The sequence below is a fragment of the Microlunatus parietis genome (assembly GCF_013407955.1).
In the GTDB taxonomy this organism is placed as follows: domain Bacteria; phylum Actinomycetota; class Actinomycetes; order Propionibacteriales; family Propionibacteriaceae; genus Microlunatus; species Microlunatus parietis.
Genome location: NZ_JACCBU010000001.1, coordinates 4516863 through 4572484, shown reverse-complemented (window position 1 = coordinate 4572484; position 55622 = coordinate 4516863). Strand labels below are relative to the sequence as shown.

Sequence of the window (55622 nt, the reverse complement as noted above, 5' to 3'; positions counted from 1 at the left end):
CAGCGTTACGTTTTCCGGTCCGCCGCCGATCGTGACCTGGCGACCTGGTCGTTGGCCGACGGGGCCCGGCGGACCGGCGCCGCCGCCTACACGGTCGCTCGTCCGGACCTGCACCGGCTGCTCGCCAAGGCGGCGCCGGACCGGATCGAGTACGGCGCCCAGTGTGTCGGCTTCGAGGAGGACCGCGACGGCGTCCTGGTCCGGTTCGCCGACGGCCGGGAGGTCCGGACCGACCTGCTGATCGGCGCCGACGGGATCCGTTCCGTGGTCCGGCGGCAGCTGATCCCGGCCGAGCCGCCGCCGCGGCACGCCGGCGTACGGGCCTGGCAGGGCGTGGTGGCCGATCCCGGCGGGGTGCCGGACGGCGCGTTCCTGAACACGTTCGGCCACGGCCTGTGGTTCGTCTTCTACAAGTTGGCCGGCGGCCTCGTCTACTGGGACGGCGTGGTCAGCGACGAGGTCGCGCGTGATGATCACCGGCTGCGCGACGGACGGCTCGGCGAGCAGGGAAAGGCGTTCCTGACCCGGCTGTTCGGGGATTGGCCCGGCCCGATCCCGGACCTGATCGCGGCGACGCCGGCGGACGAGCTGCAGCCGGTCGACATCGCCGACCGCGATCCGGTGCCGCGCTGGAGCACCGACCGGGTCACCCTGGTCGGCGACGCCGCGCACCCGATGACGTTCAACCTCGGCCAGGGCGCCAACCAGGCGATCGAGGGCGCCGGAGTGCTGGCCGGTTCGCTGGCCGCCGAGCCGGACCTGTCCACCGCCCTGCGCCACTACGACACGGCGCGGACCGTCCGGACCGCCCGGCTGGTCCGCCAGTCCCGCGCCAACGGGGTGTTCAGCCGCTGGCGGCATCCGGTGGTCTGCGCGGCCCGGGACGCGTTCATGCGGGTGGCGTTCCCGCGCCTGGTCTACCGCAAGACGTACCAACTGACGATGGACCTGCATCCGCTCACCACAACCGAAGGACGGCCATGACGACCCTGCAGCAGCCCACCACCGGCGTCAGCCGGACCGCCGTGATCATCGCCCAGGCCCGGGCCGAGGAACACCGCCGGCCGGACCGGCTGTTCGACGACCCGCTGGCCCAGCACTTCGTGGACACGATCGGCTGGATCCAGGTCGCCCAGGCCGGCCGGATGAACCAGGAGCACTTCGTCCTCCGGACCCGCTTCTTCGACGACTACCTCCGCTCGGCGACGGCGGCCGGCCGGCGGCAGGTGGTGCTGGTCGCCGCTGGCCTGGACACCCGGGCCTACCGGCTGGACTGGCCGGACGGCACCGAGCTGTTCGAGATCGACCTGCCCGGCCTGGTCGCGTTCAAGCAGGCTGTGCTCGGCGTCCAGCGAGCCGAGCCGCGCTGCCGCCGCTCCGTGGTCCGGGCCGACCTCCGCGACGACTGGCCGGCCGACCTGATCGCCGCCGGTTTCGACCCGGCGCGACCGACGGCCTGGCTGATCGAGGGGCTGCTGATGTATCTCGAACGCGCCGACAACGACTCCCTGCTGGAGCGGGTCGGCGGCCTCTCCGCGCCCGGCAGCGCCATCGCGCTGGAACACATCAACCAGGCCTACGTCGACCTGCCGGAGATGCGGGCCGTGCACGAGCGGCTGAAGAACGTCGGCGCATCCTGGCACTCGACGGTCGAGGACCCGGTCGCCTGGCTGGCCGGGCACGGCTGGACCGCGTCCGTGACGCCGCAGACCGCGCTGGCCCAGCGGCACCGCCGGCCGGTGCCCCGGCTGACCGACCCGGCGATCGTCGACGACGCTCGGATGTGGCTGGTCAGCGGCGAGCGCCCCTGAACGGCCGGCGCAGGGCGTGCCATGATCGGGACCGTAATCACCCCCGATCCGTTGGAGGCTTGCATGACCGGCGTCGCCCCGCTCATCCAACTGCGCAACGGCGCGAAGCTGCCCGCCCTCGGCCTCGGCACGTACGGGCTGACCGGTGACTCCGGCGTCGCGTCCGTACGGACCGCGCTGCAGGCCGGCTACCGACTGCTCGACACCGCCGAGAACTACCGCAACGAGGAGACCGTCGGCGCCGGCGTCGCCGGGTCCGGCGTGTCCAGGTCCGAGGTGTTCGTCACCAGCAAGTTCAACCGCGAGTGGCACAGCGTCGACGGCGCCCGGCAGGCGTTCCAGGCCAGCATCGAGCGGCTCGGCCTGGACTACCTCGACCTGCTGCTGATCCACTGGCCGAACCCCGACCAAGATCAGTACGTGGACGCCGTCCGCGGCCTGCAGGCGCTGCTGGACGACGGGCTGGTCCGGGCGATCGGCACCTCGAACTTCAAGCCGGCCCACCTGCGCCGGGTGATCGACGAGACCGGGATCGTGCCGGACGTCAACCAGATCCAGCTCAACCCGTACCACCCGCGGGAGGAGGACCGGGCCTTCGCCGCCGAGCACGGCATCGTGATCGAGTCCTGGACGCCGATCGGCGGCTCCGGCGACGGCCTGCGCAGCGCGCCGGTGATCACCGAGATCGCCGAGGCGCACCGCCGGACGGCGGCCCAGGTGATCTTGCGCTGGCACCACCAGCTCGGCCTGGTGGCGATCCCGAAGTCCGGCGATCCGCAGCGACAGGCGGAGAACCTGGCGATCTTCGACTTCGAGCTCACCGACGCAGAACTGACCGCGATCTCGGCGCTGGACCGCAAGGGCGAAGGGCTGGCCGACTCCGACCGGCAGGGCCACTGAGCCCGCGGCTGCTCCATGATCACGGGCTACTTGGTGGCGACCAGGATCTCCACCGGGCCGGGCAGGACGACGATGTCGGAGAAGCCGACCCGGCCCAGCAGCTCGGCGTACTCGTCCAGCTCACGGAGCATGCTGGAGCAGCTGTCCACCCCGATCAGGAAGTAGGACCAGAAGAACTGCTGCGCGAGCCGCTCGGCGGTCCGGAACTCCTCGCTGATCATGATCGTGCCGCCCGCTGCCAGGGCCTGGAATCCCTTCCGCAGCAGCAGTTCCGCGGTCGCCGACGGCCAGTCGTGCAGCACCCGGACGAAGGACAGGGCGTCGTAACCGGTCGGCAGCGGCTCCGCGAGGAAGTCGCCGCCGACGAACCCCAGCCGGGATCCGCAGCCCAGCGCTGACCGGGTCCGCTCGACCAACGACCGGACGGCCGGCAGATTGTAGACGTCGACCGCCAGCCCGGGATTCGCCGGCAGCAGGTGCGCGGCCAACGTGCCGTCGCCGCCGCCGACGTCGAGCAGCCGCACCCGTTCCCGGCCGCCCCAGAGCCGGGTCGTGTTGAGCCGGAAGCTCTCGACGAACGGCCCGATCCCCGCCGCCATGCTCTGCTCGAAGGAGACGAACTGCTCCGGACCGGACGGGGGCCAGTCGAAGGCCTCCGCGGGCATCGCGACGTCGCCCCGAAGGACCTCGGGCAGCCGGCCGTGCAGCACGGTCCAGGGATGGCGGTCGCGATCACGCTCGATCGACGCCGGGCCGAGGACGTCGGCGGCCGCCGCCAGAAGACCGGCGACCGCTCGGTACTCGAGCCGCCGCACCTCCGCCGCTCGTGGCCGAACCGGCTCGACGACGCCGAGGGACTCCAGGCAGTCGAGCAGCTTGTGCAGCCGCCCGGGGACCAGACCGAAACGATCACTGAGCTCACCCAGCCTGACCGGCCCCGGGTCGAGAGCCTCCAGGATGCCGAGGTCGAGCGCCGCCTGCAGCACGTCGACCGCCTTGGATCCGTTGTACAGCAGGCTGATCAGGGCGCGCGGCGTCATCGGGCCAGCTCGGTCACGGCGTCCAGGAACAGCTCGACCTCGTCGATGGTGTTGTAGAAATGCGGCGCGACGCGCAGCCCGTCACGCCAGCTGCAGATCATCCCGCGCCGCGCCAGCTCCGACGCGACCAGTCGATCACCGGGGAACCGCAGATTGATCATGCCGCCGCGGCGCGCCGGATCCCGCGGAGTACGGACCTCGATCCCGGCGGCGTCGGCCCGCTCGATGATCTTGTCGGTGCAGGCCAGGGAATGTGCCCGGATCTCCGCCGAGCCGACCGCGGCCACCAGGTCGAGGCCGACCCGCGACATCATCGCGGCGACCGGGACCGGTGTCCCGCCGGCGAAGCGCCGCGCATCGGCCGCCGGTTCTGCGGACGCGGAGACCTCGAGGGGATGAGCAGCGGCGAACCAGCCGGTGGCGGCCGGCCGCAGTTCCGGCAGCAGGTCGGACCGGACGTACAGAAAGGCCGTGTGGGCGCCGCACAGCCACTTGTGGGCGCCGCCGAGGACGAAGTCCGCGCCGAGCGCGGTCACGTCGAGCGGCACCGCGCCGACCGTCTGGAAGGCGTCGACCGCGACGAGCGCTCCGGCCTCGTGGGCGCGCGCGACGATCCGCTCGAGGTCGAGCAGGGCGCCGGTGGTGGCGCTGCCGTGAGCCACACAGACCAGCCGGGTGCGCTCGTCGATCGCGCCCTCGATCGCGTCGAGATCGAACTCCGGGCCGCCGGATCCGGCCACCACCAACTCGGCGCCGTAACGGCCGAAACCGGCCCAGATGCGTGGCACCGTGGGGAACTCGAGGTCCGTCGTGATCACGCGGTTCCGCTCGCCGCGGAAGTCGAGACAGGTGCCGATCCGGCCGAGCAGGGTGCTGACGTTCACGTCGGTGATCACGGTCCCCCGCGGCGCTCCGATGAAGGTCGCGAGTGCTTCCCGGTAGTCGGTGAGCTCGTCGAGCCAGCCGGTCCAGGCGGTGTCGCGCCAATGGCTCAGCGTGTGCCAGTAGTGGTGCAGGACCGGCTCGACACCGCGCGGGATCGCACCGGTGGAGTTGCTGTTCAGATAGACGCAGTCGGTCAGCACCGGGAACTCGCCCCGGACGGCGCCGAGCCGGCCGGTCACCCGGCCCGCTCCGCGCCGGGCTGGTGTCCGCCCTCCCGGTTCCAGTCAGCGGTCAGCTCGTCCCGGGCCCGCCAGAGCGGTCGGAACAAGGGCTTGGTCATCCGCCCGATCAGGATCCTGGCCGGTACGCCGTCGAGGGCCTTGACGTCCCGGCCGACACCGATCGTCCGCCGGACCAGCATGAAGTGGGCCACCAGCCACAACTGGTACCGCTCGTCGAAGTCCACGAACAGTTCGCAGATCCGTTTGACCTCGTCGTCGCCGCCGGGGGCGTACACCTCGCTCGGCTGTAGGTTCCGGCGGCCCAGCAACCGGTCGAGCGCCTCCGCCAGATACCGTGCCGCGGTCTGGATCGCGTTGAAGCCGGGTGACTCCTGACCGCTGCCGTTGCCGAGGCTGCGCCGGATCACCTGATAGGTGTCCGGCGTGAGGGTCTCCAGGACCCGGATCTCGTCGCCCAGGCAGGAGCTGATCCTGATCACCCGGTCCAGCCGGGCCGCCGCCGGCCAGAGCCGGTCCCGGTCAAGATCATCGACGAGCTCGGTCAACTCGTGGGCGATCAACTTGAGCCAGAGTTCCTGGGCCTGGTGGACGATCTGGAACATCAGTTCGTCCGGGTCGGTCAGCAGATCGGCCGAGGTCTGCAGCGACAGCAGGTCCTTGGTCCGCAGGTAGATCTCGTAGTCGTGACTGCCGTCGCCGACCCAGCTCTTCAGCACCGGGTTGAAGATCGGCTGCGACAGCAGCCCGCGCAGGCTGTCGGCTGGGCTCCGGCCGTCGGCCTGCAGGTGTGGGTCTCGCATCGGTGATCGCGTTCCTCTCGTCGAGTTGATCATGGTTCCCGAGTTTGATCATGGTTGAGCAGCTGGCGGGCGACGATGTGGCCCGAGCCGCCGTTGACGCCGTGGCCCGGCCAGGTCGCCGCACCGACGAGGTACACGTTCGGCACGGTCGACCGATGGCTCGGCTGGCCGGGCAGCGGCCGGAAGGTGTAGCTCTGGCTGAGATCGTGGCTGCCCCCGTACGGATCACCCGGGCCGCAGTTCGGGTTGAACCGGGCCAGATCGTCCGGACCGAGGACGTACCGGTCGAGCACCGCCCCGGGCAGGTTCGGCGCATGCCGCCCGGCCAGTTCGATCACCCGGTCGGCGAACGCCTGCTTCACCGCGTAGGTCCAGCCGTCCGGGCCGACCGGGATCAGGCCGGCCGCATCACCGCGCAGCACACACGGCACCTCGAGCAACTGCAGCCGGGCGACGGCCTTCCCCGGTGGACACCGGGACGGGTCCAGTGTCGACGGGGTGTCGAAGGAGATGGTCGGCTCGGCCGGCAGCAGTCCGCGGGTCGCCTCGTTGATCGCCCTCGACGTCGCGTCGAGACCGCCGCCGAGGTGGGGCTGCCCGACCAGGGCCAACCGGTCGTCGGCGAAGCGGGGTGGCTCGGAGAGGGCGAGATGGACCTGGACGCACCCGCGGCCGTAGCGGTACGCCGCGGCCTGCCGACGGATCCGGGCCGGCACGACGGCGGGCTCGTGGGCGAGCAGGTTGAGGTACAGCTGATCGGGGTTGACCGAGGCCACCACGGCCCGGCCGGCCCGCACCACGTCACCGTCCGCCGTGACCACACCGACCGCACGACCGTGGCGGACCAAGATCAGGTCGACCTGCCGGTCGCACTCCACGACCCCGCCGTGGCGCCGGATCAGGGCCACCAGGGCGTCGATCAGGCGCTCGCTGCCGCCGGCCGGAATCGGCATTCCGGCGCCGGTCAGCGCCAGCAGCACCAGCACGGCCCAGAGGGCGCTGTTCGCGTCGTCCGGTCCTCGGCCGAGATGTACGACCCAGGGCGCGAGCAGGCCGCGCAGGACGGGCGAGCGGAACCGCTGCTCGAGCAGGTCGCGCGCGGTCCGGGTGAACAGCTGCGCGAACTCGGAGTGGCCGCCCCGGTCGTCGTACAGCAGGCTCTCGATGATCTTGGTCGAGGCGCGGCTGGTCAGGTCCGCGCCGAACAGCCCGAAGATCGGTCCGGCCAGCGGCTCGAACTCCTCGAGCAGCTGGGCCAGCGCCGCGCCGTCGCCCGGAGCAAGGCGGTCCGCCTCGGCGAGGTTCTGGTCCGGATCGGTCGACAGCACCGCGGACTCGCCGGTGGGCAGGGAGATGCCGGTGGGGTAACGGGTGTTCCGGTAGTCGAGCCCGTGCTCGGCCAGTTCGGCACCGAGCTCGGCGTACGCCGGTCCCGCCACCAGCAGCGGATGCGCGGTCGCGTACGTGTCGTGCTGGAAGCCCGGCAGCGTGAGCTCGTCGGTCCGGACCAGACCTCCCGGCCGGTCGTTCCGTTCCAAGATCACGACGCTCCAACCGGCCCGGGCCAGGTAGGCCGCCGTGATCAACGCGTTGTGGCCGCTGCCGATCACGACGGCATCGAAGGACTGCGAAGTCATGGTTCAGGACCCTGCCAACGGCAGCTGGGCAAAAGATCGGAAAGTCCTCGGCAGCCCGCTGCGGATCGGCCTTCGCCACGGCGGAGACCGTGCGAGCATCAGGGAATGGACCGCAGACTTGTCGAACGAGATCGTGAGCTGGCCGATCTCACTCAGCTGGTTCGGCAGGCGGCCACCGGTACCGGCCATGTGGTCCTGGTCTTCGGCGAGGCCGGCATCGGCAAGTCCCGGCTCGTCGAAGCCATGCGGGCCCGGATGCCGGCCAGCGGCCGCATGTTGGTCGGCCGCTGCGACGATCTGGCGACACCGCGCACCCTCGGGCCGTTCCGGGACATCGTCGACAGCGTGAGTGCCGACCTCGCCGCCCAGTTGGAACGCGGCGACCGGGACCGGCTGCTGACCGCCTTGCTGGCGGAGCTCCGGCACCGCGACCGGCCGACGCTGCTGGCCGTCGAGGACATCCACTGGGCGGACGAGGCGACCCTGGACGTCCTGCGCTACCTGGCGCGGCGGATCGAGCAGCTGCCCGCCGTCCTGCTGCTGACCTACCGTGACGACGAGTTGCCCGTCGGTCCGTCCCTGCAGCAGCTGCTGGTCGCTGCCGGAGGAAGCCACCGGTGCCGACGGCTGCCGCTGAGCCGGTTGTCGGCCGCCGCGGTCCGGGAGCTGGCGGCCGGCAGTACGCTCGACCCGGAACAGCTGTATCAGATCACGGCGGGAAGCCCGTTCTTCATCAGCGAACTGCTCGCGTACGGCTCGATCGGCAACGTGCCGCCGACCGTGGTCGACTCGGTCCAAGACCGACTGCGCGGCCTGCCTGCCGCCGCCCGCGCCGCGGTGCAACAGCTCGCCGTCATCCCGTCGGCGATCGATCGGTGGCTGGTCGACGAGATCGTTCCCGGCGGCTTGCTGACCCTGGCCGAGGCGGAGGAAGCCGGCCTGCTGGTGGTGACGCCGCAGCGGGTGTCGTTCCGCCACGAACTCGCCCGGCGCGCGGTCGCCGACTCGCTGTCCGGGATCCGGCGGGCGGAATTCCACCGGATCGTCCTGGCGGCGCTGATCGGCCACCCGGGCTCTGATGTCGGCCACATGGTTCATCACGCCTCGGCGGCCGGGGATCGGGAAGCCATCCTCCGGTTCGCGCCCATCGCGGCCAAGGATGCGGCCGTCAGCGGTGCCCATCGTGAGGCCGGCACCCACTACCGCGCAGCGCTGGACTACGCCGACGGCCTGAGCCCGGACGAGCACGCCGGCCTGCTGGAGGGCTATGCCGTCGAGTCGTACGTCGTCGGCGACGGAGCCGAAGCGGTCTCGGCCCAACTGGCCGCGATCGAGCTCCGCCGGTCGCAGGGGAACCATCGCGCGATGGGCCAGGGCCTCAGCTGGCTGGCCCGGATGCAGTGGTGGGACGGCCATCGCCAAGCAGCGGAACGGACCGCCGCGGAGGCCATCGCGGTCCTCGGCCGGCTCGGCCCGTCCCGGGAACTGGCTCGTGCCTACGCCCATCAGGCCCAGCTGGACGTCCTGGCGCACCAGGCCGCCGAGGCCCGGCTGGGTGCCGAACGGGCGGCGGCGATGGCCCGGGCGACGGGCGATCAGGCCACCGTCGCCCACGCACTGACCACGATCGGCGCCTCCCGCTGGCAGCAGGGCGAGCCGGGGGCGACGGAGATCCTGCACGACGCGCTGCGGATCGCGCTCGACGCGGGCGCGGCCGACGACGCCTGCCGGGCCTACGTCTATCTCGCCTGGGATCTGGTCGACAACTTCTGGGTCGGTGACGCCGAGCCGTACCTCGCAGCGGGCCTCGAGCTCGCCGAGCGTACCCAGCAGTTCGGCTGGCTCGACATGCTCAGCATCATCCGGGCCACATCACTGACCGCGCGCGGTCAGTGGGCCGAGGCCGCGCGCGCCGCGAACCTCGCGATCGGTCCCCGGGCCCACTTCCGTTGCCCCGCGCTCGCGGCGCTGGGCCGGGTCAAGTCCCGGACCGGTGATCCCGAGGCCACCGCGGTGCTCTCGTCCGCGCTGGAGCTCAGCCGCCGGATCGGGGAGACGCTGTGGATCGGCTACGCGGCCGCCGCCGCGGCGGAAGCTGCCTGGCTCCGCGGTGATCTCCGAGCGATCCCGGAGATCGCCGCCGCATCGTATGAGGAGGCCCGGCGGCTCAAGATCAGGACCAGCTGGCCCTGGCCCGAGCTGGCCTTCTGGCTGTCGAAGGCCGGCCACCCGGTCGAGCCCTCCGGGATCGACAGCCCGTACGAGACGCTGATGGCGGGCCGGTGGCAGGAGTCGGCGGAGCGCTGGAACGCGGCCGGCTACCGCTACGAGGCCGCGCTCGCGCTGAGCGAGAGCCCGAATCCTCAAGATCAACTCGCGGCCCTCGACGTGCTCCACGCGCTGGGCGCGCGTCCGCTGGCTCAGCTGGTCCGGCAGCGGTTGCGGCAGCAGGGCGTCAGTTCCGTGCCGCGCGGCCCCGCCGTCACCACGCGGTCCAACCCGAAGGGACTGACCGCCCGTCAGTACGAGGTCCTGCAGCTGCTGGCCGCCGGTGTCAGCGACGCGGAGATCGCCGAACGGCTGGTGATCTCGGTACGCACCGCGAGCAACCACGTCGCCGCCGTCCTCACCAAACTCGGCGTCCACAGCCGGGTCGAGGCCCGGAAGCAGGCGGCCAGGTGGCTGGACGAAGCCGGCGACCGGCCGTGACCCAGCCGGCTCCCAGCGTCTGCCCAGCGGTGTCGGCGACGATTCCAGCTCGGGGATGTGCCCGGCCGGAATCAAGGGAGACGATCATGCAGGGACAGCAGCTGGGCTGGGTGGAGCGGGATGGGGTACGGATCGCGTACGAGAAGGTCGGTCGGGGGGATCCCACCCTGGTCTTCCTCCCGTCGTGGATGATCACGAACAGCCGGCTGTGGGCGGGTCAGCGGGACGGCCTGAGCGAGGAGTTCCGGTGCCTGTCCTACGACGCCCGGGGCAGCGGACGGTCGGACCGGCCGACCGATCCGGCGCGCTATCAGGCCGCCGACCTGGTGGCCGATGCGATCGCGGTCCTGGACTCCACCGGCGTCGACCGCGCCGTACTCGTCGGCAACTCACTGGGCGGGCTGGTCGGCTACCTGGTCGCAGCGCTGCATCCCGACCGGGTGGCCGGACTGGTGCTGATCTCCGCGACGATCGATCTCACGGGTGACGAGAACGCTCCGCTGGTGCGCGCCGTCGCGAACTTCGACCGGGAACTGCCGTCCGCCGACGGGTGGGCACGCTACAACCGGCATGCCTGGCAGCGGGACTACCCGGGCTTCGCCCGCTGGTTCGTCGGTACGGCGCTCGGGGAGGAGGCCACCGCCGAGGCCCTTGCGGACGGAGTCCAGATGGCGCTGGACACCACGCCGGAGGTGCTCGCCGCCGGTGTCTCCGCCCGCTCGCGCCAATCGACGGCCGAGCAGGCAGCCGGTATGCGCGCGCTCGCCGGGCGGGTGTCCTGCCCGGTGCTGGTGATCCACGGCGACCGGGACGCTGTCGTACCGCCCACCTGGTCGGCCGTTCTGGCCGAGGCGCTGGGCACCGTCGTCACGCCGCTGCCGGGCGCCGGTCACTGCCCGCAGGTCACCCGGATCGCCGAGGTGAACGCACTGATCAGCGACTTCGCCGGCAGCGCGGGCGCGGGATGAACAATCCGATCCGCGGGCCGCTGAACGCCGCCACGCTGCGCGCCGTCGACAACTACACGCACCGGCTCGTCGGCGTGCGGAAGCAGCGGCTGTTCGCCGACCTGCCCAGGCAGGTCGTGGAGATCGGCCCCGGGACCGGCGCCAACCTGCGCTACTACCGGCCCGGTACGTGGCTGGTGGCGATCGAGCCGAACGTCCACATGCATCGCCGGCTCCGGGCCGCCGCCCGGCGCCGCGGCATCGACCTGGAGCTCCGGACCGAGACGGCCGAGCGGATCTGGCTGCCCGACGCCAGCGTGGACGTCGTGGTGAGCACCCTGGTGCTGTGCACGGTGCCCGATCCGGACGCTGCCGTACGGGAGATCCGCCGGGTGCTGCGGCCCGGCGGCAGGCTGTTGTTCCTCGAGCACGTACGGGCCGACGGCGGGAGTGGACGCGTACAACGGCTGGCCGCCCGACCCTGGCACTGGCTCTTCGAGGGCTGCGACGTCCGGCGCGACACCGAGCGCACCCTCCGCGATGCGGGCTTCGCCTCGGTCGACCTGGAGCGCTATCAGCTGCGTTCCGCGTTCCTGCCGATCAATCCCCAGATCGCGGGCACGGCCGTCCGTTAGTCGACCGGCGGCGGGTCGGCGGCGCGGCGGGTCCGGGTCGCGCCGACGCTGGCGATCACCACGCAGGCCAGCGCGATCCACTGGGTCACGCTGAGGAACTCGGCCAGCATGATCATCCCGGCCAGTGCGGCGACGCCCGGCTCGAGGCTCATCAGGATCCCGAACACGCCCGGCGGGATCCGCCGCAGGGCCAGCATCTCCAAGCTGTACGGGATCACGGAGCTCATCAGGCCGACGGCGACGCCCAAGATCAACACCTGCGGCTGCAGCAGGCCCGGCCCGGACTCGGCGATCGCGAACGGGGTCAGCCCGATCGTCCCGATCGTGCTCGCCACGGCGAGGCCGGACAGCCCGGACCAGCTGCGGCCGGTCCGGGCACTGAGCAGGATGTAGCAGGCCCAGCACAGGCCGGCCAGCAACGCGAAGCCGACGCCGGGCAGGTTCAGCCCGGCCGGCGAGAAGCCGAGGATCGCGACGCCGGCCCCGGCCAAGATCACCCAGGCCAGGTCCCGGGCCCGCCGGGACATGATCACCGCCACCGCGAGCGGCCCGAGGAACTCGATCGTCACCGCGACGCCGATCGGGATCCGGGCCATCGACTGGTAGATCGCCCAGTTCATCACCAGCAAGGTGATCCCGAAGCCGGTCACCAGCAGCCAGTCGGTCCGGGACCGGCCGCGCAGCCGAGGCCGTACCATGATCAACAACAGCACCGCCGAGCTGGTCAGCCGCAGCCAGACCATCGAGGTCGGCGAGATCACGGGGAACAGGTTCTTCGCGATCGCGGCGCCGAACTGGACCGAGACGATCCCGATCAGGACCAGCCAGACCGCCGGCACCCGACCGGCCACCCGATCCAGCCGCCCCTGCGGGTCGGCCTCCCCCAAGGGCTCCGCGGACGTCACCATCCCACTGTGTCAGACCCCCGCCGCGACCCCGCGAGCCGTCCACTTCCCCACACTTCTTGGCGCAATACCAGAGAAACTTCTCGCGTAAAGTGCCAGTTTTTCACGTAACGTGAAAAACTGCCGGGTCCCGGGTGGCGCCGATCGCGACGGCCAACTCGAAGGCGTGCTGGTAGGCGCCGAGGTTGGCCGAGCGGGTGCCGACCAGGTCGAACGCGGTGCCGTGGGCCGGGGTGCAGACGCCGACGCTGAGGCCGCCGGCCAGGGTCACGCCGCGGTCGAAACCGAGCAGCTTGACGGCGATCTGGCCCTGGTCGTGATACATCGTCAGCACGCCGTCGAAGGCGCCGTCGCGGGCGCGCAGGAAGATCGTGTCGCTCGGGTACGGTCCGGTCGCGGCGACGCCGCGCCGGGCCAGTTCGGCGACCGCCGGCTCGATGATCTCGATCTCGTGCCGGCCGAACCGGCCGCCCTCACCGGCGTGCGGGTTGAGCGCACAGACGCCGATCCGGGGATGCTCGATGCCGCGGGCGCGGAGCACCTGCTGGAGCAGCAGGCCGCGTTCGACAACGAGGTCGTACGTGATCAAGTCGGCCACCTCGGCGATCGAGCAGTGCGAGGTCACCCGGGCCGTGATCAAGTCCGGCAGCACGTTGAGCTCGGTGGCCCGGGTGCCGTCGTCGAGGACGGTCTCGAACCACGACATCTCGTCGTTCTCGGTCATCCCGGCCAGATGCAGCGACGACTTGTTCAACGGGGCGAAGACGATCGTGTCGACGGCGCCCTCCTTGGACAGCTCCAGCGCCCGGCGCAGGCTCGCCATGGCCCACCGACCGCCCGCCTCGGTCGCCTCGCGCCGGGCGAACCCGCCGGCCGGCCGCTCGCCGCCGTTGTCGACCAGGGTCGGCCGGCCGTCACCATGATCACGCGACCAGTCGAACTCGACGCCGGCGTCGGCCATCGCGTCGGTCAGCTCGGTCTCGTCGCCGACCAGGACGATCTCCGCGTGCCGGGAGCTCTCCGGGTCCGCCACCTGCCGGGCCACCAACTCGGGTCCGATGCCGGCCGGATCGCCGAAGGTCAACGCGATCCTGGGTTTCGTCGTCATGATCAACTCCTGTCCTTCCGTGGCAGCAGACCCCGGAGGTAGCGCTGGTTGGTGGCACAGACGCCGAGACTGTCTCCACCGTAGTGTTCCATCAGCAGGATGCCGTCGTAGCCGGCGGCCACCGCGTCCTTGATCACCTGCCGGTAGTTGATCAAGCCCGTCTCCAGGGTCGCCGGGGTCGAGCTGAACCAGCTACCGTCGGCGGCCTCGTCGCGGTGGTAGTTCTTCAGGTGCCAGTAGTTGGCGTACGGCAGCGTCCGGGCGTAGAGCTCGCGCCAGTCCTCGACCCGGCGGTGCAGCCGGATCAGGTTGCCGACGTCGGGATTGAGGCCGACGTTGTCCAGGCCGACCTCCTCGATCAGCCGGACCGCGCCGGCGGCCGTGCCGAGGTAGGTGTCCTCGTACAGCTCCAGGGACATCTTGAGCCCGACCTCGCCAGCGTGCCGGCCCAGCTCGCGGAGCCGGGACACGGCGGCCGCCCACACCTCCGGGTCGTCCGGGTCCTCGGGGCCGGGCGCGGTCCAGAACCACAGCGCCGACCGCTGCGCCGCGCTGAACGGCTGGTGCAGCCCGGTCGAGAACACCTCCATCCCCCAGGCCGCGGCGGCGTCGATCGACCGGTGCGCGTAGTCGAGGTTGGCCTGCTCGTGGCCGGGCATGATCACGCTCCGGCGCGCGACGTGCAGGGACGGGATCGCGATCCCGTACTCGGCAGCGAGCTTGAGCAGCTCGTCCCGGCGGCCGGGGTCGTAGTCGGCGGGACGGAGGTGGCTGTCGGCCAGCTCGATCCGGTCGAAGCCGACGTCGGCCACCTCCCGGAACACCGCCCGCCACGCCTCGGGCTCGGCGTCGTGCAGCGGTACGCCGTCTCGGCCGGCCGTGGGGATGCCGTGCAGGCAGGTCGCGATCGGCCAGTCGTCCGCCGGATAGGGCGGGACCACGTCACTGGGGGTCATGGTGCTCCTCTCGGGGCCTCGATGCCGCCCTTGGCAGCATCCACCTATATCCTATAGGATGTTCGGCACTGAATCCATCCTGCGGCGGACGAAGGAGTCTCCATGGCGGCAGAACACCCGGCGGCTGAGGCGGCCACCGAGCGGCACGATCCGGGCAGTGGGCGCGCGACCTGGGTCCGCTGGCAGATCTTCGCGATCCTCTGGATCCTGGTCCTGCTCAACTTCATCGACCGGTCGACACTGTCGATCGCGATGCCGTTCATCTCGCAGGAGTTCAACCTCACCCCGGAGCTGCAGGGCGTCATCCTCGGCTCGTTCTTCTGGACCTACCTGCTGTTCCAGATCCCCGGCGGCTGGCTGCTGGACCGGTTCGGCCCACGGGCGATCGTCGGCGCGGCCGGCGTGGTCTGGGGTGCCTTCCAGATGCTCGGCGGGTTCGTCAACGGCGCCCTGTTCCTCACCGTCACCCGGCTCGGCCTGGGCGCCAGCGAGGCGCCGGTCTTCCCGGCCGGAGCCAAGCTCAACTCCAACTGGCTGCCGCCGAAGGAACGGGCCCGCGGCGCGACGTTCATCGACGCGGCCGGGCCGTTCGGGTCCGCGGTCGGCGGGCTGATCGTCACCTGGATCATCGGGGCCACCGGCGGCTGGCGCTGGGCGTTCGTGATCACCGGGGCGATCACGATCCTGGTCGCGGGAGCGTACTGGTTCTATCTTCGTGATCAACCTCGTGATCATCACCGGGTGAACCGGGCCGAACTGGCCCGGATCGAAGATCAACTCGGCGGCGTCGACGCGGCCGAGGCACCGCAGGCCCTGCCGCGGATCACCGACTATCTTCGGTCACGATCGTTCTGGGGCATGATGGTCGGCCGGCTCGGCTGGGCCACCATCTGGTGGGGCATCATCTCCTGGACGCCGAGCTATCTGGCCCAACAGTTCGGCTTCGGCCTGGCCGAGCTCGGCTGGGGCACCTTCCTGGTGTACGGCGCCGGCGTGCTCGGCCAGCTCGTCGCGGGATTCACGGTCGACCGGTGGCGGCAGCGGACCGACCGCTACAACCGGGTGATGAAGACCGTCTTCGGCATCTCCGGGGTCGGCACCGCGCTGGCGATCTTCGCCATTCCGCCGGTGACGAACGGAATGGCGGCCGTCGCGCTGCTCGCGGTCGCGGTGTTCTTCATCAACTTCGGCGGCCTCTACTGGGCGATCCCGGCCTGGCTGGCCCCGAAACCACAGGTCGGCACGGTCGGCGGCGTGATGAACGTCGCCTCGTCCGGCGGCGGCGGCCTGGCACCGGTCGTGATGGGCTTCGCGATCGGGGCCGCGGGTGGCGGCTTCGGCGGCGCGTTCCTGTTCCTGGGCGTCGCCGCCGTGGTCTACTTCGTCGGGTCGATGATCATCGACTTCGAGCGGCCGCTGGCGGCGGTGCGGGCGTGACGCGCTACACCGGGGTCCTGGTCGACGCCCACCACCACTTCTGGGAACCGGCCGCCGGGCGGCAGCCGTGGCTCCGGCCCGAAGTCCGGATTCCCTTCCGGTACGGGGATTACGAGGCGATCAAGCGGGACTACCTGCCGCCCGACCTGGTCCGCGACGCCGCCTCCGCCGGGCTCCGGCTGATCGGCTCGGTGACCATGGAGACGGAGTGGGACGACGACGATCCGCTCGGCGAGGTCACCCACATCGAGGGCGTACGGGAGCGTCACGGACTGCCGTCCGCCGCGATCGGCCGGGTGCAGCTGGACCGGCCGAACGCGCCCGGCCTGATCGAGGCGATGGCCGCCCGGCCGATCGTCCGCGGGATCCGGCACAAGCCGGGCCAGACCGCGTCGCCCGCTGATCATGGTCCGACCCTGCTCTCCGATCCGGCCTGGCGGGCCGGCTATGCCGAGCTGGTCCGGCACGGCCTGGACTTCGAACTGCAGACCGCCTGGTGGCACCTGGACGAGGCTGCCGATCTTGTCCGCGCCTTCCCCGACACCGCGGTGACGATCAACCACACCGCGCTGCCGGCCGACCGGTCGCCGGCCGCGATCGAGGGCTGGGCCGCGGCACTCGGCCGGATCGCCGTCCTGCCGCAGGTATGGCTCAAGATCAGCGGGATCGGGCTGCCGGGCCGGCCGTGGACCGTCGCCGCGAACCGGGAGATCGTCGAGCGAGCCGTCGCGGCCTTCGGGGTGCCGCGGATCATGTTCGCCAGCAACTTCCCGGTCGACTCGCTCTGCGGCACGTACGCCGAGATCATGGGCGGGTTCGCCGAACTGACGGCCGGCTGGTCGGCCGACGAGCAGTACGCGGCGTTCGCCGGCAACGCGATCCGGCGCTACCGACTGACCCTCCCGGAGGACCCCGATGACGCTGCGGCTTCTTGATCATGGGGTGATCGACTGCTCGATGCCGATCGAGGAGCACTGGCGGCCGAGGTGCCGCTGCAGTCGATCATGGGCCCGGCCGTGATCATCGACGTCTCGGCGGCCGGCGACAACGCAGCGATCGGCGCCGAACTGCTCTCCGGCACCGACGTGCGGCTCGGCGAGATCCTGCTGCTGCGCAGTGATCATGAGCGTCGCTGGCCGACCACGACGCCCGAATACTGGCCCCGGGCGCCCTGGCTGACACGGTCCGCCGCCGAATGGGTGCGGGCCGCCGGAGTGTCCGCGATCGGCTTCGACTTCCCCCAGGACCGCGGCATCCGGGCCGACCATGCCGACGGCTGGGTCCCGGCGGCCGAGCTGGACGACGACTGGCCGTGCCACCGGATTCTTTTGGCGGCAGGGATTCCGCAGATCGAGTACCTGACCAACCTGGCCGCGATCCGGGCCGAGCGGTGCACCTTCGCCGCCGTGCCGCTGCGGGTGCCGCGCTCCGACGGGGCGCCGGTACGGGCCCTCGTCTTCGTACCGGAAGAAGACCCTTGATCGGCACGGCCGTAGCGTGTGCGCATGCCCTCGAACCTCGCCTACCACGGCTCGCTCGGTGATCATTTCAACGCCAACGCGGCGAACAGCGCCTACAACGCCCACATCGACCGGCCGGCGATGCTCGAACTGGCCGGCGATGTCACCGGGCAGCGGATCCTCGACGCGGGCTGCGGCGCCGGCTTCTACGCCGCGGCCCTGGCCGACCGCGGCGCCTCGGTGCTGGGCCTCGAGGACAGCACGGCGTTGGTCGAGCACGCCAGGACCAGGGTCGGCGATCGGGCCAAGATCCGCCAGCACGACCTGAACACCCCGTTGGACGGGCTCGCCGACGGCTCGTTCGACGGAGTGCTGTGCGCACTGGTGCTGCACCATCTGGCGGACCGCCCGCGGTTCCTCGGCGAGGTGTTCCGGGTGCTCCGCCCGGGCGGCTGGCTGGTCCTGTCCACCACGCACCCGACGGCGGACTGGCAGCACTTCGAGGATTCCTACTTCTCCGCGGACTGGGTCGACCTCGCGGTCCGGGGCACTCCGCACTCGGTCCGGTTCCAGCGGATGAATCTGGAGGTCCTCCTCGGCGAGCTGCTCGGTGCCGGGTTCGTCCTGGAGCGCCTGGTCGAGCCGCGGCCGGTCGAGGCCCTTCGCGATCTCGATGCGGACCGCTACGCCCAGCTGGTCCACCGGCCCACCCTGCTGGCCGTACGACTGCGCCGTCCGTGACGCGGCGAACCTGATCAAGGTTCGAGCCGGTACTCCCAGCCCTCCCGCCAGGCGAAGTCGGCGTTGATCAACGTCTCCAGCGGCGTGCCGTCGACGAAGTGATCAAGAGCCCAGCGGGTCGTCACGTGGCCGATGATCAAGATCCGGGTGCCGGCCCAGCGCAGCGGGAGGTCCTGCAGGAATCGTCCCGCGCGCTCGACCGCCTGGCGCCAGCTCTCCCCGCCCGGGTACGGCAGGTCGAGGTGATCGGCCCGGTTCCGGTGCAGGTCCTGGGCCGGCATGCCGTTCCGGTCGCCGTAGTCACACTCCCGGAGGCGCCAGTCCAACAGGATCGGCACCTCGGTCCCAGCGAAGGCGACCGCCGCGGTTTGCGCGGCCCGGGTCAGGTCGGAGGCGAACACGGCGGCCAGTCGGTCATCGCGCCGGCGTGCCCCGAGTTCCTCGGCGAGTCGACGTCCCCGCGGCGAGAGCTCACTGCCCCGCCAGCCCGAGGCGAGGCCCTGCTCGTTGTCCTGGCTGATGGAGTGGGTCTCGTACACGATCTCGACGGCCATCCGCCAAGCCTGCCAGCAACTCCTGCCGCTGCCCCGCCGAGTGGTCAGTTCTGCAGCGACACGCCGTCAGAATGCCTGCTTTGGTGACCGGTCGGCGGAGTTTCAGTGGCCGGAGAGGGAGCGGTTGCGGACGCCGGTGACGTGGCGGCGGAGGGCTTCGGAGGCGGTGGCCGGGTCGTTCTCGTACGCCTTCAGCACCGCCTCGTGTTCGGCGACGGCCTCGCGGACGTCCTCCGGACCACGCAGGGCGGCCTGGCGCATCCGGTGGGTCAGCGCGCCGAGGCCGTCGTACATCTGGACCAGGTAGCGGTTGCCGGAATGGGCGAAGATCACGTCGTGGAAGGCGCGGTCCGCGTCGAAGTAGCGCTGGGTCACCGGCAGCGGGACCGGCTCGGCGCCGGCGGCGAGCACCTCGTCGCTGGCCGCGCGGTGCCGGGCGTGCGCCTCGCGGAGGTCGGGCAGCAGCCGGTCGGTCGCGGCGGTCGACAGCCGGGCGGCGGTCTCCTCCAGCATGATCCGCGCGTCGAACAGCTCGGTCAGCTGCTCGGGATCCAGCGGCGGCGCGACCCGATAACCCTTGAGCGCCTCGCGGGTGACCAGCCCGGTGCGTTCCAGCTGGACCAGGGCCTCCCGGACCGGGGTCGGCGACACCGACAGGTCGCGGGCCATGGTGTCGATCGAGAGCCGCTCACCGGCCGCGATCTCGCCGGACAGCAACAACTCGAGCACCCGGTCGTAGACCTGGTCCCGCAACGCCCGCCGGTCCAGCCGGCCCTCACCGGTGCTCATGCCGAAATCCTATAGGAAGAAGGAAAACCTCGGGCTCAGTTGATGCCGGCCCGCATCACGACGGCCAGGGCGTCCAGGGTCGCCGGGTCGCCCTCGGTGATCACTGCTCCGTACGGGGTCCGGCGCCAGAACCAGCAGTCCAGGTCGGCGGCCGTGCCCGAGATCACGGCCGACGGCTCGGTGCCGGGTTCGGCGACGTCGAGCGTGAGCAGGTCGTGCTCCTTGCCGGACCGGCTGGTGCCGGTGAACCGCCCGACCTGGGTACGCCAGCGATCGCCGGTGTCGGTGCTGACCACCTCGATCACCCGGGCCGGGTCGGGCCGGAACTCGCCCCAGTCGCGCGGCGGATCGCCGTACATCACCGTGAGCACCTCGGCCACCCCGTCCGCGGCCAGCGCGGCGTCCAGCGGCGTCCGGTCGGCCGCGGTCAACTCGGCGTCGACCCGATGGATCAGCGCCTCGTGCGCCTGCCGCCGCCGGCTGAACCCGGCCGTCTGTTCCTCGGCCCAGGTCCAGGCCGGCGTCTCCGGCGGCACCGCCGCGAGGGCCTCCCGCAGCGCGGTAGTCGCCTTCGCGAAGAACGCACCAAGATCAGCGGGACGCTCCGGCTCCGGCAAGGCCTCGACCTCGGCCGTCTCGGTCAGCGGCCCGCCGACGATCCGCGCCCAGAACCACTGCACCTCAGCAAGGTGGAACCAGAGGTCGGCCGCGGCCCAGTCCGGGCAGCTGGGCACCCGCCGGTCCTGCGGGGTCCGGGCGATCACCTCGGCGAAACGATCGGAGTCGGCGGCGAGGGCGCCGAGGTAGTCGAGTGTGGGCACGGTCGTACGGTAGGAGACGGGGGGTGACGATGACGAATCCTTGGCTGCCGTCGATCCCGGCCGCGGAGCTGCTCGAACGGCTCCAGCGGTGGGAGGCGTCCGGTGCGACCTGGCACGTGCTGACCAGGTCGGAGCGCGGCGTCACGGTGTCGCTCTGCCGGTGCGACGACGGCGAGGAGGTCGAACGGCTGCGTTCCGAGGACCCGGCCGCGGTCACCCTGCTGGACGGCCGGACCGGCAGCGACGACGCAGGCTGATCGACCCCCGGACCCGGAGACGGCGAAGGGCCCCGCGATCTCTCGCGGGGCCCTTCGGTCCGGACTGTGCTTCCGGCTATCAGCCTTCGGCCGCGTGCTTGTCGCCGTCGCTGGTACCGCTGCTCTTCAGCACGTCGAACTCGGCGGGCGGGACGTCCGGCATCGACGAGCGCGGCGTGCCGGTGAACGTGAACGGATGCTCCGAACCCTCGTCGGCCACGTCCACGACCACGATCTCGCCGGACTTCAGCTCCGAGAACAGGATCTTCTCGGCCAGGATGTCCTCGATGTCGCGCTGCAGGGCCCGCCGCAACGGCCGGGCGCCGAGCACCGGGTCGAACCCGCGCTTGGCGATCAGTCGCTTCGCGGCCGGGGTCAGCTCGATGCCCATGTCCTTGTCCTTCAGGCGACCCTCGATCTCGGTCACCATCAGGTCGACGATCCGCTCGATGTCCTCCAGCGACTGCTGGTGGAACACGATGACCTCGTCGATCCGGTTCAGGAACTCGGGCCGGAAGTTCTGCTTCAGCTCGTCGGTGACCTTGGCCTTCATCTTCTCGTACGAGCCGCCGGCGTCACCGGCCTGCGCGAACCCGAGGCTGACCGACTTCGCGATGTCCCGGGTGCCCAGGTTGGTGGTCATGACGATCACCGTGTTCTTGAAGTCGACCACCCGGCCCTGGGCGTCGGTCAGGCGACCTTCGTCCAGGATCTGCAGCAGCGAGTTGAAGATGTCCGGGTGGGCCTTCTCGATCTCGTCGAACAGGACCACACTGAACGGCTTCCGGCGCACCTTCTCGGTGAGCTGGCCGCCCTCTTCGTACCCGACGTAGCCGGGCGGGGAACCGAACAGCCGGGAGGCAGTGTGCTTCTCGGAGAACTCGCTCATGTCGAGCGTGATCATGGCGTCCTGATCACCGAACAGGAACTCGGTCAGCACCTTGGTCAGGTGCGTCTTGCCGACACCCGACGGCCCGGCGAAGATGAACGAGCCGCTCGGCCGGCGCGGGTCCTTCAACCCGGCCCGGGTCCGGCGGATCGCCCGGGACAGCGCCTTGACGGCGTCCTCCTGGCCGATGTAGCTCTTGCCGATCTCGTCCTCCATCTTCAGCAGTCGCGAGGACTCCTCCTCGGTCAGCTTGAAGACGGGGATGCCGGTCGACGAGGACAGCACCTCGGCGATGATCTCCTCGTCCACCTCGGCCACCACGTCGAGATCACCGGACTTCCACTGGGCCTCCCGCTCGGCGCGCGCGGCGAGCAGCTTCTTCTCGTCGTCACGCAACCCGGCGGCCCGCTCGAAGTCCTGCGCGTCGATCGCGGTTTCCTTCTCCAGCCGTACGGCAGCGACCTTCTCGTCGAACTCGCGCAGGTCCGGCGGCGCGGTCATCCGGCGGATCCGGAGCCGGGCGCCGGCCTCGTCGATCAGGTCGATCGCCTTGTCCGGCAGGAACCGATCGGAGATGTAACGGTCGGCCATCTGGGCCGCGCCGACCAGGGCCTGGTCGGTGATCGTGACCCGGTGGTGCGCCTCGTACCGGTCGCGCAGGCCGCGCAGGATGTCGATCGTGTGGGCGATCGACGGCTCGGCGACCTGGATCGGCTGGAACCGCCGCTCGAGGGCGGCGTCCTTCTCCACGTACTTCCGGTATTCGTCGAGCGTCGTGGCGCCGATGGTCTGCAGCTCGCCGCGGGCCAGCATCGGCTTCAGGATGCTGGCGGCGTCGATCGCGCCCTCGGCGGCACCGGCCCCGACCAGGGTGTGGATCTCGTCGATGAAGAGGACCACGTCACCGCGGGTGCGGATCTCCTTGAGGACCTTCTTCAGCCGTTCCTCGAAGTCGCCGCGATACCGGGAGCCGGCGACCAGGGCGCCCAGATCCAGCGTGTAGATCTGCTTGTCGCGCAGGGTCTCCGGCACGTCGCCGCGGACGATCGCCTGGCTCAGGCCCTCGACGACGGCGGTCTTGCCGACGCCGGGCTCACCGATCAGGACCGGGTTGTTCTTGGTCCGCCGGGACAGCACGGTCATCACGCGCTCGATCTCGGTCTCCCGGCCGATCACCGGGTCGAGCTTGTTCTCCCTGGCGTCCTTGGTCAGATTGCGGCCGAACTGGTCCAGCACCATCGAGGAGGACGGAGCGTTGCTGCCCTGCTCGGGAGCGCCGGAGGTCGCGGCCTCCTTGCCCTGGAAGCCGCTCAGCAACTGCAGCACCTGGTTGCGGACCCGGTTCAGGTCAGCGCCGAGCTTGACCAGCACCTGGGCCGCGACACCCTCGCCCTCCCGGATCAGGCCGAGCAGGATGTGCTCCGTGCCGATGTAGGCGTGGTTGATCTGCAGGGCTTCCCGCAAGCTCAGTTCCAGCACCTTCTTGGCCCGCGGCGTGAACGGGATGTGCCCGCTCGGCGACTGCTGGCCATGGCCGATGATCTCCTCGACCTTCTGCCGGACTGCCTCGAGCGAGATGTTCAGCGACTCGAGCGCCTTGGCGGCGACCCCTTCGCCCTCGTGGATGAGACCCAGCAGGATGTGCTCGGTCCCGATGTAGTTGTGGTTCAGCATCCGGGCCTCTTCTTGCGCCAACACCACGACGCGCCGGGCCCTGTCGGTAAACCGTTCGAACATTCCCATCTCCCTCGGCTCGGATGCGGGGCCCCGACCTCGAGCAGGGGGTCCGCATCTCGTCACCACTGTACTCAGCGGGACCGACGCGACCGCCGGTGTTCCGCCCCGGATGCCGCCTCATCGCTAACAGCGAAACTGCGCCGGTCCGTGAGCGGTGCCCGGGTGGCCCGGTGTCGGGCCGGCTGCGACCGGGCCGATTGCGGCTCGGTGGGCCCGACGAGGCCGGGCCGCAAGCGGGTTGGTCGGGTCGATGTCGCGATTTCACTTGGCATCAGTAGTTTCCACGTGGCCTTCGCGGGCCGCCGCCGGTGCCAAGTGAAATCGCGACATCGCCACCCTGCGTTGACCTGCGTACGAATCCACGCGATCCCTTCCGGCCATTCCAGACTTCCGCGTTCCCGCGGGAACGTCCACCGCCGCCAACTCCGCTCCCGTCAGGTAGGTCATGCCGGGAGTCCGCGACGCGTGACTCCCCGAGTGGGAGCCCGGACCAGGCCGCCGGAGCAGAAGGCTGGATCACGCCGCGAGCGCGGCCGAGGCAACCAGGCTTCCCTGCGGAGCTGCGGCCCATTCGAACACGCAAGCGGCCGGAGAGAATGATCTTGGTGCGGTGAAGTCGCCGAGCGGACGCTTCGACCGGCCGATCCGCCCGGAATCGAGGTCAAGGCGTCCGCTCAGTGAAGGGCGGCACCCGCGCAACCCAGCTGGGAATCCACGACCGACGAGGTCCGAGGGGTGTCCCTTGCAGACAAGAACGGGCCGGAGGAACTCCGGCCCGTTCTTGTCAGCGTCGGTTTCGCGCGATCTACTTGTGCGCCTTCTCGTACGCCTCGCGGATCTCGGCCGGAACCCGGCCTCGACTGCTCACCTCATAGCCCTGATCCACGGCCCAGGCCCGGATCTCGCTGGTGCTGCCACGGTCCGCGGTCTTTGCCGATGCGGCGCGCGCCGAAGAGCGCCGGCGACGGCCGCCGGTCCGGCGAGCCACGGTGAGCCAGGGATCCAGCGCATTGCGCAGCGCCTTTGCATTCTTGGTCGACAGATCGATCTCGTAATCGACACCGTCGAGTCCGAAACTGACCGTCTCCTCGGCCTTGCCGCCGTCGAAGTCATCCTCGAGGATGACCTGAACGCGTTGTGCCATGAAGGTCCCTCTCCGTTCTGAAAATTGTGCCGGGTGGCCAAAAAACTCACGTCATAGTAACGCCGAAGCTTTGGCCGAACAAACCCCGACTTTTCAGGCCTCAACGAAATCCAGCGCGAGGTCGAGAATTGGCGCCGAGTGAGTGATTGCGCCGACTGCGACAAAGTGAACGCCGGTGGCCGCGACCTCCTGCGCGACGGACAGCGTCAATCCACCGCTCGCCTCGAATACCACGCGATCACCGAATTCCGCAACAACAGAACGCATGGTTTCCGCGGTCATGTTGTCCAGCAGAATCTCGGTCGCCCCGACCTCGACGAGTTCGGCGACCTGTTCGGGTTTCGTCACCTCGACCTGAATGGGAAGGTCTGGATAGCGATGCCGTACCGACTGGAACGCCGGCACCACGCCGCCGGCCGCGATCACGTGATTGTCCTTGATCAACGCCGCGTCGGCGAGGCACTGCCGGTGATTCACGCCGCCGGCGGTCCGGACCGCATATTTCTGGAGCACGCGCAATCCCGGGATTGTTTTCCGGGTATCGCGGACCGAGGTCTGCGTCCCGGCCAACGCGTCGACCCAGGACCGGGCCGCCGTCGCGACGCCGGACATCATGGTGATCAGGTTCAACGCGACCCGTTCCGCGGTCAGCACGGCCCGGGTGTTCCCGTCGACGGTCAGCACCAGGTCGCCCCGGCGGACGACGCCTCCGTCCGCACCGGTGACCTCGATCGTGTACGACCCCGTCGGCTCCAGCACCCGGGCGAACGCGGCCGCCGCGACCGCGGTGCCGGCGAGCACCCCGTCGGCCCGGACCACCAACCTGGCGGTGGCTCTGGCGTCGACGGGGATGGTCGCCTCCGAGGTGACGTCGACCCCGTACCCGGTGCCGGCCGGCAGCACTCCGCGGCCGCCGAGATCCTCGGCCAGCGCCTCGTCGATGATCATGATCACCGCGTCGGCGTCCAGCCCGGATTCCTTGATCAACTCCGTGGCGTCGGCCAGCGAGGAAAGGAAGGTCATCGTCACTCCTGGGTCGGTACGAACTCGTGCGCCAAACCGGCCGTGATACCGGGACCGGATTCCGCCAGCCGGGTGATCAAATGCCCTTGCCAGGCGTCGGATCGGCGGTCGAAATCATCCCGCCAGTGCGCACCGCGGGACTCCTCCCGGAGCCGAGCCGCGGCGACGACGGCGGCCGCTACGGTGATCAGGTTCGTCGCCTCCCAGGCCTCCAGCCCGGGTTCGGCGCCGTTCTTCTCGGCCAATCGCCGCATTTCCTCCGCGGCGCGATCCAGTGACGTCGCGGAACGCAGCCCGCCGGCATCCCGGCTCATGATCAACTGCAGTTCGGTGACCACCGCCGGATCGATCAATCCGGCCGGCCGGGCGTCCGGCGCGGGCGGTCGGCGTTCCGGCAGCCCTTCCCGCAACCGGGCGGCGATCCGCCGCGCAAACACCAACCCTTCGAGCAGGGAATTCGAGGCCAGCCGATTCGCTCCGTGCACCCCGGACGAGGCCGCCTCGCCGCAGGCATAGAGCCCGCCGAGACTCGTCGCGCCGTCAAGATCGGTTTCCACGCCGCCGCAGAAATAGTGACAAGCCGGCGCGACCGGGATCAGGTCCCGGGCCGGATTGATCCCCATCTGGCGACAACTGTGCAGAATGGTCGGGAATCGGACCCGCCAGGTTTCCTCGCCGAGCATCGTCCCGTCGACGAAGACGTGATCGGCACCGGCCGCAGCCATCTCGCGCATGATCGCCTTCGCGACCACGTCCCGCGGCGCCAGCTCGGCCAGCTCGTGCTGGCCGACCATGAAGCGTTCGCCGGCCGGGTTGAGCAGGTGACCGCCCTCGCCCCGGACCGCCTCGCTGACCAGGGGCAACTGCCCCCGGGCCCCGGCGCCGAGGAACAGCACGGTCGGATGGAACTGGATGAACTCGATGTCGCGCAGCCGGGCTCCGGCCCGCAGCGCGGCCGCGATCCCGTCGCCGGTGGAGACGCCCGGGTTGGTGGTGACCGCGTAGATCTGGCCGATGCCGCCGGTGGCCAGCACCACGGCCCGCGCGTGCACCGCGCCGACGCCGGTCCGGCTGCCCTCGCCGAGCACGTGCAGCGTGACGCCGGCGACCGCCGGCGGTTCGTCCGGCCCGGCCTCGGCCGGGATCAGGTCCAGCACCAGTGCGTGTTCGATGACCTCGATCGCCGGTTCCGCGCGGACCGCGTGGACCAGGGCCCGGGCGATCTCGGCGCCGGTCGCGTCACCGCCCGCGTGCGCGATCCGGTTCCGCCGGTGCCCGCCCTCCCGGGTCAGCTGCAGCTCGCCGTCGGGGTGCCGGTCGAACTCGGCGCCACGCGAGATCAGGGTCTCGACGGCTTCCGTACCCTCTTCGACGAGGACGCGGACCGCGTCCTCGATGCACAGTCCGGCGCCCGCGATCAGGGTGTCGCTGACGTGCTGCTCGACGGTGTCGCCCTCGTCCTGCACCGAGGCGATGCCACCCTGCGCCCAGGGCGTCGAACCGGCCGCCAGCACGTCCTTGGTGACCACCAGGACCTTGCCCAGCCCGCGGCACTCCAGAGCAGCGGTCAGGCCGGCGATGCCCGAGCCGACCACCACCACGTCCACCTCACGGATCCAGCCCGGCTCCTCCGCGGCGAGCCGCAGCGGCAACTCCGGCAGCGGCGGTCCGTCACCGGGCGTCCGGCGAGGCGGCAGAGAAACGACGGGCGGGTGACCCTGGCTTTCCGGCACGGTGAACATCGTCCCCCATCACTCGGGGGATCCGCCGGCCGGGTCCGTACCGACCGAGGGTGATCAGCCGGTCACATGGCCTGCTTGTGCTCCGTCAGCTCGCGCTGGGCGCGCTCCTCGGCCTCGACCAGTTCGATCATCGCGGCGACGGCCTTGAGATCGACCACGGTCGGGTGGTCGCCGTCGCTCCACAGCTCGTCGGCCTGCGGCAGGCTGTCCCAGAGCGACTCGTGCTCGGTCTTCACCCGGCGCGGCAGGCCCAGCACCTCGGCCTCGCCGCTGGTCTCGGCGGCCGCGTCGCGCGGGGCCTCGATCAGCTCGCGCAGGCCGGCGATCGTGTTCTCGCGGAGCGCGAGTTCGGCCTTCAGCGCTGCCTTGTCACCGTGCAGCGAGGCGATCACCCGCTGCAGCTGGACCCGGTCGACGCGGAGCCGTTCGGCCTCGCCGGCCGCATTCTTGGCGCGGTCGGTCAGGGTGTCGACGACGGTGGCGTTGTGCCGGCGCTCCTCGGTCAGTGCCTTGCCGTGGTTACGGGCAGCGGCGAGCATCGCGGCGGAGTGTTCCTGGCGGGCCTGGGACAGCTCGTTCCAGGCACAGGCGCAGGCGACGACGGCGGTGATCACCAGGGCGCCGACACCGGCCCGGATCACCCAATCCGGTCCGAAAGCGGCAGCCACCGCGACGGCGATGCCGAGGACCAGCACAACCTTCGACGTGGTGACCAGGGTGGATGTGGCGGCGCGGCGTCGAGCCGAAGGGCTCAGTGGGCGCGTAGGGGCATCGGCAGGGGAAGTCACACGCGAAACGATAGGACGAGGGCCGCGGAGATTGTGGGATTTTGACCCCGGTGTCTGGCCTCCGATGTCGGTGAATCAGCGGTCGCGATCGGCCGGATCGTCTTCGGGCCGGGAATCGGATTCCGAGTCCGGGTCGTCGGGCACCTTGCAGGCCCGTTCCAGCAGCAGGCCGGCCGTGCCGAGGGCGAGCCCGCCGAGCACGGCGACCAGAGATCGGACGACTCGCTCGCGCGGCGAATCGCCGGCGATCTGGGCGACGAACATGAACGCGTACGCCAGGTAGCCGCCGGCGACCAGCGCGCCGGCCAGCGCCGACGCCTTGCCCAGCACCAGGAACGACACCGCGCGCTGGGGGTCGATCCGGAGCCGCCGCCGATGGATCCGCTGGTACGTCTGCCAGGCCAGCAGCCCGATCGCGACGGCGACCACGATCATCGCAATCGGCGCCGACCAGGGCACCTGGGGCGGGCTGATGTTCAGCGCCCGCGCCCCGACCACGACGAGCCAGCCCGCCAAGCCACCGAACAGCGCCGCGACGGCCAGCGCCAGGGGCGGGGTCGTCTTCAGCGAGCCGTCGTCGGTCGGTTCGGCCAAGGTCAGTCGGTGATCGTCAGGTCATCCCGGCGGACCACGCCGGACAGGTCGGCGGTCCGGATCAGGTCGGCGATCCGGCCCTTCCCGGGCACCTCGCCGGCCGGGTCCACCTCGAGCCACGGCGCCAGCACGAAGCCGCGCTCGTGCGCCAGCGGATGCGGCAGCCGGAGGCTGTCCTCGTCCTTGGTGGTGGTGCCGACGATGATCAGGTCGACGTCCAGGGTCCGCGGTGCCCAGCGGTCGCTGCGTTCCCGGCCGTACGCGTCCTCGATCGCCAGCGCCCGCTCCAGCAGCGTCCGCGGCTCGAGGGTCGACTCGGCGACGATCACCAGGTTGAGGAACTTGCTGGCATCCTCCGGCCCGCCCAACGGCTCCGTCTCGTACACGGAGGAGACGTCCACCACGATCACATCGGGCGTGTCCTTGATCGCGTCGACGGCGCCCTGCAGGATCGTCAGCCGATCGCCCAGGTTCGACCCGAGCGAGTAGACGACCTTGCGCAACGGTTTCATGCCGCTGAGCGTGTCGGCGTCGATCGCGTACGGGTTGGGGCTGCTCATATCCGTCTGCTCCTCGTCACTGTGACGGCCACGTCGGCCACCTCTACCGGCATCGGCGCCCCCGGTTTGTGCACGGTCACCTGCACCGTGTCCACCCGCTGATGCTGCTTCAGGCACGTCTGTGCAATTCTCTCCGCCAAGGCCTCGATGAGGTTCAGCGGGTCCCGCTCGATGTCGGCCACCACTACCGATGCCAGTGCGCCGTAATCGATCGTTCGGTCAAGATCATCACTGGCTGCGGCCGGAGAGAGATCAAGAAAACAAGTGACATCGACGACGAATCGCTGACCCTGGCGTCGCTCGAAGTCGAACACGCCATGGTGTCCGAACCCGACAATACCCCGCAGGGCAACGCGATCCAGCCCCTCCGGCATGGCCGAAACCGCGTCCATCGCCCCCGTCATCTGCCCTCCTTCGCCCGCCGACCCTATCCGACCACCCCCGGGGCGGGGCAGTCGGCGTCCGCGAATCCGAAGACCGTAGCGCCTTCCGGCGACGCTTCGCCTACGATGCGCGCGCGTTGCGACGTGGCAGCCGTACGGATTCGCCGAGCCGTCGGCGTCCGGACGCCCGTCGTTAACCCGGCTGGGCGAGTTGGTCGATCACCGCGATCGCGTCCCGGTTGGGCCGGACCGCATGCACCCGGACGCCCCAGAGCCGGTGCTGCGCGGCGACGACGGTGAGCGCCATCGAGGCGTCGTCGCACTGCCGGGCGGGCCGCAGCCGGTCGCCGTCGGCGAGCAGCCGGCTGAGGAACCGTTTCCGGGAGACGCCGAGCAGCACCGGCAGTCCCAACACGGCCAGCTCGTCGATCCGGCGCAGCAGTTCCCAGTTGTGGTCGGCGGTCTTGGCGAACCCGAAACCCGGGTCGACCACCAGCCGGTCCGGCGCGATGCCGGCCGCCACCGCCTGGTCCAGCTGGACCCGCAGTTCGGTGATCACCTCGGTCACCACGTCGTCGTACACGGCCTGGCTGAACATGTCCTCGGAGTGGCCGCGCCAATGCATGCAGAGGTACGCGACCTCCAGCTCGGCCACCGTCGACAGCATCGCCGGGTCGGCCCGGCCACCGGACACGTCGTTGATCATCTTCGCCCCGGCCTCGACCGCGGCCGTGGCCACCTCGGACCGCATCGTGTCGACGCTGACCACGGCACCGGCCCTGGTCAGCTCGGTGATCACCGGCAGCACCCGGCGCAGCTCGGTCTCGAGATCCGGCCGGGTCGCGCCGGGCCGGGTCGACTCGCCGCCGACGTCGATCACGTCGGCACCCTCGGCGATCAGGTCGTGGCCGTGCCGTACCGCGTCGTCGGGGTCCAGCCACTCCCCACCGTCGGAGAACGAGTCGGGGGTCACGTTCACCACACCCATCACCAGCGTGCGGCCCGGTGCCGGCAGCCCGGTCACCACGGGAATCTCCTTCACCGCCGTGATCCTAGTGTCGTGCGGCCGTCGGGCTCGGGCGGTAGGGTCGGCGGGACACCCTTTCTTCCCTGGCCGGAGCGTCGCATGCGCATGCCCGAAGCGGAGGTCGACGTCACCGTCGCCCTGGTCGAGAAGTTGATCAACGAGCAGCAGCCGGACCTGGCCGGTCCGCTCCGCCTGGTGGCGAACGGCTGGGACAACGTGATCTTCCGGCTCGGTGACGACCTGCTGGTCCGGCTGCCCCGCCGGATGCAGGCGGCGCGGCTGATGATCAACGAGCAGCGTTGGCTGCCGGTGATCGCCGAGGCGTTGCCGGCGCCGGTGCCGGTCCCCGTCCGGGTAGGTACGCCGAGCGATCACTTCCCGTGGTTCTGGACGATCACCCGCTGGCTCCCCGGCACCCCGCTGACCGACGTCCCGGTCCCGGCTCGGACCCCGCTGGCCGGGCCGGTCGCCGAGTTCCTGGCCGCTCTGCACCGACCGGCCCCGGACCAGGCCCGCAGCGGCCCGGACCGGATCTTCAACCCGGTCCGCGGAATCCCGCTGGCGGAGCGGAACGACCTGGTCGAGGAGCACCTGGCCGGCAGCGCGATCCCCGAGCCGGACCGGCTCCGGGAACTCTGGCGGCAGCTGCTCGAGACGCCGGTGCTCGACACGGAACCGGTCTGGGTGCACGGCGACCCGCACCCGGCCAACCTGCTCGCCGACCATGATCACTTGGCCGCCGTGATCGACTTCGGCGACCTCACCGTCGGCGATCCGGCCACCGACCTGGCGACCGGCTGGCTCAGCTTCGACACCGCCGGCCGGCGCGCGTTCCAGGCCCGCTACACGGAGCTGACCGGCGCCGGCACGGACCTCTGGCAACGGGCGCGGCTGGGGCCTGGCCCTCGGACTGTCACTGCTGGCCAACTCCGACGACAACCCCCAACTCGCCGCCGTAGGCCGGCACACCCTCACCCACCAACTCCGCTGACCAGTCACAAAAGCAGGCGTGGCGCCTGCCCTGAGCCTGTCGAAGGGGCGGCGTGTCGCTGCACAACTGACCGGTCGATCGGGATCTGGACGCGGTGCTGTGCAGCCGGCCGCCGCGGGGATAGGTTGCTGAGGGAGGCCCCGAGGAGTCACCCCCGCCCCGAGTTCGACCACGGACTCGCCGAGTGCAGGGAGTGATCTCGATGAACCACCAAGCCTCGACCCCGGCCTGGCCGCGTCTCAGCCTGTCCGCGGTCGCTCGGACGCTGGACCTCGCACCGGAGGTCGTGGACCGGTTGACCCCGGTGGCCGGGCCGGACGGTCCGCGGCTGGACGTTCCCGATCGGGAAACGGCCGACCGACTGCTGACCAGGATGAACACCGAGCCCGAAGACCGCGCCACGACGCTCGCCGCCCGTCCCGATCCGGACGGCGATCCCGAACTCTGCTGGCTGCTGGACCGGTCGGCGCGGCTGCTGATCAGTCAGCTGGGCCAGCGGCGGCCCGGCAACCCGGCTTGGGCGGCGCTGCCCGGCGGCCCGGTCGCCCGCCATCTCTTCGTGTGGGTGTTCCTGACCGTCACTCCGTACGTACGCGATCACCACGCGGCCATCGGGCTCAGCGACGACGAGTCCTGGGCCTCGCTCAGCGCTCTCGGGTCGTCACTGGCGGGCGATCGCCGGATCAACGGCCGGCCGGGGCTGGACGCGACCTGGGGCCTGCCGATGACGTTCTCCGGTACGGGATTCCGGCTCGGCCGGCTGGCGTACGAACGGCAGCCCCGGCACACCGCGCCCGGCCATCCGATCCTGCGTCCCGGCGAGAGCGCGCTCAACACGCACATCCCCGGCAACGCCGGTCCGCTGACGCCGGCCGCCTGTGACGCCTCCTTCGACCGCGCCCTGGACCTGGCCCGCGGCTTTCCCGAACAGGTGGCCGGGTTCGGCTGCCACTCCTGGCTGATGGACGAGCAACTCGCCGACCACCTGCCCGCGGAGTCCAACATCGTCCGCTTCCAGCGCCGTTGCACAGCCTTCAACGATCGGGTCCGGGCGGACTGGGCGCCGATCCTGCACGTCTTCCGGCGGCGGTTCGAGGGTCCCGAGGTCCCGCGGGCCCTGCTGGCCGAACTGCCTCAGCGCACCGCACTGGAACGTGCCGTCGTCGGCCACCTCCGCGCGGGCGGCCACTGGTACAACCAGACCGGCTGGTTCCGCCGGCTCCCCTGACCGCGGTGATCACGCGGCCTGGCGGACAACCTCCGCATACAGGCTGTCCTCGCCGACGAAGACTGCACGGCCCTGGCGGACGGCCGCGACGATCCGCTCGATCATCGCCGGCTTGTCGGCCCGGACCGCGGCGACCCAGTCCGGTGGCGCACCGGTGTCGGGGTCCGCGTCGACGCCCCAATCGGCGATCTCGACCAGGATCGGGATCGCCCGCAATCCCTGCTCGGTCAGCGAGTACGCCACCCGACGGCCGTCCGACGGATCCTTGCCCTTGCTCAGCACCCCGGCCGCGACCAGCTGCTCCAGCCGGCTGGACAGCACGCTCGGCGCGATGGCCTCCTCGGAGGCGAGGAACTCGTTGAACGTGTGTTTGCCGAAGTAGACGATGTCGCGCACCACCAGCAGGGACCAGGGATCTCCGAACGTCTCCAGGCCGTAGTTGATCGGGCAGTGCGACTTGCCACTCGAACGCTTCACCAGGATCACCTCCGCGAAGACTTGACTACGATCATCATAGCGATTAATTTAACTATCGTCATCATAGTGATTAGTCCGAGACCAGGAGCCCGAGATGAGCACCACCGCCACCGAGACCCAGGGGCCGGCCCCCGACGCCACCCGGCTGAGCCCGGCCGACCCGGCCGTGCGCACCTTCCTGCAGCTGCTCGGCAATGTGCTGTCGGTGTCGGTGGTGAACCTGTCGATGTGGTTCGCGATCACATTCTTCGTCTACCTGCAGACCGCGTCGGTCTTCGCGACCGGCATCATCGCCGGGATCTACCTGGTCAGCACGGCCGGCACCGGCATCTTCTTCGGCGGCATCGTCGATCATCACCGCAAGAAGACCGTGCTGCTGGCCTCCGCGGCGATCTCGCTCGGGCTGTACGCAACGGGGCTGGTCTTCTACCTGGCCAACCCGGCCGACGCCTGGCGGCACCCCGCCGACCCCCGGCTGTGGGTGCTGGTCGTGCTGCTGATGGCCGGCATGATCGCCGGCAACCTGCGCACGATCGCCCTGCCCACCATGGTCACGGCACTCTTCGACGAGGCCCGCCGGGGCAAGGCCAACGGCCTGGTCGGCACCACCTCGGGGATCTCCTTCCTGATCAGCTCGGTGATCAGCGGCGTGCTGGTCGGCGCCACCGGCATGCTCGGGATGCTGGTGCTCGGCGTGGTCGTGCTGGCCGGCTCGCTGCTGCACCTGCGATCCGTCCGGGTTCCGGAGCGCCTGACCGTCGCGGCTGCCGATCCGGCCGACAAGAAGCTGGACCTGCGCGGCACGATCCGCATCGTCGGGCAGACCCGCGGCCTGTTCGCCTTGATCATCTTCACCACGATCAACAACTTCCTGTTCGGCGGCTTCATGGCGCTGATGGACCCGTACGGACTGTCGATGATGTCGGTCCAGGTCTGGGGTCTCGCGCTGGGCGCACTGAGCTCGCTGACCATCGTCGGCGGGTTGTTGATCACGAAGACGGGCGTGAGTTCCAATCCGGTGCGGCTGCTGCTGTTGATCAATCTGACCCTGTGGACGGTGACGATCATCTTCCCGCTGCAGGCGTCGGTGATCCTGCTGCTGGGCGGGATGGCGCTCTTCATGCTGCTGATGCCGTTCGCCGAGGCGTCGGAGCAGGCGGTGCTGCAGCAGGTGGTTCCGTACGAGCGTCAGGGCCGGGTCTTCGGGTTCGCCCAGAGCGTCGAGCAGTCCGCCTCGCCGCTGACCGCCTTCCTGATCAGCCCGCTGGCCCAATTCGTCTTCATGCCGTTCATGACCGACGGCGCCGGGGCCGCCCTGATCGGCAGCTGGTTCGGCACCGGTCCGGAACGAGGCATCGCGCTGGTGTTCGTGATCATGGGCCTGGCCGGTCTCGCCCTGACCGCCTTCGCGCTGACCACCAAGCACTACCGCGCCCTGAGCGCCCGCTTCCGGGGCACCGCCCAGGCCAAGGACACGACCGGCGACCGCGAGACCGTGGACGCTCCCCTCTCACTGGCCCCGGCGGCCTGACGGCCCACCTTCCCCAAACTCGTGATATCGTGATATCACCGAAGGTTGCCTGGAGGTGTCAGATGACCGATGTCCTGATCCGTGGTCTCTCCAAAGAGGCCGTCGCACATTTGGATGCTCAGGCAGCGAGGGCGAATCTGTCTCGCAACGAATACCTCGTACGGACACTGGAGGCCGGAGTTCATCACGACGATCCGCCGACGATCACCGAGCAGGACTGGGTGGATACCGCGGCGGTGTTCGCCGACCTGGCCGACCCCGAGGTCATGAAGGGCGCCTGGGAGTGACGACCTGGCTGATCGACAAGTCCGCACTGATTCACCTCGGCCAAGGACGAGCAGCCGACCGTGAGGAGTGGGATCAACGAATCCGCCGCGGTCTGGTCCACCTCAGCACGATCACGCGCCTCGAACTCGGCTACTCGGTCCGCAACGGCAAGGACGGGCGTGCCGCCTTTGCCCGGCCGCCCCTGTCGCTGATGCCGATCGAGTACTGCACACCGCGTGCTGAGGATCGGGCGCATGAGGTGCAACTCCTGCTCGCGGACCGTGGTCGACACCGAGCGCCTTCCGTGCCCGACCTGCTGCTCGCCGCGGTCGCGGAGACGGCGGGGCTGACGATCCTCGCCGTCGACAAGGACTTCGATCTCATCGCCGAGGTCACCGGTCAGCCGGTCCACCAGCTGACGCCCGCCTGACTAACGCAGCGGCAGCCGCATCACGAGTCGCTTGCCGGGATCACGGATGACCGTGAACCCGCGAGCGTCGTACCAGGAGCGGCGGCCCATCCAGTGGTAGTTCTCCTCGGCCCGCCGGCTCGAGCTGATGTGCGGCGCGTCGCCGGCCTTCGGGAACACGTCGACCGCCGAGGCACCCAACCGCCGGGCGTAGTCGATCGCCGCGTCGAGCAGGGCGGACGCGATCCCGGAGCCTCGGGCCTCCAGTTGGACGTAGAAGCAGGTGATCGCGAAGACGTCCGCGTCGCCCGGCTCGGGGCCGTAGTGGCGGGAGCGTTCCAGCCGGGGCTGGTCGGACCTGGGCGACACCGCGACCCAGCCGATCGCCGGCCCGTCGACGTACCCGAGCAGTCCGACCGTCCGCGACGCGTCGACATCGGCCTTCATCGCTGCCTTCCGGACGGGTCGCGGCTGGTCGGATTCCTCGTGCCAGGCCCGACACCAGCAGGACCCGGGCATCGGGATGCCGCCGCGCGGGCCTTTGCGCTCGAAGAACTCGACCAGTTCGTCCCACCGGTCGGCCGTGACCGGATGAACCTCGACCTCGGCCGGTTCCATGATCATCACACCGTCCTCCCCTGGAGTCGGGGTGGCTTCGAGCCTTCCGGCGGGGTCGGCGCGGCCCAGTCCGCGGACGCCTTGGCACGCTAACCGAGCCCTTGTCGAGGCGTCAACGACGTGGCCCGCCACCCACCGGACCATGCTGGAACGTTCCCGCGGGAACGTGGGCCGGGGCTTGGGAATTGTCGCCCGGGCCATCGGCCTGGTTGGGCCGATCTCGCCCAGACCGAAGATCCTGCGGTCCCGAGTCTGGCGCGGTCGGTTGTCTCCGGGGCCGGCGGTCCGAGTCGGTGATGACTCGGCTCAAGAACCTCGGCCTCGTCGGGGCGCACGCCGAACGCCGGGATAACCGAGTGCGCCGGCATGGAGTAGCCAGGATGCAACTGACCCTTCGGGAGGCCGAATCGAACTCCGCGGCGTCGGTTGCGTCCGATGTGAGCGGATCGCCGGCACCTGGACATCGGGCGACGCTCCACCCCCTACCCTCCACCGACCGGTCACTTCTGCAGCGACACGCCGTCAGAACCGCTGCTTTGGTGACCGGTCGGCGGGTTTCAGAGGGGGAGGGGGGTGGGGCGGGGGAGGTTGGCGACTTGGGTGGTGGGCCAGGCGGGGTCGAGGGTGAGGATCTCGAAGCCCGTTGCGGTACGGAGCACGGTGTCCTCGACCTTGCAGCCGGAGGCGGTCGGGTTCCAGGCGAAGGCCTGGCCGGCGACGATCCGGTCTGCGGCGTCGACGGTGGCGCGGGGGTCGCGGCCGTTGTAGCCGGCGATCCCGCCCTGGTGATGCCGCTGCCACTCGTCGGCCGCGAACCCGTGCTCGGCGTAGCCGACACAGCCGGCCCGGAAGGCCTCGCCCAACGTCGTCCCCGGTACGGTCGCGGCCAGGAAGCCGGCCTCGACGGCGAGGATCCGCTCGTCCGCGTCCTGCTCCCCCGGCGCGGCCGGGCCGAAGCGCACCCAACGGGTCAGGTTGATCACCAGGCCGTGCCGGCGCGCGCCGATCACGGCCATGAAGCGGCGGCCGACCGGAGCGAGGGTCGGCAGCGGATGCCGGTACGGCATTCGGTCCGCGCCACCGACCAGCACCACGAGCGGCTCGGCGCCGACCTCCACCAGGGCGCCGGTCAACGCCGCGGCGACTGCGCGCTCGGTATCGACCGGACTCCGCGCGCTCAGCACCGCGGTCATCACCGCGGCCGCGTCCCGGCCGAGCTCCCGATACCGCGCCAGCTCCCCCGGCAGCAGCGGCGCCCGGGCCGCCCGCAGCTGGTCGGCGACCTGATCCTCGTGCAGGGTGTCCGGCTCCAGGGCGATCCCCGCCGGCGGCTCCGACCACCCCAGCTCCCGGATCTCGACGCCCGCCGGCAGCTCCTCGTCCCGCAACCGGGCCGACTCGTTGCCGGTCAGGATCACCTCGTCGCCGCCGCTCCCGACCAGGACCGCGACGAACGGCGGTGCGGCGAGGTTGACGTGCACCCGCGCCCCCTCGAGATACCAGGCCAGGGCCGGCTGCGAGGTCAGCAGCAGCCGGCCCGCTCCCTGGTCCGCGATGATCTTCAGCAGCCGGTCCCGTTTGATCCCATGATCATCGGCGGTCCGTTCACCCATCCCAAGCCTCACTTCGGTTCGCTCATTTCAACCCTGTGGTGGCGATTCCCTTGATCAGGAATCGTTGTCCGAAGAGGAACGCCAGGAAGATCGGCAACAGCGAGATCACCGACATCGCGAACATCGCGCCCCAGTTGCTGCCGCCGGTCGAGTCGATGAACGACCGCAACGCGATCGGCACCGTGAACATGTCCGGCGCGGTCAGGTAGATCAGCGCGGTGAAGAAGTCGTTCCAGGTCCAGATGAACGTGAAGATCGCCGTCGTGGCCAGCGCCGGCACCATCAGCGGCAGGATGATGTAGCCGAAGATCTTGATGTGGCCACAGCCGTCCAGCCGGGCCGCCTCGTCGAGCTGGGTCGGGATGCCGCGGATGAACTGGACCATGAGGAACACGAAGAACGCGTCGGTGGCCAGGAACTTCGGCACCAGCAGCGGCCAGAACGTGTTCACCCAGTCCAGCTGGGAGAACATGATGTACTGCGGCACCACCGTGACGTGGAACGGCAGCATGATCGTCAGCAGCATCATGGCGAACCAGACCCGGCGCAGCGTGAACCGGAGCCGGGCGAAGGCGTACGCGGCGAGCGAGCAGGACACCAGGTTGCCCAGGATCGAGCCGAACACGACGATCGCCGAGTTGGCCAGGTACTGCCCGAAGGGGTACGCCAGCGCGTTCCACCCCAACTGGTAGTTCTCCACGTTCAGGCTGGTCAGCCACAGGCCCGGCTGGCGGAAGATCAACTCGTTCGGCCGGAGCGAGCTGACCGCCATCCAGAGCAGCGGATAGATCATCAGGATCCCGGCGGCGATCATGAGTACGTGCTTGAGCACGGACCTGATCACCGATCCGGCCGGTCGGGTCCGGGCCCGGTAGTGGTGCACCGGCGGCGGTACGGTCTTCGTCCGGTCGGCCTCGATCAGTTCAGTCATCGTAGAACACCCAATACTTGGCGGCCAGGAAGTTGACCGCGGTGAAGCCGGCGATGATCACGACCAGCAGCCAGGCCATCGCCGAGGCATAGCCCATGTCCAACTGGCCGAATCCCTTCTGATACAGGTAAAGCGTGTAGAACATCGTCGAGTCCGACGGACCGCCGGAGCCGCCCGAGACGATGAACGCCTGGGTGAACGACTGGAACGCGCCGATCAACTGCAGCACCAGGTTGAAGAAGATGATCGGCGACAGCAGCGGCAGCGTGATGCTGAGGAACCGGGTCCACCGACTGGCGCCGTCCACCTCCGCCGCCTCGTAATACATCCGCGGGATCTGCCGGAGCCCGGCCAGGAAGATGATCATCGGCGAGCCGAACGTCCAGATGTGCAGCAGGATGATCGTGCCGAGGGCCGTGTCCGGGTTCGAGATCCAACCCGGCGGCGACTGGACGCCGAGCAGCTGCAACACCTGGTTGACCAGCCCGGTGGTGCCGAAGATCTGCCGCCACAGGATCGCCACCGCGACCGAGGAGCCGAGCAGCGACGGCAGGTAGAAGATCGAACGGTAGAAGGCCAGCCCGCGCATCCCGCGGTCCAGCAGCAGGGCGATGCCGAGCGCCAGGGCCAGCTGCAGCGGCACCGAGACGATCACATAGACGAACGTGACCCGGAGCGAGTTGTGCAGCCGGGCGTCGTTCGCCATCGCGACGAAGTTCTCCAGCCCGATCCAGTTCGGCGGCTGGAGCAGGTTGTAGTCCGTGAAGGACAGCACCAGCGACGCGATCATCGGGCCGATCGTGATCCCGAACAGGCCGATCAGCCAGGGCGCCAGGAACAGATAGGCGACCTTGTTGTCCGGCGTCTCCTCCTTGCCGCCCTTCACCCGCCGGCGCAGTGTGCTGAGCTCGCCGACAACACTCATCGCTTCACCCCGTCCGCCGTGATCATGAAGCTACTTCTGGATGTTGGCGTTGATCTCGTCGATCATCTTCGCCGCGGCGTCGGCCGGCTTGGTCTGGCCGAACAACACCTCCTGGCCGTACCGCTTGACCACGTCGGGCAGGTTCCCGGCGCCGATCGGCGGAGCCAGCGGGGTGTCGCCGAGCTCCGGCTTGATCGCGTCCAGGAAGGCGATCACCTTCTTGTCCGACGCGTTCAACTCGGACTCGATGGCCGCCCTGACCTCGGTGTTCGGCGGGACGCCTCGCTCGGTCAGCCCGATCTTGCCCGACTCGGTCGAGTTGACCAGGAAGTTGACGAACGCGACCGCCGCGTCCGGATCGCCGGTCTTCGACGAGATCGACCAGAACTGGGAGGCCTTGTACCAGAGCTTCGTCTCGGCCGCCCGGCCCGCCTCGCTGGGATAGCGACGCAGTGCGATGTCCTCGCCCGAGGCGTTGTCGTAGGCGCTGACCTGGTTCGACCAGGCGAAGCCGAAGCCGAGCCGGCCGGTCGCGAACGCGCCCTGGTCCAGCGACTGGCCGTCCTCCTCCGCCACCACGCTCGCCGGCTGGCCGGCCTTGGCGTTCATCACCTCGAGGTTGTACGTGTACCAGTCGGTGGCGTCGGCGACGTCGAAGGCCAACCCGGTCGGCGTGAACAGGGCCTTGCCGCGCTGCCGCAGGAAGGCGCTGAAGGCCGCGTCGTTGGAGATCAGCGAGCCCATCCCGAACGTGCCGGCCGGGCTGCCCTTGGTCACCGCGGCGGCGACCTTGATCAACTCGTCCCAGGTCCAGCTCGTGTCGTCGGGCGGTTCGACGCCCGCCGCGGCGAAAACCTTCGGGTGGACCATCGCGACCGGCGCGTTGACGCCGGCGTTGATCGCCATCAGACCGGTGTCGGTCTGGCCGGGCTCGACCGTTCCCGGCGCGAACTTGGACACGTCGACCTTGCCGTTCAGGTCCAGCAGCGCGCCGCGGCCGCCGTACTCGCGCACGTACTTCTCGTCCATCTGGATGATGTCCGGCGCGCCGTTGCCGGCGACCTGGGTGGCCAGCTTGTCCCAGTAGGCAGCCCAGTCGGTGAACTCGGGGCTGATCGTGACGTCGGGTTTCACGGCCTTGAAGGCCTCGATGATCTTGAGCGTGTTGGCCTGCCGGGTCTCGTTGCCCCACCAGGTGGCGCGGAGCTTGCCGGTGCCGGTACCGCCGCCGGTGCTCTGACTGCGGCCGCAGCCGGTCGCGGCGACCAGGCCGGCGGAGAGGCCGAGGCCGAGCAGCGCTCGCCGGCCGAGGGTTGTGGGCGGATTCGCCCTTCCAGGAATCATCGTCGATTCGTCCTTCCCGAGAGATTGCGGGACTGAGCCGCGCTCAGTAACCGCTTTCTAACAGTCGTTCAGCGATCCTGTCAATGGCACGGAGAACGACGAATCCACGGATTTCCGTTACGACCCGACTCAGCCGCCGATCAGGCCCGATGCCGGCACCAACCGGACCGGCCGGGAGCTTCACCGGCGCCGGAAGAGAATGAGAAAACGATTCCGTAACGCCCGACGCAACCGCGAAACGCTCCCTGAGCTTGTCGAAGGGAACGGCCCGAAATCCAGGCCCAGCACTTCGACAGGCTCAGTGCACGTTCTCGGTGCGCGGCGATCAAGCGGGCTTGGCGGCGCGTCCGGTGCTGCTCCGGGCGACCAGCCGCGGCCGGAACATCGCGCTCTGCTCGGGCTTGCGCCCGTTCAGCATCTCCCACAGGCTCGCCCAGGCCAGTTCGCCGAGCTCCATCTGTGGCACCGAGGCCGTGGTCAGCGCCGGGCTGGTGAACTGGGCGAACGGGATGTCGTCGAAACCGGCCACGGAGAGCCGGTCCGGAACCTCGACGCCCAGCTCGTGCAGGGCACCGAGTAGGCCGAGCGCCACCACGTCGTTGAACGCGATCACGGCAGTCGCCCCGGAGTCGAGCACCTCGCCGGCCGCGGCATGGCCGTCGGCGAACATCGCACCACAGGGGATCGGCACCAGTTCGATGGTCGACCCGAAGCTCTCGAAGCCGCGCAGCCGGGCCGCGTTGGAGGCGCTGATCGGCGGGCCGGCCAGATAGGCGATCCGGCGATGCCCGAGGCCCATCAGGTGCCGAACCAGGTCACGGATCCCGGACGCCCAGTCGATGCCGAGCAGCGGCGAGGACTCGTCGGTGGGTTCCCGGTTGAGCAGCACCACCGGCGCCAACTCGGGCAGCAGCCGGCGCAACTCCTCCTCCGGCATCCGCGGCGCGCAGAGGACCAGCGCGTCGCAGCGGCGGCGCGACTCGACGGCCAGGATCGGCTCCTCCTCGACCTGCTCCGCCGTGTCGGCGACGAGCACCCGGTAACCCTCCTTGGCCGCGGCGAGGCTGAGCCCGCGCATCGCGCCGTGGAAGGCCGGGTTGGTCAGGTCGGGAACGATGTAGCCGATCGTGTGGGTCCGGCCGAGGGCAAGGCTGCGGGCGGCGGCGCTCGGGGTGTAGTTCAGCTGCTCGGCGGCCTTCAGCACCCGCTCGGCGATCTCCCGATCGACGGTCGACAAGCCGTTCATGACCCGGGAAACGGTTGCTCGGGAAACGCCGGCTTTCGTTGCCACGTCGGCAATGGTGACCCTGGTCTTGTCCCTCGAACGCGCCATGATCACCCTGCTCCCTGTCCCGCCGTCTCTCGAATTACCTTGTCGCCCCGCCACCTCGTCTCGGTCACGGGCAGCATATCCGGTTGCCGCCCAGGTCGGGACTGTTTGGCTTGCGATTGCCGATGCTGGCCGAATAGAGTTAAGAAATCGGTTACTCAGATCGGCACTCACAGCGTCCGGCCCGATCTGGGGTGACAGCGAGGGAGACAGCGATCATGACCAGGAAGAAGTACGCACTCGTCGGCACCGGATCCCGGGCCCGGATGTATCTGAAGGCCCTGACCGACAGTCACGCGGACGTCGGCGAGATCGTCGCCCTGTGTGACACCAACCCGGTTCGGCTGGCGTACCACGCGGAACAACTCCAGCCGGCAACGGTGCCCACCTACGCGGCCGCGGACTTCGCCGCCATGCTCGACGAACGGCAGCCGGACTGCGTCATCGTCACCTCGATGGACGTCACCCACTCCGACTACATCTGCGCCGCGCTCGACCGCGGCCTCGACGTGATCACCGAGAAGCCGATGACGACCACGGCCGAGCGGATCGCCAAGATCGTCGAGTCGGTGGACAAGTCGTCCGGCACGCTGACCGTGACGTTCAACTACCGCTACTCGCCGCGGAACTCGATCATCCGCCAACTGATCGCGGCCGGCGAGATCGGCACCGTGACCGCGGTCCACTTCGAGTGGCTGCTCAACACGGCCCACGGGGCCGACTACTTCCGCCGCTGGCACCGGGAGAAGGAGAACTCCGGCGGCCTGCTGGTGCACAAGTCGACCCACCACTTCGACCTGGTCAACTGGTGGCTCGGCGAGGTCCCCGAGTCGGTGTACGCCCGCGGCGGCCTGCGCTTCTACGGCCCGGAGAACGCGGCCGCCCGCGGCCTCGGCCCGCGGCCGGCGCTGAGCCGGGACACCGATCCCGCGACCGATCCGTTCCACATCGACCTGGCCGCGAACGAGACCAACCGGCGGCTCTACCTGGAGGCCGAGCAGGCCGACGGCTACCGCCGGGACCAGGACGTGTTCGCGCCGGGCATCACGATCGAGGACAACCTGAGCCTGCTGGTCGGCTACACCGGTGGCGCCCACCTGACGTACAACCTGACGGCGCACGCACCCTGGGAGGGTTATCGGGTCGGCTTCACCGGCACCGCCGGGCGGCTCGAGCTCGAGGTCGTCGAGTCCTCCTGGGTCCGGCCGGCCACGACGACGATCGACCCGTCCGCGAACGACGACGGCGAGCAGGCCGATGTCCGCCCGAAGGGCGCCCGGATCCTGCTGCAGAAGCACTGGGAACAGGCGCAGGAGGTGGAGATCCCGACCGGCACCGGCGGCCACGGCGGCGGCGACGTGAAGCTGCTGGACGACCTGTTCCGGGAGCCGGCCGCGGACCCGCTGGGCCACAAGGCCGGCTACCTGGACGGCATCCGCAGCGTCCTGGTCGGAGTGTCCGGCAACAAGAGCCTCGAATCCGGCCTGCCGGTGCGGCTGGCCGACTTCGGCCTGCCGCTGGAGGCCTGACGATGAAGGTCGTGGTGACCGGCGGCGCCGGCCGGCTGGGCCGCAGCGTCGTCGCCGGGCTGGCCGAGCGTGGCCACGAGGTCGTCTCGGTCGACCTCCGCGCCTTCGACGGTACGGTCCCGGACGGAGTCGTCGAGCGGCAGGTGGACCTGACCGATCCCGACGGCTGCGCGCAGCTCTTCGCCGAGGTACGGCCGGACGGGCTGGTCCACCTGGCCGGCATCGCGGTGCCGTTCGCGGCGCCGGAACGGCACATCTTCACCACCAACGCGACGATCGCGTTCACCACGCTGCAGGCGGCGGTGGACCACGGCATCCGCCGGATCCTCGTCGCCTCCAGCCCGACGCCGCTCGGCTACGGGTCGCCGCACGGCTGGCTGCCCCGCTATCTGCCGATCGACGAAGATCATCCGCTGCTGCCGTGGAACGCGTACGCGCTGTCCAAGCAGACCATCGAGCAGACGGTGGCGATGTTCAGCGCGCAGACCGGCGGTGCGGTCCGGCTCGGGGTCATCCGGCCCTGCTTCGTGATCTCCCCCGAGGAGTGGCGGGGCGCGCCGACCCAACAGGGCCACACGGTACGGGAGCGGCTGGACGACCCGGCCCTGGCCGCGGTGTCGCTGTTCAACTACGTCGACGCCCGGGACGCGGCCGGCTTCATCGACACCTGGCTGGCCGCGGCCGAGCAGCTGCCGGGCGGCGAGGTGTTCTACGTCGGCGCCGCGGACGCGATGGCCCGCAAGCCGCTGGCCGAGTTGATGCCGCTGTACCATCCGGGCACGGACCGGCTCGCCGCCGGGCTGACCGGCACGGCGCCGGCGTTCTCGATCGCCAAGGCCGAGCGTCTGCTCGGCTGGCGGCCCGAGCGCAGCTGGCGTACCGAACTGGTCGACCATGATCATCCGCATGCTTGAGGAGCAGCCGTGACGTTGAGCTTCGATGGGGTCCTGTTCTTTCCAGTCACCCCGTTCGACGAACAGTCCAAGATCGTCGAGGGTTTGATCACCGAACAGATCCAGTCCCGGCTGGCACACCGGCCGGGCGGCATCTTCGCCGCCTGCGGCACCGGGGAGTTCCACAGCCTCTCGGTCGCCGAGGTCGGCACCGTGGTCGGCGCCACGGTCGCGGCGACGAACGGTGCGGTGCCGGTGATCAGCGGCGCGGGCGGGCCGCTCGGGCATGCGATCGACTGCGCCAAGGCGGCCGCGGACGCCGGCGCGGACGGGCTGTTGCTGTTGCCGCCCTACCTGGTCTCGGCGCCGGTCGACGGCTTGATCAACTACGTCGAGGCGGTGGCCGCGGCGACCGAGTTGCCGATCATCGTCTACCACCGCGCGAACGCGAAGTTCACCGCCGCGGCGATGGCCCGATTGGCCGCGAACCCGCAGGTGGTCGGGTTCAAGGACGGCATCGGTGATCTTGCCGAGACGCAGCGGATCGTGCTCGCCGTCGAGGCCGCCGGGCGGACCGACTTCCAGTTCTTCAACGGCCTGCTCACCGCGGAACTGTCGCAGGCGGCGTATCGGGCGATCGGGGTGCCGCTCTACTCGTCGGCAGCGTTCGCGATGGCGCCGGAACTGGCCACCGCGTTCTACACCGCACTGGCCGACGGCGACGAGCCGCGCCGGCTGGAGTTGCTGGCCGGGTTCTACGAGCCGCTGGTCGCGCTCCGGGACAAGGTGCCCGGCTACGCCGTGTCGTTGATCAAGGCCGGCGTGGTCGCCGGCGGGCTGGCCGTCGGCGGAGTCCGGCCGCCGCTGATCGATCCGACCGCCGAGGACCTCGCCGCGCTGAAGGAGATCCTGGCCCGCGGTCGCGACCTCGTCGGCTGATGACCGGGCGGCTCATGATCATGGGGGGTACGGTCGCCGGGTTGCGCACCCGGCTGCTCACCGCACCGCTGCCCCGCCCGTGGGGCCCGGACGTCGGTGAGGTGCACGTGATCGTGGTCGAACTGACCACGGACGACGGCCGGACCGGGACCGGCTTCAGCTGGACCCCGACGATCGGCGCCGCGGCCGTACAGGCGCTGCTCGATCACGACATCGCCGCGTTCATGATCGGCAAGCCGGCCCATCCGGCGGCGGTCTGGGACGACCTGTGGCGGCACCTGCACGAGGCGGGCGGCGGCGGGATCACCACGATCGCGATGGCCGGCGTCGACCTCGCCCTCTGGGATCTGCACGCCCGCAGCCTGGGCCGCTCGGTGCCGTCACTGCTCGGCGTCCGGCACGCCGAACTGACCGGGTACGGCAGCGGTGTGAACCTGCACTATTCGACCGAGGACTTGCTGGACCAGGTCCGCCGCTGGCTGTCGACCGGCTACCGGGCGATCAAGATCAAGGTCGGCAGCCCGGACCTCGAGCGCGACCTGGACCGCGTCGCGGCGGTCCGCGAGCTGACCGGGCCGTCGGTGGCATTGATGCTGGATGCCAACCAGCGTTGGGATCTGGCGGCCGCGCTGCGCGCCGTGACGGCGTTGGCGCGGTTCGATCCGTACTGGATCGAGGAGCCGGTCCGGGCCGACGACACCACCTCCCACGTCGAGCTGCGGCGCCGCACCGCGATCCCGATCGCGGCCGGCGAGAACGTCCATCATCGATACCGGTTCGCCGAGTTGATCATGGCCGGCGGGATCGACGTGGTGCAGCCGAATGTGATCCGGGTCGGCGGGATCACCCCGTTCCTGCGGATCGCCGACCTGACCGTCAGCCACGGACTGCAGTTGGCGCCGCACCTGCTGGCCGACCTGTCGGCACAGTTGTCGGTGACGCTGCCGGGTCCGGTCTGGGTCGAGGAGGTCGAGGACACCTCGTTCGAACGGTTGGGTCTGGTGACGGGGCCGACGCCGGTCGTCCGGGACGGTCCGCTGGTCCGGGTGACGGACCGGATCGGCCTCGGGCTGGACTTCGCCTGATCACCACTGCCTTTCCCGGCTCGGCTTGTCTATGCTGACTTCAAATGAATCAGCCTTCGGGACCACCGGGCTGGCCTGCGGCGGGCCGGCCCGCCTGGGGTCCGCCCGCGGAACCGGCCGCGGGTGCCGGCGGTCCCGGAGCCCGGTATCCGCCGCCGCTCCCGCCGCCACCGCCCGAACCACCGCGCCGCGGCGGGCTGATCGCGGCGCTGGTGATCGCGATCTTCGTTCTGTTGATCGGGACGATCGTGGTGACCTCCGGAGTGATCTCGGCGATCCGCGACGTCGCCGGTGATCTTGGCCAGGTCCCGACCGCCTCGCCCCGGCCGCGCCCGACCTTGACCAAGCCGACGCCGACCAGGCCGACCCCGGAGCAGCCGCAGACCAGCAGGCCGGAACCGACCCCGGCGCCGTCGAGGCCGACCTCCACGCCGAAGGGCCCGGACACCGGGTTGATCAAGAACGCCCTGTACGACCTCGAGCTGGAGCGGGGCGACGGCGACTGTGACATCGAGGTCCGCCGGCCGAAGCCGCCGCTCAAGGACTCGCGGCTGAAGCCGTACCTGGAGGACGTCGTCGACTGCATGGTCAAGCTGTACCGCAAGCCGCTGGACAAGATCGGCTTCGACCTGAGCACGCCCAAGATCAAGACCTACGGCGGCACCGTGCGGTCGCCCTGCGGCCGGCTCGATCAGAACGGCTCGCCGGCGTACTACTGCTCGGCCGACAAGACGATCTACTGGCCGGAGACCAGCGACGACGACCGCGAGGCCTACACGTTCGCCCGGCTCGGTTATGTCGGGCTGCTGGCGCACGAGTTCGGGCACCACCTGCAGGCCGAGGCCGGGATGTTCCGGGAGTATTCGTACGCCTGGGCCGAGGCGAGCAACGCGAAGCAGCTGGAACTGAGCCGCCGGCTGGAACTGCAGGCCCAGTGCTTCGAGGGCGTCTTCCTCTCCTACGCCTCGGACTCGATCGACTTCAGCGCCGACGACCTGTACGAGATCCGGGAGTGGCACTCCTACACCGGCGACGAGGACCCGCCGGAGTCCCGGATCGCCGACCACGGCACCAGCCGGGCCCAGATCCGCTGGCTCGAACGCGGCTACGACAGCACGGACTTCGGCCGCTGCAACACCTGGAAGGCGAGCACCAAGTCGGTGAAGTAGGTCAACGGTTCAGCGCGGCGTTCGGCCGGTCGGCCCTGGCCGCAGCTCCGATCAGCAGGGCGGCGACGACGGCGAGTTGGGCGACGATGCCGATGATCGTGGCACCCGGGCCGGCGTCACCGCCGGTCGGCGACTCCTCGAACGTGTCTGCCATCGCCATGCCCATCGAGAAGCCGCTGATGCCGTGGCTGTAGCCGGCCAGGGCTAACAGGATCAGGCCGGCGCACACGGTCCGTCGGGGCGGGCCGACGAAGGTCAGCCGATCGCTGCGGCAGATCAACGGGAAGGCCAGGGCCGCTCCGCCCCAGACCACGGCCCACGAGATCACCCACGTGACGCTCAGTGACTGGTCGGCCGCGGACAGGCGTCCGTAGATCTCGTCCAGGCTCAGGCCCGGGAGCTTCACCTGCGGATTCCAGACCAGCACGTGCAGGATGCCGAACGGCAGCAGCGCCAGCACGGCCAGCGAGAACGGCAGGGCGAGTCGCAGGCGAGCAGCCGGCGGCGGCAGGGCGGCGTCGCGGTCGACGTACTCGAGCAGCGTCACGGCTGCCGCGATCAACACGATCGTGCCGGCGAACGGCAGGATCATCATCGCGGCCGCGGTCAGGACGACGACCGCGCCGAGCCCGAACAGCCCGACTGCGCGCAGGCCGTCGCGCCGCACCGCGTCACGCGCGAACGGCAGGCCCGCGGCGAGGCCCAGCACGGCGAGCAGGACGCCGATGATCATCAACACCAGGCCGATGCCACGCAGCACGTCGGCTCCGGCGCCGTCGTAGTGGACCGTGCTGACGTGACCGGTGATCAGGACGACCGCCGCGCCGAGGAACGCCGCGGCCCAACGGATCCGGATCCCGTCGTCGGTGCCCCGCTGCGCAACCTCCATCATCGGATCGTAACCGAGCGGCCCGGGCTCAGGGCCCTCCTGCCGGTACGGGTTCCAGCCGCGGCCGCCAGGCCGGGCAGCCGACGAACAGCGCTGCGACCACCGCGAACTGGGCAACGATCACGACGATCGCGCCACCCGGCACCGCATCGCCGACAGTCGCCAGCTCGAAGGTCTCCCCCAGTCCCAGGCCCATGGCGAACCCGAGGATCGTCTGGCCGTAGCCGACCATGGCGACGAGCAACAACCCAGCGAGCACGACCCTGCGTGTCGTCGCCACAACGGGAGTGCGTGCGAACCGGCAGAACACCGGAAAGGCCAGGACCAGCAGTCCCCAGAACAGAGACCACCCGATCATGATCGAGCCGATCGTCGGCCCGTCCTCGTCCAGCCGGCCGTGGATCTCGGCCAGGCTCAGTCCGGGAACCTGAGCCGCCGGATTCCACACCGTGGAGTGCAGCATCCCGACCGAGAGCAACGCCAGCATGGCCAGCGAGAAGGGCAGGGCGACGCGGACGCGGGCGGTCCGAGGCGCAGCCGGAGCGCCGGGTTCGACATAGGCCAACTGAGATCCACCGAGCACCATCAGCACGGCCAGATTGCCGTACGGGATGATCATGATGACGCCGAGGACCACCATGACCAAGACGCAGGCCACGACCAGCAGGAAGACCACCGGCTTCGGGCTGCGGACCGCGTCGGCCAGCAACGGGACCGCGACAGCGAGGCCCACCGCAGCGACCAAGCCTCCGATGATCAGCAGCGCGATCGCGATCGCCCGCAACACCCCGGCTCCCGCACCCTCGTAGAAGATCGTGTAAGGGTGGCCGGCGATCAACACGACGGCGGAGCCGAGGAGCGCCGCGGCCCACCGCGCCCGCGCCGCGGTTTCGGAGCCGCGCAACTCCTCCATCATGACTGGATCGTACGTCCTGTCGAACCGGATCTGGCGTGAATCAGGTTCCCACCGTCGCCCGCTTCCAGGCCGGAGCTCCGATGACCAGGGCGAGGACCGTGGCCAGTTGGGCCACGATCGCGACGATCGTCCCGCCCGGCGTCGTCGCCCCGGCCAGGCCGAGACCGGTCAGCCAGTGGCCGTAGCCGACGATCGCAACCAGGAGCAGGCCGGCGCAGACGGTGCGGCGCGGCGGACCGGCGAGAGCCGGAATCTCACGGCGGCACAGGACCGGGAAGGCCACGGCCGCCGCGCCGCCGATCACGGCCCAGACGATGATCATCCAGGTGCCGGCCGGGTTCCCCGCCAACACGTGCAGCACGCCGACGGGAAGGATCACCAGCACGGCGATCGAGTACGGGAGCGCGAGCCGCAACCGACTGGCCGGTGACGGGACCGGCGCGCCCCGCGCCACGAACCGCAGTTGGGTCGCGGCGACCACGACCAAGATCACCAGGGCGGCGAACGGCAGGGTCATCAGGGCGGCGGCGGCCACGACGCCGAGACCGCAGAGCGCGCTGAGCACGATGGGACGCGGGCTGTCGGTCCGCTCCGGGTGACGCAGCAACGGCGCCACCACGATGAGGCCGAGTAGGCCGGACACGATGCCCAGAGCGATCAACAAGATCGCGATCGGACGGATCGCTCCGACGCCCAAGCCGTCATAGAAGATCGTCTGGGCGTGCCCGGAGATCAGGACGACGGCGACGCCCAGGAGCGCCACCGACCAGCGGACACGGATCGGTCTGTCGGATTCCCGCAAATCCTCCATCACACGATGGTAAGCCCGTCAGCGCCGTCCATTCATGATCAACGACATGGCCTCGGCGCGCGTCGCGGCATTGCGGAGCTGGCCGCGGACGGCGCTGGTGACGGTCCGGGAGCCGGGCTTGCGGACGCCGCGCATGGTCATGCAGAGGTGTTCGCACTCGAAGACGACGATCACGCCGCTCGGCTGCAGGAACTCGACCATGGCGTCGGCGACCTGCGTGGTCAGCCGCTCCTGGACCTGCGGCCGCTTGGCGTACACGTCGACCAGCCGGGCCAGTTTGCTCAGCCCGGTGATCCGGCCGTTGGGGTTCGGGATGTACCCGACGTGGGCGACACCGGTGAACGGCACCAGGTGGTGCTCGCAGCAGCTCCACACCTCGATGTCCTTGACCAGGACGAACTCGTCATGATCAAGATCGAACGTGGTGGCCAGCACGTCCTCCGGCCGCTGGGTCAGGCCGCGGAACAGCTCCGCGTACGACCGAGCCACCCGATCCGGTGTCGCGCGCAGCCCGTCCCGGTCCGGGTCCTCGCCGATCCCGATCAGGATCTCCCGGACCGCCTTCGCGATCCGGTCATGATCGAACGCACCGGGACCCAGCCCGGCGAGCTCCGGCTCGGTCACCGAGACTCAGGCCCCTGGGGCGGCTGCCCCTGCGGCGGCTGACCGTCGCCGGGCTGCCCGCTGTCGGACGGCCCGTCCGACTGGCCCTGGTAGCCGTACGGCTGCTGCGGGTGGGGCGGCCAGGTCGGCTGATCCTGCTGCTGCTCCGGTGCCGGCTGACCGGGCTGCTGCTCGTACTGGCCGTACGGCTGCTGGTACTGGGGCTGGTGGTACTGGGGCTGCCCGTACTGCTGGGGCTGCCCGTACTGCTGGGGCTGCCCGTACTGCTGATCAAGGGGCGGCTGGCCCTGCGACGGCGCGCCCGGCCCAACGGACGGCGGCTGCCCGGGCAGTCCCGGCGGCACCGGCTGGTGTCCCGGCGGGAGCTGAGTACCGCCCGGCGAACCGTGCGAGCCGGAGGTTCCGTTCGGCGACGGGGCCTCGATCTGCGGCGGCGGCGGAGTCACCGGCGGAATGCTGGACGGCTGCCGCTGGTCCGAACCGGTCCAGGCCGGCCGCTTCGGCCACAGCTTGAGCGGCTTGAAGACCTCGGCGACCTGCTCGCGGTCCAGCGTCTCCCGCTCGAACAGGGCGCGGACAAGATCATCCAGCACGGCCCGGTTCTCGCTCAGGATGTCGAACGCCTCCTGGTGCGCGGTCGCGATCAGCGCCGCGACCTCCTCGTCGACCGCGGCCGCCTTCTGCTCCGAGTAGTCCCGGTTGCTGCCGAAATCCCTGCCCAGGAACGGTTCCGCGTCGCCCGTGCCGAGCTTGACCGCGCCCAGCCGCTCGGTCATCCCGTACTGGGTGACCATCGCCTTGGCCAGGTTGGTCGCCTTCTCGATGTCGTTGCTGGCGCCGGTCGTCGGGTCGTGGAAGACCAGTTCCTCGGCCGCCCGGCCGCCCATCATGTACGCGAGTTGATCAAGGAGCTCGGCCCGCGAGTTGGAGTACTTGTCCTGCTCCGGCAGCACCATCGTGTAGCCGAGGGCCCGGCCGCGCGGCAGGATCGTCACCTTCTGCACCGGGTCGGTGCCGGGCAGCGCCGCGGCGACCAGCGCGTGGCCGCCCTCGTGGTAGGCGGTGACCAGCTTCTCCCGCTCGTTCATCAGCCGGCTCCGCTTCTGCGGCCCGGCGACGACGCGGTCGATCGCCTCGTCCAGGTGGAAGTTGGTGATCATCCGGGCGTTCTGCCGGGCGGTCAGCAGGGCCGCCTCGTTGAGCACGTTGGCCAGGTCGGCGCCGGTGAAGCCCGGGGTCCGCCGCGCCACGGCCTCGAGGTCGACGTCGGGCGCCATCGGTTTGCCGGCCGCGTGCACCTGCAGGATCGCGTACCGGCCCTTGAGGTCCGGTCCCTCGACCGAGATCTGCCGGTCGAACCGGCCCGGCCGCAACAGCGCCGGATCCAGCACGTCGGGACGGTTGGTCGCGGCGATCAAGATCACGCCGCCGCGGACGTCGAAGCCGTCCATCTCGACCAGCAGCTGGTTCAGGGTCTGCTCACGCTCGTCGTGGCCGCCGCCCATGCCCGCACCACGGTGCCGGCCGACCGCGTCGATCTCGTCGATGAAGACGATCGCGGGCGCGTTCTCCTTGGCCTGCTCGAAGAGGTCCCGGACCCGGGAGGCGCCGACGCCGACGAACATCTCGACGAAGTCCGAACCGGAGATGGAATAGAAGGGCACGCCCGCCTCGCCGGCCACGGCCCGCGCCAGCAGGGTCTTGCCGGTGCCGGGCGGCCCGTACAACAGCACGCCCTTGGGGATCTTCGCGCCGACCGCCTGGAACTTCGCGGGCTCGGCCAGGAACTCCTTGATCTCCTCGAGCTCCTCGATCGCCTCCTCGCAGCCGGCGACGTCGCTGAAGGTGGTCTTCGGGGTGTCCTTGTTGGCGATCTTGGCCTTCGACTTGCCGAACTGCATCACCCGGCTGCCGCCGCCCTGCATCGAGTTGAGCAGGAAGAAGAACAGCACGCCGATGATCAGGAACGGGATCAGGGTGCCGAGCAGGGACGAGAAGAAGCCCGGCGTCGGGTTCTCGCCGTCCCACTTCTCCAGCGTCTTCTCGGCGTAGCGCTGATCCAGCCGCTCCCGCAGCGCATCGTCCTGATTACCGACCCAGGTCGCCTTGTACTTGGTCGTGCCGTCCCCCATGGTGACCTCGATGGTCTGCTCACCATCGATCAGCTTGACCTCTTTCAACGGCTCGTTGCCGTTGATGATCGAGACCACCTGCGACGTCGGTACGTCGGTGAAACCGCCGGCCAGCCGGCCGCTGAAATCGAGCAGCAGGCCGATCACCACGACGCCCAGAATGATCCACAGGATGGGCCCGCGGAGAATGCGCTTCAAGTTCATAACCTGCCTGCTGAGTCGGAATCATCCAGCACACACCCGTTCCCTGGGTGTGCGCGTACGCAACGCACAAGTCACGTACGCAACGCAAGAGTATCGTTCGCGGCCAACCCAGGCCCGGGACCGGTGGCCCGGATCACCCTGCGGGAATCGTGCGGCGGCCGGGAAGTGGCGTGGATCACGGCGCCGCAGCGGCCGGAGCTACGCCAGGGCAGGTCCGGCCCGGCCTTGCCGCCGCATCTGGTCAGGCGTTCCAGTGGCCGCGGGCGGTGACCAGGTCCGCCCGGGCGAGTTCCGCCTTCCCGTCCGGGTCGCTCGGTTCGGAGTATTCGGCGGTGAGGCAGACCGGCTGGTCCCAGCCCCGGTCGCGCAGATGACCGAGGATCCGGCCCCAGTCGGCCATCCCGGAGTCGGCCGGGCCCCACCAGTGCCGGTACCGGGGCGGTGCCGGATCCGGCCGGTAGTGGCCGCTCTTGAGGTTGACCAGGCCCAGCCGCGGCCAGGCCAGGTCGAGCGTGGTGACGGGATCGACGCCGGTCAGGGCGTCGTTCCCCGCATCCCAGACCAGGTCGAAGCCGGCCAGGTCGTCGATCAGTTGCAAGACGCCCAGCGTGCTCTCGACGAACCGGCCGCGGTGCGGCTGGACGCCGACCCGGACCCCGTACCGTTCGGTCAGTGGTTGGAGCGTGGCCCATTCCCGGCGCAACCGTTCGGTCGAGGCCCGATAGCCGTCGTCGCCGAGCGGCGCCATGATCCTGATCAACGGCACGCCGGCCTCGGCGCAGGCCGCGAAGACCGGTTCGGTCGCGTCGGCGGCGACGCTGATCACCGTCACACCCCGATCGGCGAGGGTACGGACGAAGCCGGGCAGCAGCCGGCCCGCGGAGTCGGGATCGACATACGCGCCCGGCCGGACCGGCACTTCCGCGCCGCCGAACCCGAGCCCGGCCAGCCGCTCGCCCAGCGGCCCGGGCGCCTCGGCCGCCCAGGGCTTGCTGAACACGGCCCACAGCGGCTCCGGTGAATGATCATGATCAGCGTGCGGTGCCACGGATGCGCTCCTCGTCCACGTCGACGCCGAGGCCGGGCCGGTTCGGCACTTCGGCGATCGCGTCGGTGATCCCCAGCCCCTCGACATAGAGGTCGGCCAGCAGTTCGGGGCCGTTCAGCTCGGCCGGCAGGGCCAGGTCGAGCAGGCTGAACAGGTGCAGCGCCGCGGCGAACCCGACGCCGCAGTCGGTCAGTCCGCTGGCCAGGATCTCCAGCCCGTGCGCCTTCGCGACCGCGGCGGTTCGCAACGCCTGCCGCAGACCGCCAGCCTTGCAGACCTTGATCACGACCAGGTCCGCACCGCCGAGCACTGCGGTCCGGGCCAGGTCGGCGGCGGTGAAGCTGCCCTCGTCGATCGCGACCGGCAGCGGCGACCGTTCCCGGACCTTGATCATACCGGCCCAGTCGGTGCTCGGCACCGGCTGCTCGACGCAATACAGCTGCGGTACGTCCTCGATCTGCTGCAGCAACCGGTGCAGCGAGGACGGCCGGTAGGACTGGTTGGCGTCCAGCCAGATCGGCTTGCCCGCGGCGGGTTCGGCGATCGCGTGCAGGGCCGCGGCGTCGGCGTCGACGTCGCCACCGATCTTGATCTTGTACGCGTGGTAGGCGGCACTCCCCCGGACCCGGTCCGCCATCGCCTCCGGAGTGTCGATGCCGATCGCCGAGCAGAGCGGGATCTCGGTGTGCACGGCGCCGCCGAGCAGGGCGTGCACGGGGAGCCCGGCGAGCTTGCCGGCGACGTCGTGCAGGGCCAGGTCGACCGCCGCCCGGGCGAACGGGAACCCGTTCGACACCGACGGGCTGAGCGCCCGGTCAGCCCTTGCGTGGAAGGCTTCCACGGCGAACGGGTCGGCCCCGATCAGCAACGGCGCCAGGTTGTTGTTGATCACCGCGATGATCGTGTCGGTGGTCTCGTAGCTCCAGCTGGGCAGCGCCCGCTGCTCGCCCCAGCCGGAGACTCCGTCGTCGGTGGTCAGCTTGACGAAGATCACGTCGCCGGTCCGGTCGGGTTCGCTCACCGTACCGCTGCCGATCTTGAACGGGTGCGCGAACGGCACCGGCACGACGAACGTCTCGACCCTGTTGATCTTGGTCATGCGAGCAGGCTCCAGCGTTGCGGGTCGACCCAGCTCGGGCCGCGGGACCCGTCGGCGAGGAAGGCGATCACGTCGTCGAGGACGTACCGGACCAGGGCC

Annotated in this window: 55 protein-coding genes (2 of these 55 cut by a window edge); 21 read left to right on the top strand and 34 right to left on the bottom strand. The window is 70.2% G+C overall.

Annotated features, from left to right (window positions below):
• The 3 genes from BKA15_RS21960 to BKA15_RS21950 all read left to right on the top strand — a co-directional run.
• Positions 1-984 carry the 3' portion of an FAD-dependent monooxygenase gene (locus BKA15_RS21960; protein WP_218871525.1) on the top strand. 222 nt of this gene lie to the left of the window's left edge, so only the last 984 of its 1206 coding nucleotides appear in the window; the start codon falls outside the window, past its left edge; it ends in the stop codon at positions 982-984.
• Positions 981-1811, top strand: coding sequence for an SAM-dependent methyltransferase (locus BKA15_RS21955; protein ID WP_179754361.1), 831 nt, complete (start codon positions 981-983; stop codon positions 1809-1811). The genes BKA15_RS21960 and BKA15_RS21955 overlap by 4 nt, the downstream gene beginning before the upstream one ends.
• A gap of 63 nt (positions 1812-1874) precedes the next feature.
• Positions 1875-2711: an aldo/keto reductase gene (locus BKA15_RS21950; protein WP_179754359.1), complete on the top strand. Its 837-nt coding sequence runs from the start codon at positions 1875-1877 to the stop codon at positions 2709-2711.
• Positions 2712-2737: 26 nt separating this feature from the next.
• On the opposite strand, the gene BKA15_RS21945 is transcribed toward BKA15_RS21950, so the two are convergent.
• From BKA15_RS21945 to BKA15_RS21930, 4 genes are read right to left on the bottom strand one after another with little or no spacing between them, the layout of a single operon-like run.
• Positions 2738-3751 carry a methyltransferase gene (locus BKA15_RS21945; protein ID WP_179754357.1) on the bottom strand — a complete coding sequence of 338 codons (1014 nt, stop codon included), beginning with the start codon at positions 3749-3751 and terminating at the stop codon, positions 2738-2740.
• Positions 3748-4875 (bottom strand): aminotransferase class V-fold PLP-dependent enzyme, encoded by a 1128-nt coding sequence (locus tag BKA15_RS21940; protein ID WP_218871524.1) that lies wholly within the window; start codon positions 4873-4875, stop codon positions 3748-3750. Before BKA15_RS21940 ends, BKA15_RS21945 begins: the two co-directional genes overlap by 4 nt.
• Positions 4872-5678: a tryptophan 2,3-dioxygenase family protein gene (locus tag BKA15_RS21935; protein ID WP_179754356.1), complete on the bottom strand. Its 807-nt coding sequence runs from the start codon at positions 5676-5678 to the stop codon at positions 4872-4874. The genes BKA15_RS21940 and BKA15_RS21935 overlap by 4 nt, the downstream gene beginning before the upstream one ends.
• A gap of 29 nt (positions 5679-5707) precedes the next feature.
• Positions 5708-7315 carry a phytoene desaturase family protein gene (locus BKA15_RS21930; protein WP_179754354.1) on the bottom strand — a complete coding sequence of 536 codons (1608 nt, stop codon included), beginning with the start codon at positions 7313-7315 and terminating at the stop codon, positions 5708-5710.
• A 105-nt stretch (positions 7316-7420) separates the two neighbouring features.
• Between BKA15_RS21930 and BKA15_RS21925 the strand changes: the two genes are divergently transcribed.
• From BKA15_RS21925 to BKA15_RS21915, 3 genes are all read left to right on the top strand, one after another.
• The gene (locus tag BKA15_RS21925; RefSeq protein ID WP_179754353.1) at positions 7421-10024 is read left to right on the top strand and encodes a helix-turn-helix transcriptional regulator; all 2604 of its coding nucleotides are present in this window, start codon (positions 7421-7423) and stop codon (positions 10022-10024) included.
• Positions 10025-10110: 86 nt separating this feature from the next.
• Complete coding sequence (locus tag BKA15_RS21920) at positions 10111-10992, top strand: alpha/beta fold hydrolase (protein ID WP_179754350.1); 882 nt, start codon at positions 10111-10113, stop codon at positions 10990-10992.
• Entirely contained in the window at positions 10989-11606 is a 618-nt protein-coding gene (locus BKA15_RS21915) for a class I SAM-dependent methyltransferase (protein WP_179754348.1), read from the top strand. The genes BKA15_RS21920 and BKA15_RS21915 overlap by 4 nt, the downstream gene beginning before the upstream one ends.
• Here the strand turns inward: BKA15_RS21915 and BKA15_RS21910 are convergent.
• From BKA15_RS21910 to BKA15_RS21900, 3 genes are all read right to left on the bottom strand, one after another.
• On the bottom strand, positions 11603-12514 hold the full coding sequence (locus tag BKA15_RS21910) for an EamA family transporter (RefSeq protein WP_179754346.1): 912 nt from the start codon (positions 12512-12514) through the stop codon (positions 11603-11605). The genes BKA15_RS21915 and BKA15_RS21910 overlap by 4 nt on opposite strands.
• A 100-nt stretch (positions 12515-12614) precedes the next feature.
• A complete protein-coding gene (locus tag BKA15_RS21905) occupies positions 12615-13619 on the bottom strand; it encodes a 4-hydroxythreonine-4-phosphate dehydrogenase PdxA (RefSeq protein WP_179754344.1) in 1005 nt (334 codons plus the stop codon).
• Between the two features lie 2 nt (positions 13620-13621).
• Positions 13622-14575 (bottom strand): sugar phosphate isomerase/epimerase family protein, encoded by a 954-nt coding sequence (locus BKA15_RS21900; RefSeq protein WP_179754342.1) that lies wholly within the window; start codon positions 14573-14575, stop codon positions 13622-13624.
• A gap of 102 nt (positions 14576-14677) precedes the next feature.
• On the opposite strand from BKA15_RS21900, the gene BKA15_RS21895 reads away from it, so the two are divergent.
• The 4 genes from BKA15_RS21895 to BKA15_RS21880 are packed head-to-tail and all read left to right on the top strand — an operon-like array spanning position 14678 to position 18213.
• Positions 14678-16012, top strand: coding sequence for an MFS transporter (locus BKA15_RS21895; RefSeq protein WP_179754340.1), 1335 nt, complete (start codon positions 14678-14680; stop codon positions 16010-16012).
• Positions 16009-16947: an amidohydrolase family protein gene (locus tag BKA15_RS21890; protein WP_179754338.1), complete on the top strand. Its 939-nt coding sequence runs from the start codon at positions 16009-16011 to the stop codon at positions 16945-16947. The genes BKA15_RS21895 and BKA15_RS21890 overlap by 4 nt, the downstream gene beginning before the upstream one ends.
• Positions 16948-16998: 51 nt before the next feature.
• Entirely contained in the window at positions 16999-17493 is a 495-nt protein-coding gene (locus BKA15_RS21885) for a cyclase family protein (RefSeq protein WP_179754337.1), read from the top strand.
• A gap of 24 nt (positions 17494-17517) precedes the next feature.
• Complete coding sequence (locus BKA15_RS21880; RefSeq protein WP_179754335.1) at positions 17518-18213, top strand: class I SAM-dependent methyltransferase; 696 nt, start codon at positions 17518-17520, stop codon at positions 18211-18213.
• Positions 18214-18227: 14 nt separating this feature from the next.
• Here BKA15_RS21880 and BKA15_RS21875 read toward each other — a convergent pair whose 3' ends face one another.
• The 3 genes from BKA15_RS21875 to BKA15_RS21865 all read right to left on the bottom strand — a co-directional run bounded on the left by BKA15_RS21875 (position 18228) and on the right by BKA15_RS21865 (position 20377).
• A complete protein-coding gene (locus BKA15_RS21875; protein ID WP_179754333.1) occupies positions 18228-18767 on the bottom strand; it encodes a histidine phosphatase family protein in 540 nt (179 codons plus the stop codon).
• Between the two features lie 102 nt (positions 18768-18869).
• Positions 18870-19556, bottom strand: a complete 687-nt coding sequence (locus BKA15_RS21870; protein ID WP_179754331.1) for a GntR family transcriptional regulator — start codon at positions 19554-19556, stop codon at positions 18870-18872.
• A gap of 35 nt (positions 19557-19591) precedes the next feature.
• On the bottom strand, positions 19592-20377 hold the full coding sequence (locus tag BKA15_RS21865) for a maleylpyruvate isomerase N-terminal domain-containing protein (RefSeq protein ID WP_179754329.1): 786 nt from the start codon (positions 20375-20377) through the stop codon (positions 19592-19594).
• 23 nt (positions 20378-20400) lie between these two features.
• On the opposite strand from BKA15_RS21865, the gene BKA15_RS21860 reads away from it, so the two are divergent.
• Positions 20401-20634 carry a hypothetical protein gene (locus BKA15_RS21860; protein ID WP_376766811.1) on the top strand — a complete coding sequence of 78 codons (234 nt, stop codon included), beginning with the start codon at positions 20401-20403 and terminating at the stop codon, positions 20632-20634.
• Positions 20635-20713: 79 nt separating this feature from the next.
• Here the strand turns inward: BKA15_RS21860 and BKA15_RS21855 are convergent, their stop codons facing one another.
• From BKA15_RS21855 to folP, 9 genes are all read right to left on the bottom strand, one after another.
• Complete coding sequence (locus BKA15_RS21855) at positions 20714-23260, bottom strand: ATP-dependent Clp protease ATP-binding subunit (protein WP_179754327.1); 2547 nt, start codon at positions 23258-23260, stop codon at positions 20714-20716.
• A gap of 805 nt (positions 23261-24065) precedes the next feature.
• Positions 24066-24404 carry a histone-like nucleoid-structuring protein Lsr2 gene (locus BKA15_RS21850; RefSeq protein WP_179754325.1) on the bottom strand — a complete coding sequence of 113 codons (339 nt, stop codon included), beginning with the start codon at positions 24402-24404 and terminating at the stop codon, positions 24066-24068.
• Between the two features lie 93 nt (positions 24405-24497).
• A complete protein-coding gene (gene nadC / locus BKA15_RS21845; RefSeq protein WP_218871523.1) occupies positions 24498-25427 on the bottom strand; it encodes a carboxylating nicotinate-nucleotide diphosphorylase in 930 nt (309 codons plus the stop codon).
• Between the two features lie 2 nt (positions 25428-25429).
• A complete protein-coding gene (locus BKA15_RS21840) occupies positions 25430-27160 on the bottom strand; it encodes an L-aspartate oxidase (RefSeq protein WP_312879191.1) in 1731 nt (576 codons plus the stop codon).
• Between the two features lie 71 nt (positions 27161-27231).
• Positions 27232-27957 carry a hypothetical protein gene (locus tag BKA15_RS21835; protein ID WP_179754321.1) on the bottom strand — a complete coding sequence of 242 codons (726 nt, stop codon included), beginning with the start codon at positions 27955-27957 and terminating at the stop codon, positions 27232-27234.
• Between the two features lie 75 nt (positions 27958-28032).
• Positions 28033-28551, bottom strand: coding sequence for a DUF3180 domain-containing protein (locus BKA15_RS21830; RefSeq protein ID WP_179754320.1), 519 nt, complete (start codon positions 28549-28551; stop codon positions 28033-28035).
• A gap of 2 nt (positions 28552-28553) precedes the next feature.
• Positions 28554-29111 carry a 2-amino-4-hydroxy-6-hydroxymethyldihydropteridine diphosphokinase gene (gene folK, locus BKA15_RS21825; protein WP_179754318.1) on the bottom strand — a complete coding sequence of 186 codons (558 nt, stop codon included), beginning with the start codon at positions 29109-29111 and terminating at the stop codon, positions 28554-28556.
• Complete coding sequence (gene folB, locus BKA15_RS21820; RefSeq protein WP_218871522.1) at positions 29108-29515, bottom strand: dihydroneopterin aldolase; 408 nt, start codon at positions 29513-29515, stop codon at positions 29108-29110. Before folB ends, folK begins: the two co-directional genes overlap by 4 nt.
• A 172-nt stretch (positions 29516-29687) precedes the next feature.
• A complete protein-coding gene (folP, locus tag BKA15_RS21815; protein WP_179758621.1) occupies positions 29688-30482 on the bottom strand; it encodes a dihydropteroate synthase in 795 nt (264 codons plus the stop codon).
• Positions 30483-30620: 138 nt separating this feature from the next.
• On the opposite strand from folP, the gene BKA15_RS21810 reads away from it, so the two are divergent.
• Together BKA15_RS21810 and BKA15_RS21805 are read left to right on the top strand one after the other, a co-directional pair.
• Positions 30621-31709 (top strand): aminoglycoside phosphotransferase family protein, encoded by a 1089-nt coding sequence (locus BKA15_RS21810; RefSeq protein ID WP_218871521.1) that lies wholly within the window; start codon positions 30621-30623, stop codon positions 31707-31709.
• A 5-nt stretch (positions 31710-31714) separates the two neighbouring features.
• The gene (locus BKA15_RS21805) at positions 31715-32740 is read left to right on the top strand and encodes an acyltransferase domain-containing protein (protein ID WP_179754316.1); all 1026 of its coding nucleotides are present in this window, start codon (positions 31715-31717) and stop codon (positions 32738-32740) included.
• 9 nt (positions 32741-32749) lie between these two features.
• Here the strand turns inward: BKA15_RS21805 and BKA15_RS21800 are convergent, their stop codons facing one another.
• Complete coding sequence (locus BKA15_RS21800; protein ID WP_218871520.1) at positions 32750-33217, bottom strand: winged helix-turn-helix transcriptional regulator; 468 nt, start codon at positions 33215-33217, stop codon at positions 32750-32752.
• A 94-nt stretch (positions 33218-33311) separates the two neighbouring features.
• On the opposite strand from BKA15_RS21800, the gene BKA15_RS21795 reads away from it, so the two are divergent.
• The 3 genes from BKA15_RS21795 (at position 33312) to BKA15_RS21785 (ending at position 35445) form a co-directional block, all read left to right on the top strand.
• On the top strand, positions 33312-34748 hold the full coding sequence (locus BKA15_RS21795; protein ID WP_179754314.1) for an MFS transporter: 1437 nt from the start codon (positions 33312-33314) through the stop codon (positions 34746-34748).
• A 62-nt stretch (positions 34749-34810) separates the two neighbouring features.
• Positions 34811-35035 carry a type II toxin-antitoxin system VapB family antitoxin gene (gene vapB, locus BKA15_RS21790; protein ID WP_179758619.1) on the top strand — a complete coding sequence of 75 codons (225 nt, stop codon included), beginning with the start codon at positions 34811-34813 and terminating at the stop codon, positions 35033-35035.
• Positions 35032-35445 (top strand): PIN domain nuclease, encoded by a 414-nt coding sequence (locus BKA15_RS21785; protein ID WP_312879189.1) that lies wholly within the window; start codon positions 35032-35034, stop codon positions 35443-35445. Before vapB ends, BKA15_RS21785 begins: the two co-directional genes overlap by 4 nt.
• Here the strand turns inward: BKA15_RS21785 and BKA15_RS21780 are convergent, their stop codons facing one another.
• The 6 genes from BKA15_RS21780 to BKA15_RS21755 form a co-directional block, all read right to left on the bottom strand.
• Positions 35446-36048, bottom strand: coding sequence for a GNAT family N-acetyltransferase (locus tag BKA15_RS21780; RefSeq protein ID WP_218871519.1), 603 nt, complete (start codon positions 36046-36048; stop codon positions 35446-35448).
• A 551-nt stretch (positions 36049-36599) separates the two neighbouring features.
• Positions 36600-37655, bottom strand: a complete 1056-nt coding sequence (locus BKA15_RS21775) for a M24 family metallopeptidase (RefSeq protein WP_179754312.1) — start codon at positions 37653-37655, stop codon at positions 36600-36602.
• A gap of 22 nt (positions 37656-37677) precedes the next feature.
• Complete coding sequence (locus BKA15_RS21770) at positions 37678-38586, bottom strand: carbohydrate ABC transporter permease (RefSeq protein ID WP_179754310.1); 909 nt, start codon at positions 38584-38586, stop codon at positions 37678-37680.
• Positions 38579-39511, bottom strand: a complete 933-nt coding sequence (locus BKA15_RS21765; RefSeq protein WP_179754308.1) for a carbohydrate ABC transporter permease — start codon at positions 39509-39511, stop codon at positions 38579-38581. The genes BKA15_RS21770 and BKA15_RS21765 overlap by 8 nt, the downstream gene beginning before the upstream one ends.
• A 30-nt stretch (positions 39512-39541) precedes the next feature.
• Positions 39542-40855 (bottom strand): ABC transporter substrate-binding protein, encoded by a 1314-nt coding sequence (locus BKA15_RS21760; protein ID WP_179754306.1) that lies wholly within the window; start codon positions 40853-40855, stop codon positions 39542-39544.
• Between the two features lie 325 nt (positions 40856-41180).
• The gene (locus BKA15_RS21755; RefSeq protein WP_179754304.1) at positions 41181-42188 is read right to left on the bottom strand and encodes a LacI family DNA-binding transcriptional regulator; all 1008 of its coding nucleotides are present in this window, start codon (positions 42186-42188) and stop codon (positions 41181-41183) included.
• Between the two features lie 215 nt (positions 42189-42403).
• On the opposite strand from BKA15_RS21755, the gene BKA15_RS21750 reads away from it, so the two are divergent.
• The 5 genes from BKA15_RS21750 to BKA15_RS21730 are packed head-to-tail and all read left to right on the top strand — an operon-like array spanning position 42404 to position 47800.
• Positions 42404-43714 carry a Gfo/Idh/MocA family protein gene (locus BKA15_RS21750; RefSeq protein ID WP_179754302.1) on the top strand — a complete coding sequence of 437 codons (1311 nt, stop codon included), beginning with the start codon at positions 42404-42406 and terminating at the stop codon, positions 43712-43714.
• A gap of 2 nt (positions 43715-43716) precedes the next feature.
• Positions 43717-44628, top strand: a complete 912-nt coding sequence (locus BKA15_RS21745) for an NAD-dependent epimerase/dehydratase family protein (protein WP_179754300.1) — start codon at positions 43717-43719, stop codon at positions 44626-44628.
• A 9-nt stretch (positions 44629-44637) separates the two neighbouring features.
• Positions 44638-45546: a 5-dehydro-4-deoxyglucarate dehydratase gene (locus BKA15_RS21740; protein WP_218871518.1), complete on the top strand. Its 909-nt coding sequence runs from the start codon at positions 44638-44640 to the stop codon at positions 45544-45546.
• A complete protein-coding gene (locus BKA15_RS21735; RefSeq protein WP_218871517.1) occupies positions 45546-46631 on the top strand; it encodes a mandelate racemase/muconate lactonizing enzyme family protein in 1086 nt (361 codons plus the stop codon). The genes BKA15_RS21740 and BKA15_RS21735 overlap by 1 nt, the downstream gene beginning before the upstream one ends.
• A 44-nt stretch (positions 46632-46675) precedes the next feature.
• On the top strand, positions 46676-47800 hold the full coding sequence (locus BKA15_RS21730; RefSeq protein ID WP_179754298.1) for a neutral zinc metallopeptidase: 1125 nt from the start codon (positions 46676-46678) through the stop codon (positions 47798-47800).
• Position 47801: 1 nt separating this feature from the next.
• On the opposite strand, the gene BKA15_RS21725 is transcribed toward BKA15_RS21730, so the two are convergent.
• The 8 genes from BKA15_RS21725 to BKA15_RS21690 all read right to left on the bottom strand — a co-directional run.
• The gene (locus tag BKA15_RS21725; RefSeq protein WP_179754296.1) at positions 47802-48692 is read right to left on the bottom strand and encodes a hypothetical protein; all 891 of its coding nucleotides are present in this window, start codon (positions 48690-48692) and stop codon (positions 47802-47804) included.
• Positions 48693-48717: 25 nt separating this feature from the next.
• The gene (locus BKA15_RS21720; RefSeq protein WP_179754294.1) at positions 48718-49605 is read right to left on the bottom strand and encodes a hypothetical protein; all 888 of its coding nucleotides are present in this window, start codon (positions 49603-49605) and stop codon (positions 48718-48720) included.
• 40 nt (positions 49606-49645) lie between these two features.
• Positions 49646-50416, bottom strand: a complete 771-nt coding sequence (locus BKA15_RS21715; RefSeq protein ID WP_179754292.1) for a hypothetical protein — start codon at positions 50414-50416, stop codon at positions 49646-49648.
• Between the two features lie 18 nt (positions 50417-50434).
• Positions 50435-51040 (bottom strand): GTP cyclohydrolase I FolE, encoded by a 606-nt coding sequence (gene folE, locus BKA15_RS21710; RefSeq protein WP_179754290.1) that lies wholly within the window; start codon positions 51038-51040, stop codon positions 50435-50437.
• Positions 51037-53376 (bottom strand): ATP-dependent zinc metalloprotease FtsH, encoded by a 2340-nt coding sequence (gene ftsH, locus BKA15_RS21705; protein ID WP_179754288.1) that lies wholly within the window; start codon positions 53374-53376, stop codon positions 51037-51039. The genes folE and ftsH overlap by 4 nt, the downstream gene beginning before the upstream one ends.
• Before the next feature lie 241 nt (positions 53377-53617).
• Positions 53618-54424 carry a sugar phosphate isomerase/epimerase family protein gene (locus tag BKA15_RS36505; RefSeq protein ID WP_218871516.1) on the bottom strand — a complete coding sequence of 269 codons (807 nt, stop codon included), beginning with the start codon at positions 54422-54424 and terminating at the stop codon, positions 53618-53620.
• Positions 54408-55523, bottom strand: coding sequence for a mandelate racemase/muconate lactonizing enzyme family protein (locus BKA15_RS21695; RefSeq protein WP_179754284.1), 1116 nt, complete (start codon positions 55521-55523; stop codon positions 54408-54410). The genes BKA15_RS36505 and BKA15_RS21695 overlap by 17 nt, the downstream gene beginning before the upstream one ends.
• On the bottom strand, positions 55520-55622 hold the 3' end of the coding sequence (locus BKA15_RS21690) for a hydroxyacid dehydrogenase (protein ID WP_179754282.1). It continues 884 nt past the right edge of the window; 103 of the gene's 987 nt are visible here — the last part of the coding sequence; the start codon falls outside the window, past its right edge — the gene reads right to left on this strand; it ends in the stop codon at positions 55520-55522. Before BKA15_RS21690 ends, BKA15_RS21695 begins: the two co-directional genes overlap by 4 nt.

What these genes read in the sequence shown, in the direction of transcription:
- folB (WP_218871522.1), bottom strand. Translation starts at nt 29,515, where the DNA reads ATGACGGGGGCGATGGACGCGGTTTCGGCCATGCCGGAGGGGCTGGAT.
- BKA15_RS21795 (WP_179754314.1), top strand. Translation starts at nt 33,312, where the DNA reads ATGAGCACCACCGCCACCGAGACCCAGGGGCCGGCCCCCGACGCCACC.
- BKA15_RS21745 (WP_179754300.1), top strand. Translation starts at nt 43,717, where the DNA reads ATGAAGGTCGTGGTGACCGGCGGCGCCGGCCGGCTGGGCCGCAGCGTC.
- BKA15_RS21875 (WP_179754333.1), bottom strand. Translation starts at nt 18,767, where the DNA reads ATGGCCGTCGAGATCGTGTACGAGACCCACTCCATCAGCCAGGACAAC.
- BKA15_RS21895 (WP_179754340.1), top strand. Translation starts at nt 14,678, where the DNA reads ATGGCGGCAGAACACCCGGCGGCTGAGGCGGCCACCGAGCGGCACGAT.
- folK (WP_179754318.1), bottom strand. Translation starts at nt 29,111, where the DNA reads ATGAGCAGCCCCAACCCGTACGCGATCGACGCCGACACGCTCAGCGGC.
- BKA15_RS21730 (WP_179754298.1), top strand. Translation starts at nt 46,676, where the DNA reads ATGAATCAGCCTTCGGGACCACCGGGCTGGCCTGCGGCGGGCCGGCCC.
- BKA15_RS21870 (WP_179754331.1), bottom strand. Translation starts at nt 19,556, where the DNA reads ATGAGCACCGGTGAGGGCCGGCTGGACCGGCGGGCGTTGCGGGACCAG.
- nadC (WP_218871523.1), bottom strand. Translation starts at nt 25,427, where the DNA reads ATGACCTTCCTTTCCTCGCTGGCCGACGCCACGGAGTTGATCAAGGAA.
- BKA15_RS21935 (WP_179754356.1), bottom strand. Translation starts at nt 5,678, where the DNA reads ATGCGAGACCCACACCTGCAGGCCGACGGCCGGAGCCCAGCCGACAGC.
- BKA15_RS21720 (WP_179754294.1), bottom strand. Translation starts at nt 49,605, where the DNA reads ATGATGGAGGAGTTGCGCGGCTCCGAAACCGCGGCGCGGGCGCGGTGG.
- vapB (WP_179758619.1), top strand. Translation starts at nt 34,811, where the DNA reads ATGACCGATGTCCTGATCCGTGGTCTCTCCAAAGAGGCCGTCGCACAT.
- BKA15_RS21765 (WP_179754308.1), bottom strand. Translation starts at nt 39,511, where the DNA reads ATGAGTGTTGTCGGCGAGCTCAGCACACTGCGCCGGCGGGTGAAGGGC.
- BKA15_RS21880 (WP_179754335.1), top strand. Translation starts at nt 17,518, where the DNA reads ATGCCCTCGAACCTCGCCTACCACGGCTCGCTCGGTGATCATTTCAAC.
- BKA15_RS21750 (WP_179754302.1), top strand. Translation starts at nt 42,404, where the DNA reads ATGACCAGGAAGAAGTACGCACTCGTCGGCACCGGATCCCGGGCCCGG.
- BKA15_RS21955 (WP_179754361.1), top strand. Translation starts at nt 981, where the DNA reads ATGACGACCCTGCAGCAGCCCACCACCGGCGTCAGCCGGACCGCCGTG.
- BKA15_RS21770 (WP_179754310.1), bottom strand. Translation starts at nt 38,586, where the DNA reads ATGACTGAACTGATCGAGGCCGACCGGACGAAGACCGTACCGCCGCCG.
- ftsH (WP_179754288.1), bottom strand. Translation starts at nt 53,376, where the DNA reads ATGAACTTGAAGCGCATTCTCCGCGGGCCCATCCTGTGGATCATTCTG.
- BKA15_RS21925 (WP_179754353.1), top strand. Translation starts at nt 7,421, where the DNA reads ATGGACCGCAGACTTGTCGAACGAGATCGTGAGCTGGCCGATCTCACT.
- BKA15_RS21735 (WP_218871517.1), top strand. Translation starts at nt 45,546, where the DNA reads ATGACCGGGCGGCTCATGATCATGGGGGGTACGGTCGCCGGGTTGCGC.
- BKA15_RS21950 (WP_179754359.1), top strand. Translation starts at nt 1,875, where the DNA reads ATGACCGGCGTCGCCCCGCTCATCCAACTGCGCAACGGCGCGAAGCTG.
- BKA15_RS21855 (WP_179754327.1), bottom strand. Translation starts at nt 23,260, where the DNA reads ATGTTCGAACGGTTTACCGACAGGGCCCGGCGCGTCGTGGTGTTGGCG.
- folP (WP_179758621.1), bottom strand. Translation starts at nt 30,482, where the DNA reads ATGGGTGTGGTGAACGTGACCCCCGACTCGTTCTCCGACGGTGGGGAG.
- BKA15_RS21715 (WP_179754292.1), bottom strand. Translation starts at nt 50,416, where the DNA reads ATGGAGGATTTGCGGGAATCCGACAGACCGATCCGTGTCCGCTGGTCG.
- BKA15_RS21810 (WP_218871521.1), top strand. Translation starts at nt 30,621, where the DNA reads ATGCGCATGCCCGAAGCGGAGGTCGACGTCACCGTCGCCCTGGTCGAG.
- BKA15_RS21760 (WP_179754306.1), bottom strand. Translation starts at nt 40,855, where the DNA reads ATGATTCCTGGAAGGGCGAATCCGCCCACAACCCTCGGCCGGCGAGCG.
- BKA15_RS21780 (WP_218871519.1), bottom strand. Translation starts at nt 36,048, where the DNA reads ATGATCATGGAACCGGCCGAGGTCGAGGTTCATCCGGTCACGGCCGAC.
- BKA15_RS21775 (WP_179754312.1), bottom strand. Translation starts at nt 37,655, where the DNA reads ATGGGTGAACGGACCGCCGATGATCATGGGATCAAACGGGACCGGCTG.
- BKA15_RS21900 (WP_179754342.1), bottom strand. Translation starts at nt 14,575, where the DNA reads ATGACCCCCAGTGACGTGGTCCCGCCCTATCCGGCGGACGACTGGCCG.
- BKA15_RS21755 (WP_179754304.1), bottom strand. Translation starts at nt 42,188, where the DNA reads ATGGCGCGTTCGAGGGACAAGACCAGGGTCACCATTGCCGACGTGGCA.
- BKA15_RS21915 (WP_179754348.1), top strand. Translation starts at nt 10,989, where the DNA reads ATGAACAATCCGATCCGCGGGCCGCTGAACGCCGCCACGCTGCGCGCC.
- BKA15_RS21805 (WP_179754316.1), top strand. Translation starts at nt 31,715, where the DNA reads ATGAACCACCAAGCCTCGACCCCGGCCTGGCCGCGTCTCAGCCTGTCC.
- BKA15_RS21850 (WP_179754325.1), bottom strand. Translation starts at nt 24,404, where the DNA reads ATGGCACAACGCGTTCAGGTCATCCTCGAGGATGACTTCGACGGCGGC.
- BKA15_RS21930 (WP_179754354.1), bottom strand. Translation starts at nt 7,315, where the DNA reads ATGACTTCGCAGTCCTTCGATGCCGTCGTGATCGGCAGCGGCCACAAC.
- BKA15_RS21910 (WP_179754346.1), bottom strand. Translation starts at nt 12,514, where the DNA reads ATGGTGACGTCCGCGGAGCCCTTGGGGGAGGCCGACCCGCAGGGGCGG.
- BKA15_RS21695 (WP_179754284.1), bottom strand. Translation starts at nt 55,523, where the DNA reads ATGACCAAGATCAACAGGGTCGAGACGTTCGTCGTGCCGGTGCCGTTC.
- BKA15_RS21905 (WP_179754344.1), bottom strand. Translation starts at nt 13,619, where the DNA reads ATGACGACGAAACCCAGGATCGCGTTGACCTTCGGCGATCCGGCCGGC.
- BKA15_RS21920 (WP_179754350.1), top strand. Translation starts at nt 10,111, where the DNA reads ATGCAGGGACAGCAGCTGGGCTGGGTGGAGCGGGATGGGGTACGGATC.
- BKA15_RS21725 (WP_179754296.1), bottom strand. Translation starts at nt 48,692, where the DNA reads ATGATGGAGGTTGCGCAGCGGGGCACCGACGACGGGATCCGGATCCGT.
- BKA15_RS21945 (WP_179754357.1), bottom strand. Translation starts at nt 3,751, where the DNA reads ATGACGCCGCGCGCCCTGATCAGCCTGCTGTACAACGGATCCAAGGCG.